Here is a 43,134-nt window from a genome sequence, read left to right as displayed (position 1 = left end):
GCATGTAGTCCAGCACCAGACGCAGACGATCCAAGTCTCCAAGCGTTTGAATTTCATTCCACTCAAACAGTTTCAGTTGTGGTATAATAGCCATAGCAGGCGACCCCTCTCATAGTGAAAATTGTTTTCTCGTCAATTACAATTTTACCATGGATGGACTCGCCTGTTTACTATTTATTACCACATCGGGAGGCTGGGGTGGAATTTCGCTCCGCCTCTCTTTTTACGCCCATAGCCCCGCATTTTTCCGCTTGTTTTTGGGGTAAAATTTATTTTCGCTCATCTTTCAACCTTTGTCGCGTCCGGTTTCCCGGACATCGCAATTAGCTTGCCGCAGGAGCGATTGCCGCTCAGCTGCGGAGCTTGCGGCCCTCGGCCAGCCGTTCAACCGCCTGGGCGATGCGCGAGCGGCGCGTTTGCTCCCGCTTGGCCGATTCGATCCAGTTCACGTATTCTTTGCGGTAGGAATAGGCGAGCCCCGTAAAAAAGTCGAGCGCCTCCGGCCTCTCTTCCAGCGCGGCAAGCAAATCCTCCGGCACGTCGACCGTCCGCTCCTCGGTGTCCGCCTCGAGCGCGACCCGCACGACGTCGCCGACTTCCGCTCCTGCCGCGGCGCGAAGCACGCTGCCGACGACAAGATAGTGCGTGCCGTCCCCGTGAGGCAGCAGCGAGCTGCGGAACGTCGCGCCGTTCACCGTGCCCCGCACGCGCAGCTGGCCCTTGCCGCCGAACGCCGCGGCCGCGTCGAACGGCACGTTGACGTACACCCACGTTCCGATTCCCGGCGGGCGCAACAATGGACCCTCGAACTCCCGCAAAGCGCTCCCTCCTTCTCCTTTTCCGCAGCCGACGCTTCTCGTCTTCCTTACCGTACGCCATTTTCCCGGCGCCGTCAAATCCCTGCCGCGTCCCAAAAGAAAGACGGCCCCTTCGGGCCGCCCCATGACCTGCCGCGATTGCGACACCCCTCTGATCTTGCGCCCGCCGTCTGCGAGCCGACTTACATTTGCTTGCCCTGCACCTCTTCGAGACGAAGCACGCGCGTGTGCTCCGTATGGCTCCACGTCTTGTTCTTCTGCGTGAAGAACGCCCAGAACGTGATCGGCCACCACGAGAAGAAGAAGATCGGGAACGTGATCAGGCGAACGTAGCTCCGCCAGTTCACTTTCTCGAGCAGCATGGCCAGCGGACATTGCAGATAAATATACAGAGCGACCGGAACCGCCGCCCAGTCCGGAATGACCGAGTAGATCGAGTCGAAATGCGGCTTGCCCGGCAGCAGCAAGTCGAACCAGAGCGTAGCCGTCAGCGTAAAGCCGATCAGGAAGTTATAGGCGTTGAAAATGTAAAAGGCGGCGTCGATTTTCACCCAGCTCCGCTCCTTGATGCCCTGCCAGAGCGTCGGGAGCATGTAGCGCCGTGCGACGTCGAAGTGTCCTTGCATCCAGCGAAGGCGCTGGCGGGCGGACGCCCGGAACGTGATCGGCTTCTCGTCGTAGACGCGCGCGTCAAAGTTGAATTTCGGATAAATGTTGCGTTGAATGCAGCGAATCGTGAACTCCAAATCCTCCACAAGGCTCGTTGCGCCCCAGCCCATCTCCTTCAGAAGCTTGGACTCGAAGCACATGCCCGTTCCGCCGAGGAAGTTGGACAGGCCCAGATTGTACCGCGGAAGCTGCCACAGGCGATTGCAGAACCAGTAGTTGATGCCGTTCGCCGCGCTGACCCAGGAATCGTGCGGGTTTTTGGTGTCCAGGTAGCCCTGGATGACGCGGTGCCCGTTGATGAGATCCTCGTTCATGTACTTGAGGAAATCCGTCGCGACCAGGTTGTCGGCGTCGAACATGACGACGGCGTCGTACTCCCTCGGCCGTTTCCACAGCTCCTTCAGCATCCATTCGATGGCGAATCCTTTGCCCCGCTCGCGGGGGTTGTGCCGTTCGCAGGCGTAAACGCCCGGATACGAGCGCACGACGTCGGCCGTCCCGTCCGTACAGTTGTCGCAAATGACGAAAATGTCGTAAAGCTCCCGAGGATAGTCCATTTTGAGCAGGTTTTCCACGAGCGCTCCGATGACGGTCTCCTCATTGTGAGCGGCCACAATGAGCGCGAACGACTTCGTCGGACGATGCGTGATCTTCTCCTTTTTGCGGTACCATCCGAAGAACGAGAGCAGCACCTGGTAAGCGCCGATCAGGAAGAAGACCACCTGCAAGGCCAATAACAAGCTGTTCCACATATTCAGTTTTACCCCCTAGACCCTTTTGCCCGCGCCGGCGCGCCCCTTTTGTTTTTTGTCGGGGACTTTTGCGTCGGGCGCGAGATGCGTGTTTTTTTATCTCTCTCTTTGTTTGAAAAACACAACTTCGATTTTCTGTTCTTCGGACCGCTTTGTCAAAAGTCCGATTCCACCGTAATCGAGCCTATGGACGAAAGATCAGGGAATGAGCCCCATCCATGGGGGGAAGCGGAACGGATTCCTCCCGTTTAGAGGAGCATTCACGTTATTCCTCCGTTTCCGTGACCCCGGACCCTGCTTCTCGCCAAAAGTCGATCTCCGAATCGCGCCCGTCATCCCGCCGCGGTTCCCGTTCCGGACGACGCCTCGGCCATGCTATCCAGCAAGCGGCCGAACACGTCGTCCCACGAGCGCGAAGCGGCGGCGGCAAGCCCGGCCGCGGACAGCCGGGCGCGCAAATCCGCGTCGGCGGCAAGCCGCATCAGCGCCCCGGCGAAGGCGTCCGCATCGCCCGCCGGGCACAAGAGGCCCGTCTCGCCGTCCCTGACGGTGTCGGGGACGGCTCCCGCCGCCGCGCCGACGACCGGCAGGCCGCACGCCATCGCTTCGAGCACGACGTTGCCGAACGTCTCCGTCGGCGACGGGAACAGCATCGCGTCGGCCGCGGCCATCCAGCGCCGCAGCTCCGGCTGCGGAATCGCGCCGAGGAACCGGGCGCGCACGCCGCGCTTCGCCGCGAGGAGGCGGAGCGCGTCCGCGCACGGACCTTCGCCGGCCAGCACGAGCTCGGCGCCGATGCGCGAAGCCGCGAAGCGCGACACCGCCTCGACGGCCAGCTCCGGCTGCTTCTCGGGCGCGAGCCTGCCCGCGCACAGAACGACGAAGCGGGAAGACGGAATGCCCGCTTCCGCCAGGAAGGCGTCCCGGTCCAGCCCGGGACGGAACACCGAAGCGTCGATGCCCCGGCTCCAGATTTCGAGTCCTCTCCAGCCGTCCTTGGCGCATTCCTCAAGCACGGACCGGGAAGGGACGTAGACTTTGCGGCAGGGCCGATGGAACCATCGCAAATATCTCCATAGAAGTTTACCCATCCATTGCAAATTGTAAAACGGCAAGTACCGTACGAAGTGGGTGTGGTGGGAAGCGACGAGCGGCAAGCCGTGCTTGAGCGCCAGTCGCCTGCCGGTCATGCCGGTGCCGAACGGCGTCGCCACGTGGACGACGGTGGGCCGAAAGTCCAGCAGCTTCCGTTCGGCCGCGAAGGACACGGGAGCCGCGACGCGCAGCTCCGGATACAGAAAAAAAGGAACGCTGGCCAGCCGCTCCGCGACGCCGGGAAGCTCCGCTTCCCCTCGCGGCCGGGCCGGGGCGAAGACGAGGCAAGGCACGCCCCGCTTCCGCAAATAGGCGATCCAACGTTCGAGCGTCTTGGCCACGCCGTTCACTTCCGGCGCGTATGTATCGGTGAACAGCGCCAGGCGGACTTCTTCCATCCTTATCGCCTCCCTGAACTTTCCTTCATCGTAAAGGAAGGAAGTTATCGGGGTGTCAAAGAATTGTAAGAAGAGAGCGTCAGAACCGCCTGGACTTCGGACGGTTTACATCCCCTTAGCGCTCCGTTCATATCGGCCTTACATGGGAAGGTTAAGCTGTTAGCGAAAGCAACTTGAGAACATGCGGAGGGGAGAATGGGAATGAGCCGTTTTTACCGCCTGCTGGAGGAGATGGAGGGGCCCTTGTTCCTGCACGTGAACACGAGGTGGAACCGCGAGGCGCTGAACCGCCTGTTTTTCGTTCTTACGCTCATGGGCGGAGCTACGTTCTGCCTGGGCTTCTCGCTGCTGGCGGGCTTGTTCGGCCATGGCGCGTGGAGCACCGCCGGCTGGCAGTCGCTGGCGGCGGTCGCCGTCAGCCACTTGCCGGTCGCCATCGCCAAGCGCAGCGCGCCGCGCAAAAGGCCGTACCAGGTGTATCCGCACGCGAACACCGGCAAGCGGCCGCTGCGGGACCCGTCGTTCCCTTCCGGGCACACGACGGCCGCCTTCGCGATGCTGACGCCGTGGATGATGGCCCAGCCGCTTCTCATTCCGCTGCTCCTGCCGATCGCGTTTGGCGTCGCGCTCTCCCGCGTCTACTTCGGCCTCCACTATCCCAGCGACACGGCGGCCGGCGCGCTGCTCGGCAGCGTGACCGCGCTGCTGGTCTCCTTCTGGATCTCCTGAGCGCCTCCAGGCGCCGAATTCCGCCCCGCGAGTCAGAACCGCCCGGATTTAAAGATCGAATAGATGAGCCACAGGAACATCGCTCCCGCCACGCCGAAGCCGATCTCGATGGCGGGAATGCGCCACAGCATCGTGTTCTGGTGGCTGATGGACGAGCCGACGATCAGGCCGACCATGAGGATGCTGAACGAGAGCAGCACGATGCTGAACGACAGGCGATTGCCGATCTTGTCCAGCTTCTTGAGGAAATCCTCCCGTTCCGGAATGCTTAGCTCCAGCTTGATTTTGCCTTGCTTCGCCACCGTCAGCAGCTCCCGGAGCTTGCCCGGCGCTTCGGTCAGCCATTCCGCGTATTCCGGAAGCTTCCGGCCGAGGCCGGTCAGAATCCGGACGGGATTGACCCGGTCGAGCAGCAGCTGGCGCCCGAACGGCTCGGCGACCTTCAGAATGCTGAAGGAAGGATCGAGGGAAGAGACGACGCCTTCGGTCGTCATAAGCGTCTTGCCCAGCAGCGTCATGTCGGAAGGAATGCGAATGTTGTGCCGCCGGGCCAGATCGAACAGCCGGCGGATGGCTTCGCCCAACTGGATCTCGCTGAACGGCATCCGGTAATAAAACTCTCTCAGCTCGTCCACGTCGGCCCGAAGCGCCTTGCGGTCCGCTTCTTCGGGGACGAGGCCGAGCCGTTCGACGGCCCGGACCACGCCGTCGGTGCTCTGACCCCGCAGCGCGATGACGAGCGAGGCGAAATGAACCTTCGTCTCGGGCGACAGCTTGCCGACCATGCCGAAATCGAGCAGAGCGATGCGCCCGTCCGCCAGCGACAGCACGTTGCCCGGATGGGGATCGCCGTGAAAGAAGCCGTCGACGAGGATTTGATGGAGAATGGCGGTGACCAGCTTGCCGGCGATGTCTTCCAGCGGACGGCCTTCCTGCTCCAGCCGTTCCCGATCGGACAGCTTGATCCCGTCCACATGCTCCATCGTCAGCACTTTGTCCGACGACAGTTCCCGGTAGACGGCGGGAATATGGACGAACGGGAGCGCTTCGCTCAGCACGGCGAACTTCTCCGCGTGGCGCCTCTCCCGGTCGTAGTCGAGTTCCCCGAGCAGCGCGGCTCCGAGCTCCTCCGTCATTTCCTTCAGCCTGTAGCGCCGCGCCCAATCGAGCCGCTTCTCGGCGAGCGCGGACAGATCCGTCAGAATTTCCAGATCGGTCTCGATCGTCGCCCTCACGTTCGGCCGCTGAACCTTCACCGCGACCGGGGTTCCGTTCCGAAGAACGGCGTAATGGACTTGCCCGATCGAAGCGGCGGCCAGCGGAAGCTCCGCGAATTCGCGGAACGACTCCCCGATCGGGGCTTTCAGCTCCGCTTCGACGATGCGGCGGACGTCGTCGAACGCAAAGGGGGGAACGTCGTCCTGAAGACGCTTCAGCTCCGCGACGAATTCCGGAGGAACGAGGTCGCTGCGCGTGCTGGCGAGCTGTCCGAGCTTGACGAACGTCGGACCGAGCTCCTCCAGGAACATGCGCACGCGAATGGCGATCGACGTCTTGTCCGAATCCCTCTTCTCGCCGGTCCACAGCACCCGGTAAGGAACGAGATCGGCGAGGCCCAAGTCTTTGACGACGTAACCGAAGCCGTACCGGACGAACGCGGATACGATCTCCCTGTAACGGTGAAAGTGCCGGATTCTCCTGCCCACGTTCATCGGATGGCCTCCCCGCGGTTGTTGTTGGTTCGCCCTTCAGCCGGCGTTCCCCTTCAGGGAACGTCCGAATCGGGCTTGCTGGCCGCGTCGCCTCCGGTATTCTCCAACCGGGCGATGAGCCGGTCCAACCGCTGCTCCAGGCGGGCGATGTCTTCCTTCGTCGCCCATTTCTTGTCGCCGACGACGGCCTGCACCCGCTCCTGCACGAGCGCTTCAATCCGGCGCTGCGCTTCCTCGCCTTTCTTGAGCAGATCGTCCACGAACGCGAACGACTCCGCCCGGCTCATTTCCCCTTTTTTAACCAGTTCGTCCACCAGCTTCTCCGTCTGTTCCTTGGTGGCGGCCGCGATGCCGAGTCCGAGGGACACCGCCTTGTTGACCCAATCTTTCATCTTGAATCGCTCCTTCCGGGATGTCGGCCTGCATGCCGATAGTTTGGGTAGGCGAACCCTCATCCATTCCGTTATTGCGGCAATCCGGATTTTTTCTTCGGCGAAGGCTTATGCGTTCCGAGCAAATAGTCGAGCGTAGGATGGGAAACCCCGTACCAGGCGTGTTCGTCCATAAAGTGGTGCAGCAGGTGCTTCTTCCTCATCCATTTGCCCCAGGGGGTAATCGGAGTGATCGGCCGGTGGGCGACGTAATGCATCCATTGATAGTAAAGCTGGAACAGAGCGGTTCCCGCGATCCACGCGCAGACGAGCGGCAGGTCGCGAAGCGCCGCCCACACGACCAGAACGTAGACGGCGTAAGCCGACGCGTCGTAACGCAGCGGGCTGAACAAATGCTCCAGTTCGTTCGGGTGTTCGTGGTGGGCGACGTGTCCCCGGTACATGGCGGGGATGAGCCTGGGGAACTGGTGGAGCAGGAACCGGTGGACGACGTATTCGAAAATGGCATAGACGATCATGCCGCAGACGAAGCAAACGACGGTCATGTAGCCTTGGAACGTCGCGATTGTCAGCGCCAGGCCGGCGACCGTCAGAGCGACGATAAACGCAATCATGGAATTGGAGAAAAATTCGCGATAATACCGAGCCATCCGAATCAAGCCTCCGTTCGTTTCTGTCTGTTCAAACCAACGCTTCCAGCAACAAATCGGACATCATGGCCTTCTCGCGGTCGGTGAGACCCGCGACGGATTTCAAATAGGTGCCGATCATCTCGGCGATTTCGCTTCCCGCCTCCGACATCGATTGGGCGAGCGTGCCGAGCACCGCACCCGCCAGCATCGTCATGCGCATCTCCCCGGTCGGCGCTTTGCGCACGACGTTCCGGACGAACTCCTCCGTCGTGCCGCCGGCTTTGCGCAGGTGCGCGACCAGCAGCCCGACGCCGTACGCGCAATATTCCAGCTTGCGCTTGACGGACCGCATCTCCGCCGTCATCCGCCCGAGCGCCTCGGCCCTTCCTCCGTTCCGAAAGGCGCGAAGCGAGCCCAGCACGGCGGTTTTGATCGCCTGCCACTCCTCCTCCCGGCAGGCGGTGTCAGCCGATTCGGCCTCGACCATCTCCTTCGCTTGCTCCGTCGGGACGAACAGCACCTGGGTTCTGCCCGAGTCTCCTCCGTTCGCCGCGTAGCTGCGAATAAGAAGGCCCATTTTCTCCATAGCCTTCATCATATCGTATGCGGTCCACTTGCTGACACCGAGGGCGTTCGCCAGCGTCGCGTAATGAATGGGCAGGTTCGTTCTGCGATACAAATCGACCAGCTTCCGAAGAAATTGCCTTCGTCTTTTGGTCAGCAGCACAGGATAAGGCCTCCCTCGTTCCCCGTCCGCGCGCTTGTTCGGGCGCGGCGGTATTTTTGGGTTTTTTGGGTATCTACTTTCATCATAGACGATTGGATAATATAGTCAACGTAAAAAAACCGCCAGAAATGACCCTGGCGGCTCGTTATCGGGTTTAGACCGCGCCCGATCTCGCGATTGCGGACGCTGGATTCGCCGTTCCGGACGGAACGGCCTGCTCGGCGCCGAAACTTCGCAGGCGGCCCCTCTACAGCGCCGGCCCCGTCCCTCCGCATGCGGAGCCCTCGGGCGCCGCGGCGGACGCGTCCCCCGCTTCGCGCTTCCGGGCCTCCGCTCTGGCTACCGAAGCTTGCAGCTCCGCGGCGACGGCGGCCCGGTGCCGCTCGATCGCCTCGCGGCCGACCACCGCTTCGAGCCGGTAAATCGGCATGCCCTGCCCGACGAATTTCGCTTCGTATTCGGTCAGAACGAGGTCTTCGCGAAGCCCGCTCCGGTGAAGGTCGAGCGAAATGTTGCGCATCTGCAGCAGCGAATCCGAGAAGCTGTTGAGTGAATATTCGAACAGGCTTAACGAATCGGTCTTGAAATGAATCTCGCCCCGTTCGTTCAGAACGCGTTTATATTTATCGAGGAAACGGGGATGGGTCAGCCGGCGCTTCGCATGCTTGCTCTTCGGCCACGGATCGCTGAAGTTCAAATAAATCCGTTCCAGCTCGCCCGGCTCGAACATGTCCTCGAGATGCTCCACGTTGCCGAGCACCAGATACAGGTTCGGAACCTCGTCCGATCCTTTCTCCTTCCACACCGCTCTCGCTTTCTCGCTTCCCTTGCGGAGCAATTCGTCGTACATGTCCATGCCGAGATAGTTGATTCCGGGATTGTTGCCGCTCATCCGGCTGATGAACTGGCCCTTGCCCATGCCCAGCTCGACATGAATCGGGTTGTCGTTGCCGAACAGCTCGCGCCAGCGGCCTTTCCACCGATGGGGCTCCAGCACGATAAGGTCCGGCTGCCTCTCCAGACTCTCTCTAGTATGTTTCTTTCCTCGCAGTCGCATGACTCGTCCTCCGCTTCGATTCCGCACGATAGCGAACCGGCGCTTGCTTCGTGCCGCTCCGCTTGATAAGCCGTTCCCTATTGTGCCCAATTCGCGCACGATTGTAAAGAGGAAGAGCCCTGGCGGCCGGAGCGGTCCCGGTAAAAAAAAGACCGCCGCGGCTCCTCGCGGAGCGCGTGCGGTCGGACGCTTCAGTTGATCGTGCGGCGATCTTCGATATACTGCTGGTCGAGCGCTTCCTGCAGCTTCCGCTTGGCAGACACTTCGACGTTGTGGTTGCCGTGGAACTTGATGCCCGTAAGCGCCATTGCTTCCTTGACGGTCAGTTCGACCTTCATCGTATCGTCTCCTTGCGGGATCTTAACGGTAGTGGTCATGATCCTCACCTCTCGCTTTCTCCTGATTGGGTGTGTAGGGTTAGCGTACCCTGCGGCTGGAGCAGCTATGAGTTTCATTGCCAAAGTTGGAGGTCGAAAATTGCAATTTTCGTTGATTTGGCGCACTTTTAATATAACACATCATGTTAGGTTTTTCAAGCGAAAACCGCTTCCGTCTGCGCCCGATTCGCGAAATTCCTTTTTATCGGAAAGCGCTTTATCGCCAAAAACCTTTTATCGGGCGTTCGCCGCGTTCTCGCCAACCCCGCTGTTTTTCGGTACAATAATCGCAAGGCATTCCAAGCAAGGAGCGGTTCACTTCATGTCAACGACCGAAACGGCCGCCGCACGGCCGCCGCTGTGGAGCGGCAAACGATTCCATACGTGGAACCACGAAATGCGCGAGCGGTTCGGGACGAAGGTGTTCAAGGTGATGTTGGACGCGGGCTTCACCTGTCCGAACCGGGACGGCACGATCGCGGCGGGCGGCTGCACGTTCTGCAGCGCCCGGGGCTCCGGCGATTTCGCCGGCAGCCGGCGCGACGACCTCGTCACCCAGTTCAACGAGGTGCGGGACCGTCAGCATTTGAAATGGCCGGACGCCAAGTATATCGGCTACTTTCAGGCCTACACGAACACCTACGCTCCGCTCGCGACGCTGAAGGAATATTATGAAACGATTCTCGCGCAGCCCGGCGTCGTCGGCCTCTCCATCGCCACGCGGCCCGACTGCCTGCCGGACGATGTCGTCGACTATCTGGCGGAGCTGAACGAGCGGACGTATTTGTGGGTCGAAATGGGGCTGCAGACGGTGCACGAATCGACGTCGAAGCTGATCAACCGGGCGCACGACACGGCCTGCTACGTCGACGCGGTCGAACGCCTTCGCGCCAGAGGCATCCGCGTCTGCGCGCACATCATTTACGGGCTGCCGGGCGAGGACCGCGACATGATGCTCGAGACCGGACGCCGGACGGCGCAAATGGACGTGCAGGGCATCAAGATCCACCTGCTCCATCTGATGCGCAAGACGCCGATGGTCCGGCAATGGCGCGAAGGGCTGCTGCGCTTCCTCGAACAGGACGAATACATCGGCCTTGTCGTCGATACGCTCGAGATGCTTCCGCCCGGAATGATCGTCCACCGGCTGACCGGGGACGCCCCCCGCGACCTGCTTATCGGCCCGATGTGGAGCCTGAAGAAGTGGGAAGTGCTGAACGGTATCGACGCCGAGCTGGAGCGCCGGGACAGCTGGCAGGGCAAGCTTTGGAGGGAGCGTTGACATGGGCTTCCTCTCGGTGCTCAGCGCGGCGCAGCGCTGGGTCGCGGAGCGGGCTGCGCCGGGCTCGGTGGCGATCGATGCCACGGCCGGAAGCGGCGTGGACACGCTCTTTCTCGCCCGCACGGTCGGCGCGGGCGGCCATGTGTACGCGTTCGACGTGCAGGAGGCGGCGATCGCGAGAACCCGCGCCCGGCTGGAGGCCGCAGGGCGCGCCGGGGAAGCGCCGGCGAGCGGGGGCCGCCGGGGCGGTTCGGCCGGCGGCGGGTTGGCGCCGGTCACGCTGCTGCTCGCGGGGCACGAGCGGATGGCCGAACTGGTCGCGCCCGAGCATCGCGGAGCGGTGCGCGCCGTCATGTTCAACCTCGGCTACTTGCCCGGCGAGGGCGGAGATCGGCGCGTCATCACGCGCCCCGAGACGACGCTCGCCGCCATGGAAGCTGCTCTCGGCCTGATGGCGCCGGGCGGCGTGCTGACCGCCGTTGTCTATCCCGGCCACGAAGGCGGGGACGCCGAAGCGGAAGCCGTGGAGCGATGGATGGCCGCTCTCCCGCCGACCGTCGCGCAAGCCGTCCAGTACCGCTACCCGCAGAAGCCCGCTTCCCCCTATTTGCTTGCGCTGGAGAAGCGCTAGGGAACCGTTCAGATCACGAAAGAAGGAGCGATGGCATATGGCCGTCAAAAAAATCGAGCATGTCGGCATCATGGCAAGCAATCTGGAGGCTTCCATCCGATTTTACACGGATGTCGTCGGTCTTGAGCATCTGGAGACGATGACGCATACGAACGGGGTCATCCGGCTGGCGTTCCTCTCGTTCCCGGGGCACCGGGATACCGAGATCGAGCTGATCGAAGGCTATACCGGCCAGGTGGCGCCGGAAGGGAAAGTGCACCACGTCGCCTTCGCGGTGGACGACATCGAGCAAGAATACCGCCGGCTCCAGTCGCTTGGCGTAAACGGGCTCGATGCCGAGCTGACGACGCTGCCGAACGGCAGCCGCTACTTCTTTTTCCTCGGGCCCGACGGCGAATCGATCGAATTTTTCCAATCCACCAGAGGAGGACAACCGACATGAGCCAAACAGTAAAACCGTACCCGCTGCACTTCAAACCGGAATTCAAGGAGCGCGTCTGGGGAGGCCGTGCGCTCGAGCGCTTCGGCTACGACGTGCCGGAAGGCCGCATCGGCGAAGGCTGGATGATCGCCGACCATCCGCATGGCGTCTCCCACGTGACGAACGGCGAACTGGCCGGGCAAGGGCTGGATCAGGTTCGCGAGGCCTTCGGCGCCGAGTGGTTCGGCTCCAAGGGCAGCCGTTCGGGCAACGGACGATTCCCGCTGCTTATCAAGCTGCTGGACTGCAACGACGACCTGTCCGTTCAGGTGCATCCGACCGACGATTACGCGGGACTGCCGAAGGGAGAGCTCGGCAAAACCGAAATGTGGTACGTGCTGGACGCGAAGCCGGGCGCCAAAATCATTTACGGCCTGAAGCCGGGCGTCAATCGCGAGTCGTTCGCAGCCGCGATCGCGGAGAATCGCATTATGGACACGCTTCAAGAAGTGTCCGTTGAAGCGGGCGATACGTTCTACATTCCGGCCGGCACTGTCCATGCGCTGTGCGCGGGCGTGCTTGTGGCCGAAATCCAGCAGAACTCCGACACGACGTACCGCGTGTACGACTACAACCGTCCCGGCCTGGACGGCAAGCCGCGCGAGCTGCACATCGAGGACTCCCTGAACGTCACCGCTTACGAAGGCGCCGGGGCGACCCGGATGAAGACGGACGGCGCGAAGCCCGGCGAGTGGCTGAGGCTGGCGAAGTCGCCCTACTTCGCCACGGACAAAGGCATCGTCCGCGGCGAATGGAAGCTGGCGACGACGCCGGAAAGCTTCGACATTGTGATCGTGGCGGAAGGCTCCGGATCGATCCGCTGGGAGAGCGGCCTGATCGACGCGAAGGCGGGCGACTGCTTCCTTCTGCCGGCCAACCTGGGCGATTACGCGCTCGCCGGCGAGATGACCGTGCTGCGGAGCCGCGTCGAATAGAAGAAAAAGGCGTCTCTGCATAACGCAACATTACGGATGCGCGGATGCGCGAAAGGAAGACGAAGATGATACGCCAAACGTTAATCTTGATCGGAATCGGAATCGCGATGTGGGCGCTGGCCACGCTGTTTTTCATCCTGTTCGGACATTGGGTGCTGGTCGATACGGGGAATCCCCAATTCGGGGCTTCGTTGTTCTTGCTGGAAGCTCTCACCGTGCTCATCCTGCTCGGGCTCTCGCTCATTATCCGACTGCGTCTGTTCCCCGAGCCGGGCTCGGCGACGAGGCTCGGCTTTATCGGCGCGGCGGTCGGCTTGCTGCTCGACACGTTCTCGATCTGGTATCGCGACAACGTGTTTCCGAAATTCGACGAAGGCCAACACCACGCCTTTACGATCTGGATGACGCTGGCGTACGCCCTCTTCCTTCTAGTGCCCGCGATTACGGACCGTTTCGTCCGGTCTCCGTCCTCGCGCGAAGCCCGTCCGGACGCCGTCGAAGCTCCGGATCGCGAATAAGCGTTGGTCTCCTAATCGCAGACCGCAGAACCTCCGTTGCCATTTCGCATGGCAACGGAGGTTCTTTGCTTTAAGCGCTCCTCCACACTCTCTCATTGCAATGCGATAATCTCCCTCGGCTGAGGATGCCCCTTTTTCCGGCCCCACCTCCTGCCTGTGCTGAATGGCTCATTTGGAGGCTTATCCCCGTACCTCAGATGGCGTGGTCGTTTCTTCTTCTTCCTAAAAAATCGCCTTTGAAACAAGAACATATGTTTGCTATAATCCAAATATAGGAACATATATTCGGTTTGAGGGGGAGCCGTGATGGATTGGAAGTTGTCTATGGAGGCCTTCTGTAGATTTACTGCGGGATTGGTCCCAAGCATTTGCAGGCTTACTTGGACGAGTACGGCTACCGATTCAACTTCACTTCCAGTGAAGATTCGATCGTGCGGGATCTGCTGCGGCAGTGCGTCTCGCGCCCCGTCATTGTCTGATAAAAAGACGTTCTAGGTAATTATGGACGGCTCTAAGACGTTTTTTAAGGCTAGCCTCAAAAACATGGTTCCCTTCCTCCGCGCCTTTTCTGGGGAGGTTTTTGGCGTTCCGTCTTTTTTCTGTAAAGGATTCACGGCAAACGGATCGCAGAACTGGACATGCAGCAGGGCAACGACTGTCGCGTGCTCGGATAAGCTGTTGTCAAACTTCATAAATACCGAACTCGAACAATGAGGCAATACATGCTCCGCTGAGCAGCGGGGATAAGCCCGCAAAAATGGTAAAAAGGGAAAGCAAGGGGGGCGGAACCGACTAAGAGACGAGGATAGAAAAAATTAGATAGTTTGGAGAGGTACCCGGATGTTGAGACACCAAGGTAGGCAGAGGAACACAAATTGCAGCCTTGTCCGTGCGAGGCGCCTCTATCTTTGCTAAACTTAAGAAAAAAAAGCGGTTGCCGCGCGCAGCCGCGAGGAGAGCGAGCCCATGAGCGAAATTTCGTCCACCGAACAGCACCGGCGAGAGGCGCCGTCTTCCGTCTCCTGCCTGATCGTCACCGTATCCGATACCCGCACGCCCGACACCGACAAAAGCGGCCGGCTGGCGCGCGAGTTGCTCGAGGAGCACGGGTATATCGTCGCCGGGATGCGGATCGTTCCCGATGAATACGCCCGTATTCAGGCACTCTTGCGGGAGGCCGCCGAGGATCCGTCCATCGAAGCCGTTCTGCTGAACGGCGGCACCGGCATCGCCGGCAGAGATACGACCTACGAAGCGGTGCGGGATGTTCTGCAGAAGGAAATGCCGGGGTTCGGCGAAATTTTCCGGATGTTGAGCTATACCGAGGACATCGGCTCCGCCGCTATTCTGTCCCGCGCCATCGCCGGCACGGTCGGAACGACCGCCGTCTTCTCGATGCCCGGCTCGACCGGGGCGGTCAAGCTGGCGATGACGCGCCTCATCTTGCCGGAGCTTCGCCACGTCATGCGGGAAATTTACAAGGACGCGCCCGGTCGATAATCGTACTGTACGTGTCGGTGGTGGAGCTTGATAGTTTGGACAAAGAAAAAGCGTCGTCTTCTCACGCAGCGTGGCGGAGAGACGACGCTTTGCACTTGAAGCCTCAATGCATGCCCGGAGAGCCTGCCGCTTGACCTTCCGGCGCTTTCGTCCGGCGGATGAACAAGCCGATGATGAACGCCACGATCGCGATCATCAAACCGATCCAGAAGGCATCGTTAACGCCGGCGACGACGCCGTTCGCAATTTCAACCGGATTGGTCGGGTCTTTGGACGCGCTCATGTAATTTTTCGTCCCGTTAGACATAATGCTGATGAACAACGCGGTGCCGATCGCGCCGGACACTTGCTGCAGCGTGTTCAGAATCGCCGTGCCGTGCGGATAAAGCTGGGGCGGCAATTGGTTAAGCCCCGTCGTCTGCGCGGGCATCATGACCAGCGAGATGCCGATGAGCATAACGATGTGAATGGCGATGATGTATCCGGTGCTCGTCGAAGCGTCGAAGCCCGTGAACAGGTATAGGGCCACGATGACGATCGCGAGACCGGGGATGACGAGCACCCGCGGCCCGAATTTGTCGAACAGCTTGCCCGAGACGACGCCCATAACCCCGTTCACCATGCCGCCCGGGAGCAGCATCAGCCCGGATTTGAACGCGGTCAGGAACAACGCGCCTTGCAAATACAGCGGAATCAGCGTCATCGAAGAGAACAACGTCATCATCAGAACGAAAAGCAGTACGGTGACGAGCGAGAACATCGGATATTTGAACACCCTCAGGTCCATGACCGGCGACTTCAGCACCAATTGCCGCCAGATGAACAGAGCGAGCCCGACGCCTCCGACAATGATCGGCCAGTACACTTGCGGATCGGACCAGCCGTTCTCGCCCGCTTTGCTGAAGCCGAAAACGATGCCGCCGAAGCCGATCGTGGACAGCAGAATGGACAGAATGTCCACACTGGGCTTGGTCACCGTGGATACGTTCCGCAAGAAAATGGCCGCGATCACGATCGAAAAGGCCGCCAGCGGAAGAACGAGAATAAACAGCCACCGCCAAGCCAGCGAATCCAGAATTAAGCCCGATATCGTCGGACCGATGGCCGGCGCGAACATGATGACGAGGCCCATGAGGCCCATGGCGCCTCCCCGTTTTTCCGGCGGGAAGATGACCAGAATCGTATTCATCATGACCGGCAGCAGGAGACCGGTGCCGAGAGCCTGTACGACACGCCCCGTCAACAGCAATTCAAATCCGGGCGCTGCCGCCGCGATCAACGTACCGGTGAAAAACAAGATCATCGCAGACAAAAACATTTGCCTCGTCGTGAACCATTGTTGCAAAATAGCCGTAACCGGAACGAGCACCCCGATGACGAGCATGTACGCGGTGGCCAACCATTGAACGGTCGAATAGGATACGCCCAGCTCCTGCACCAGGTCGGGCAGCGCGTTCCCGAGCAGCGTCTCGTTGAGAATCGCGACGAACGCTCCGATAATAAGCGCGAACACAATCGGACCGCGCTTGATTTTGCTCAGATCGACCGCACTTCCCGTTTGATTTGTACTTGCGGCATTCATGTCTTTACGATAAACCTCCTGTTCCTCTCCCCAACATTTCTACACTTGTATACTTAATTTTACAAATGTATAGTTATTAATATACACTTTTTTAGGGTTCCACAGTCAAGAACCAATTTTGTGCCAACTGTAGCCTAATCTACAAAGGAGGCTTCATATGTATACGAACGATTCGGGGAATAAGACCGATCTGCGCGTACGCCGCACCCGGAAGCTTCTGTGGGAATCGCTGATGTCGCTGCTGGAGTACCGTTCATTCGAGTCTCTCAGCGTTCAGGAAATTTGCGACAACGCCATGGTGCACCGAACGACGTTTTATAAGCACTTCAGGGATAAATATCAATTGCTCGCCTACGGCCTCGAAGAGGCGAGAGAGAAGTTCGCGAGCAGAAGCTATAAAGACCGGATCTTGCGTCCGATGCAGATGTTTGAGGAGATGGGGCATATGCGCCAGTTCCAGACGCTTCTGAATGCCGAGCAAAGAGGCGGCACCCTTGGCTGCATTATGCAGAAGCACGCCGAGGATTCGCTGAAGCGTGACCTCACGGAAGCGGAGAAAAAGGGCGTTCGTTTTCCCGTGCCCGTGGATGTGATCGCCGCCTTCTATTCGGGCGCCATCGCCGCTCTGGGAGCCTGGTGGCTGAGACACGAAGCTGCCGTATCCGCCCAAGAGATGGATGAATATTTGGGCCGGTTGATCAATTTCGACACCTTTTTCCCGGAGACCGCCAAATAAGAAGCGCCCGTCAAAAGCCGGCCGTAGCGCGGCAGTCGTCCGTCCGGGCACCCCCCATTGTTTTTGCGTCCAACTTCTTCCGCCTAACCTAATCTTGCAGAGATACGCGGCTTCCGCAAACGACGGGCCGCGGAAGCGCGACGAGCCGCGGAGGCGCCTCTTCGCCTCCGTACAGCACGACCAGCAGCGTCTCCGCGTCGAACGAGAGCTCCCCCCGCTCCGTCCAGAGCGCGTAGTCGAACGGCAATCGGTCCAGCGCCGCCCGCTTGGAGAGCTCGCGCTCGTCCATGCCGAGCGCCTCGGCGGCCCGCTTTCGCTCGGACGACCAGTCGTCCTTGTCCATCCGTTCTTCCCACCAAACCTTGCGCGGCTTGTACTTGTGCTGAAGGAAATAATCGATCTTGAGCAAGCCGAGCGCAAGCTCCGGATTCAGCTTCGGATTGGCGTCGTGGCGCAGGAACGCCCACAGCCGGACGAACAGATCCTCAAGCTGATGGCCGATGCGCTGCCAACCCCGCTCTTCCCAGTAGTCCCCGAATTTCTGGAAGAAGTCGAACGGCGACGGATAAGCCGTCTGCGTCAAATATTCCATCGTCCGGTCCATCCGGTGCGCGTTCCAATATTTCTCGAGCACGTCCTCGACCCGCTTGATCCGCACGATATCCTCGAACGGCAGCAGGTCGTTGCCGAGCATCTCGTAAGGCGCGCGGTCCATGTACACGTAGCCGTACTTCTCCGCGTTCAGACGCAGTCCCGTTCCCCGAAGCATTTTCAGAAAACCGAGCTGCAGTTCCTCCGGCCGAAGCGCGAAAACGTCGTTGAACGTTTGGCGGAACCGGTTGTAATCCTCGTGCGGCAAGCCCGCGATCAAGTCGAGATGCTGGTCGATCTTGCCGCTCTCCTTCACCTTCGTGACGGTGCGGACGAGCTTCGTCCAGTTCTGGCGCCGCTTCACGGCCAGGTTCGTCTCGTCGTTCGTCGACTGGACGCCGATCTCAAACCGGAAGATGCCCGGCGGCGCATGCTCGGCCAGGAAGTCGAGCACCTCCGGACGCATGATGTCGGCGGTAATTTCGAACTGGAACACGCAGCCCCGGTGGTTGTCGATGAGGAATTGAAAAATTTCCATCGCGTATTCGCGCTTGATATTGAACGTCCGGTCGACGAATTTGATCAGCTTCGCTCCGTTGTCGATCAGATAGGTCAGGTCGGCTTTGACCCGCTCCATATCGAAGTAACGGACGCCGACTTCGATGCTCGACAGGCAGAACTGGCAGCTGAACGGGCAGCCGCGGCTCGTCTCGAAATAGACGACACGGTTCGGAAGCGACGGCAAGTCCTCGGCAAAACGGTACGGTGACGGAATGGCGTTCAGATCGAGCTTGGGCCGGCCGGGGTTGATGACGACCTCCCCGTTTTTCCGGTAGGCGAGGCCGAAGACGAAATGGAACTTGCGGCTGCCGGACAGCTCCCGCAGCAGGTCCCGGAACGTCTCCTCTCCTTCGCCCATCACGATATAATCGACCGCCGGCAAGCGGTTCATCCAGAACTCGGTGTCGTAGGACACCTCCGGTCCGCCGAGCACGATGGCAGCGTCGGGCAGCACCTTGCGCAGCATGTCGATGACGGTAATCGTCTCTTCGATGTTCCAGATGTAGCACGAAAAGCCGATGACGTCGGGCTTCCGCCGGAACAGGTCGGAGACGATCGCCATCGCCGGGTCCTTGATCGTATATTCGGCAATGTCCACGTCGAACTCGCTTTCGGCGAAAGCTTTCAAATACCGGAGGGCGAGCGAAGTGTGAATATATTTGGCATTCAGCGTCGCAAGAACGACGTTCATAAGCGGTTAATCCTCTCATCTTGCAGTCTCTCTCTATTGTAACGGATAAGCGGGCGGAATGACAAAGCAACCGGCCGCCCGGCGCATGGCGCCCCGGCAGCGGCGCGGGAACATCCGGGGCGCCATGCGCCTCCGTTAAACGGCATTCGAACCGCCGCAGCGCCGCATCCCTGTCCGGGCAACGGCGCTGCGGTGCGTAACGGCATCTTCGCCGCGATCCCTTCTCAAAAATCGTCGTCGTCCATCGCTTCGTACACGTCTGACTTCCGAGGCGCCCGCGTCATTTCCTCCGCTTGGCGAATTTGCTTTTTCATCGCCCGATACCAAGCGTCGTAGGATTGATCGAGCTGAAATTCCCGGGCGGGATCTTCATGACGGTCGGAGTCGAATTCCCGATCTTCGTCCATCCCGGTGTCACCTACCCTTTAATGGATTGAAGCCACTCTGCGTAGCACAGCCCGCATAAAAGCTCAAGGCCTTTCTCTTTGCCTTCCTCGTCGTATTTCGTTACGGTATGCGCCGAGTCGGACTCCTGCTCACAGTAATCGCAAATAATGGCCATGTTTCCCATCCTCATGATGTCTTGTCTTGCTAGCGCCGTGTACGCAGTATGCGTAGCTTCGGACCAATCTATCCGGCAGGATGGGCAACGACGCATAGGTGTCCTTGAACGGCGAGATAAAACGTAAAAAAGGCCCGGCGAAGCAGCGCCTCGCCGAACCCCTATGCCGGGCCTCCCGGACCCAAAAAGCCGTCTTACACTTCCAGCCCGCCGTCCTTGATGACTTGCTGGATGAAGTAAAAGCTGTCCTTCGGATAACGCTCCAGCGTCTCGTAGTTCGTGTAGACGATGCCGAAGCGTTTGTTGTACCCTTCCGCCCATTCGAAGTTGTCCAGCAGCGACCAGGCGAAGTAGCCCTTGAGCGGCACGCCGGATTCGATCAGCCGATGGCATTGGATGAAGTGCTTCTTGTAGTAATCGACGCGCTTCGCGTCGTGAACGCGGCCGTCGGCGGTCAGCTCGTCTTCGTAGCAAGCCCCGTTCTCCGTAATATAGATCGGAATGTCGCCGTAAGCTTCTTTGACCCAGGAGAGAACTTTGTACAACCCGTCCGGATAGACGTTCCAATTCATATACGTCTTGTCGAAGCCGATTTGCACTTCTTCGCAGTCGAACAGGCCTTCTCCCTTCTTGTAGCGCCCGAAGCCGCCGCTGTAGAAGTTCACGCCGATGAAGTCGATCGGCTGCGATATCGTCTCCAGGTCGCCCGGCTGGATCGGCACGGTGACGCCCTTCTCGCGGAACCAGTCGACCATGAATTGCGGGTAGGAGCCTTTGAAGGTCGGATCCATAAACCATTCGTTGTTGTAAGCACGCTGACGGCGAGCGGCCGCGACGTCCTCCGGCTTGGTGGAATACGGCTCGAACCAGTACAGGTTGTGGGTCGTGCCGATTTGGCCCTGGATGCCGAGCGAGCGGAATTTCTTGACCGCTTCGCCATGCGCGACCATGCAGTTGTGGGCGACGGTAACAGCCAATTGCAGGTCGGTGTTGCCCGGCGCATGGGCGCCGATGTAGTTGGACAGGAAGGAGATGCACCACGTCTCGTTAAACGTGATCCATTGCTTCACTTTGCCGCCATACGCCTTGAACGCCACTTCCGCGTAATTCACGAAAGCGTCGATCGTCTCGCGGTTCGCCCAACCGCCCTTGTCCTGCAGCGCTTGCGGCAAATCCCAGTGGTAGAGCGTCACGCAAGGCTCGATGCCGGCCTCCAGCAGAGCGTCGATGACGCGGTGGTAGTAGTCCAGCCCTTTCTCGTTCACTTCCCCCGTTCCTTGCGGGAAAATTCGGGGCCAAGCGATCGAGAAGCGGTACGCCTTGACGCCGAGCTTTTTCAACAGCGCTACGTCTTCTTCATAACGGTGGTAGCTGTCGCAGGCGACGTCGCCGTTGTCGTTGTTAACGACTTTGCCCGGCGTATGCGAGAACGTGTCCCAAATGGACAGTCCCCGACCGTCTTCCTGATAAGCGCCTTCGATCTGATAGGACGCGGTGGCCGTACCCCAAACGAAATCTTGCGGAAAAACCAATTTAGTCAAAGCCTATCCCTCCGCGCGAATGAAATGGATGATGTAAAACGTTTTCTGTCTACCATTGTAAATCATTTCGCGCGGCAATGGGGGCTTTGTTGCTGTACGATTTTGGCGATTATTTATTCGGATTGGCTACGCCGAGCCGTTCCAAAATTTTCGCCTGCATGCCGTCCCGGAACGCCTTGACCTCCGGAATGTCGACCTGCTGTCCGTCCTTGCCCTTCTTGAATACGGCGCCGCCCGTCTTCTTCAATACGTCGAGGAATTGCTGTGCCATCTGGGCCGTAACCGTGTCCGGATGCTCCGCGACGACTTTCTCGTACTCGGCTTTCACTTTGGGATCGATCTTGAACGTCTCGAATTCGAAAACCGGCGTATTGTCAAGCCCGATCAGCAAATCCCACATGTATTGCAAGTAACGTTTGGCAGCCTCTTGGCGCTCCTTCGATTCGGGATAATCTTTGACGTATTTTTCGGCCGCGAGCGCGCGATTGGCCAGCTCATCCCACGTAATGACGAGTCCGCCGTCAGCCGCGGTTTTGGCGTCGGATTCCATCGCCAGCAGCGCGATATAGTCCTTCATCTCGGCGGAGAGATGGGCGTCGAACCGCTTCAGCTTGCCGTAATCGACGACCGGGAAAACGAACCCTTCCGCCGTCTCCAGCTTGTAGCCGCCGGCGACCGCTTCCTCGATCGCCTTGCGGGCCGTCTCGTCCTTGATGCCCGCCGTCTGGTCGTCCGTGAACGGCCATTTCAGCGACTGCAGGTTTTGCTGCACGGCGTCCGCCTCGAACGTCTTCTCGACATCCTGGAGACGGGCATCGTAGTAGGCGAGCAGCTCCCGGATCATCTCATCCGCGATCTCCGGCTTCACTTGCGGGATGGAATCGTCCAGCAGCTTGCCCAGCTCCGAAGCGGCGGCGCCGGCTTGAACCTTGGCTTTGAAGTCGGCCAGCAGCGCGGCGCCGTTGTCCTCGCCCGGCGATGGCGACGCGGAAGCCGTCTCGGCCTGCGCCGGTGCGCTCGCCGTCGGCGAAGCGGGAGCGGACGGACTCGAAGCTCCGCCGCTGTTGTCGGAAGCGCAGCCCGCGAGCAGCGCCGCCAGCATGGCGGCGGAGGTCAAGGCGAGCGCCGTTTTTTGGGACCGTGTGAATCTCATCGTTTGTGTTCCCCTTCCTGGTTCGGCTCTTGTTATTTGTGCCGTCTGTTTAAAGAAACGGAGAACATACGAAAAATGTTGCTTGCCAAGAAGATTGCTTTTGATCCGAAATTGGGCTACAAAGGAAGAAAGTGCGCGAAAAACCGGAAGGAGGACATTGAATGGCGGATCGGGAATGGGAATGGCCGCTCGCGGACGGAACCCGAATGTACGCCTGCGAATGGCTGCCGGAGCTGCGGAGCGAGGCGCGGGGCTTCGTTGGAATCGTGCACGGGATGGGCGAGCATGCCGGACGTTACGAGCACGTAGCGAAAATGCTAACGGAAGAATGATATGCCGTCGCCGCATTCGATCAATACGGGCACGGCAAGACGCCAGGACGCCGCGGTCACGTGCCGAGCTATGAGGCGCTGCTGGAAGGGCCGGACCGGCTGGTGAGAGAGGCGCGCACCCGTTACCCGGGGGCGCCGATCTTTCTGTTCGGCCATAGCATGGGCGGCAACGTGACGCTCAATTATTTGCTGCGGCGGCAGCCGGACATCGCCGGCGCCATCGTCACAGGGCCGTGGCTCAAGCTGGCGTTCGATCCCCCGCAAGCCCAGGTCCTAATCGGCCGGCTGCTCGAACGCGTATATCCGCAATACTCCAATCATCGTCCCCTTGCCGCCGAGCGTCTCACCTCCGATCCGGAGATGATTCGCCGGCTGTCGGAAGACCCGCTCGGACACGGGCATATTACGGCGAAATTTTTCTTCGGCGTCCGGCGGTCGGGAATTTGGGCGATCCGGCATGCGGATCGGTTGCGCGTTCCGTTGCTCCTCATGCACGGAGACGACGACAAAGTGACCTCTATCGCGGCCAGCCGCCTGTTCGCCGAAGCCGCGGGAAGCCTGTGCACCTTCGTCGAATGGCCGGGCTACCGGCACGAGTTGCACAACGAGGCGGGACGGGCCGCCGTGTTCACCGTCATCCGGCAATGGCTGGCCGATCATGCGCCCGGCGGAACGACGGAATAAGCCTTCTCACGGGACCCGCAGCGACCGGCGAGCGGTGTGGCGCCGCATGACGGCAGTCAACCGCATGCGGCATGAACGCCTCTTGGCGCAGTTACCGCAGAAGCGAACGGGTTGTCGGCAGCGCCGCCGTTGGGATACAATCGGAGAATAGCCTAGCTCCGATAGGAGTCAAAGGAGAGAGAAACCGCACGATGACGAAGTATCGTTTTATTGCCATGGACTTGGACGACACGCTGTTGACCGACGAGTTGACCGTAAGCGACAAAACGCGCGAAGCGATGGCCCGTGCGTTGGCGCAAGGCGTACGGCTTACGATTGCAACCGGCCGCATGTTCGCTTCGGCCCAGCGGATCGCGAAGCAGGTCGGACTGAACGTGCCGATCATCACGTACCAAGGCTCGCTGGTCCGCAACCTGCTTGACGAGCAGGTGCTCTACGAACGTTCGGTGCCGATGGAGACGGTTCGCATCTTGTACGATTATACGCGCGAGCACGGTCTCCACCTGCAAACCTACATCGACGATCAGCTGTACTCCTTCGACGGGGGCGAGAAACTGATCGGGTACGCCAAGCAATCCGGCATTCCTTACAAGATTGAGCCGGATCTCGACCGGCTGCCGGAAGGCCGCCACACGAAGCTCGTCATCATCGACGATCCGCAAAAGCTGGACGACCTCATCCCCGTCCTTCGCCCTCTGCTCGGAGACGGGGTGCACATGACCAAGTCGAAAGCGAACTACCTCGAGTTTCTTCATCCCGAAGGAACGAAGGGGCACGCTTTACGCTTCCTGGCCGGCCATTTCGGCATCCCGATGGAGGAGACGATCGCCATCGGCGACGCCTGGAACGACCGGGAGATGATCGAAGCGGCCGGCCTTGGCGTAGCGATGGCCAACGCGGTTCCGGCGCTGCGGGAGATCGCCGATTACGTCACATTGAGCAACAATGACGACGGAGTGGCCCACGTTCTGGAGAAGTTCGTGCTGAACGCCTAATCATGGAAAAGAGCCGCACGCGGGTGCGGCTCTTTTCCATCTCAGCAATGTTGGCGGCGGTGTTCAGAACGAAAAACGCCGCTCCGGACGGAGAAAGCGCCCCCGACCTTCGTCTGTCTGTCGCCGCGCCACTCGCGGTCATCCATCGTCTTTCCGCCAGCCGTCCCATTATCCCGTTCGTTCAGAACGGGCAGAAACCTGAACGCCGGGGATAGTGGGACAACCTCCCGATGAGCAGGCCCGCCTTAGCCAAGGGGATAATGGGATGACTTCCCGAGAAGCAAGCCGTGTCTGAGCCGATGGGATAATGGGAGGCCTCCGAACACAAACCGTATCTGAGCCCAAGGGATAATGGGATGACCTCCGGAAACCAGCCCGTTCCTCCCTGAACCCTGGGGATAATGGGATGACGGTCCGCTAAACGGGGATGCCCATTTCCTAATACGGGCCCAGGTTTTTCTCCAGCGTCAGCGTCTTGACGGTTCCTCCGGGGCGGACGATCAGCTCCTGATCCTTGATCTCGTAGCCCATATTCTCATAGAGGATGAGATTCCGGTGGACGGACTGCCTTACCCGGCAGCGGCTGATGGCCAGCCCCTTGCTCCGGCCGCGCTGCTCGATCCATTGGACCAATTGGCGGGCATAGCCCCTTTTCCGCCGCGCCGGAAGAACCGACAGCCGGAAGAAATAAATGGCGTCTTCGTCGTATCGGAAGCGCACCATGGCGCCGGGGATGCCGTCCTCATACAAAATCGCCGCCGATTCGCTCCCCGACTCGAGCGCCGCGCGAACGGATTCGACCGTCTCGTCCAGCGCGCTCGAAGGGGGAACCGCCGCGCGGTATTCCTCGAACGCCTCCATCATGAGGGCGTGCACGACTTCCGCATCTCCGGCGTCCGCCTCCCGGATTTCGACGACCGGATCGGCGCTCGGCTTCCGCCTCGCCGCTGCGGCGGCCTCAGGCTTCGTCCCGGAACGCTCGCCTTCCGCGTCTTCCGAAGCCGTCTCCTTCTCGCTCTCCGGTTCGGCGGTCGGCTCCGTCTCCTCCTGCCGCTCCGCTTCGGCCGGCACTTCCGCGCCTGGCGCATCGGCCCCCGCTGCGAAATAGGATCGGCTCGACCGGGTAAACAACAAGACGACGACGGCGAACGACAGCACCAACTGAATGACGTTGTTGGAGGAGAACCATAAAGCGAGCAGCGCCAGAATGATCGACGCCATCCGTTTGCGCCGATGGATGAAGAACAGCGTAAGCGCAATCAGAATGATCGAAGGCGCGAGGTTGATCGCCACGATGCCGAAATGTCCGGCTTTATATTCCTGCGGGGCCAACCCGAACATGGTATCGATCGTTTTGCTCCTGTAGCTGCTCCAGCCGCTGGAAAAGCTGTCCGGAATGACAAGCAGCAGCAAGGCTAACACCAGCATGAACAACACAAGGGCGAGCTTCAAGACTAACACAATTTGAGCGGTTTTGATGCTGCTTGGTTTCGGCAAATGGGGAACCTCCTGAGCTAGGCTAGATACTTTATTATACCTCATACGTATGAACAGTTCGAACGGCTCGTCTTTTTTAACCCTTTCAGAAATAAGAAACACCTGTCCGCCCATTCGCATGGGAAAACAGGTGCCCTTATTCCGTTCGTCGCGGCAAAATTTGTTCGCTTCGCCTCTGTTCCCTCTCCCGCTTGGCCTTCAGCAGGCGAAACATCTCCAGGCTGTCCAACAGGTGCTTCGCTTCCTCGTCCGTCAAATCCTCGCACTCGCCGCCGATGCACAGCCGGTTCGGCGACTCGGGCTGCTCTTTGTCCTTCTGCGGCCGGTCCCCCGTCAGCAGCCAGTCCAGGGAGACCTCGTAGATGCCGGCCAGCTCCCGAAGAATTTCATTGTCCGGCTGAGACTTGTCGTTCTCGTATTTGGAGATGGTCGTGAAGTCGAGTCCCAGCTTGGCCGCGACTTGATTCTGCGTCAAATGCTTCCCGTTGCGCGCTTGCTTTAAACGCGAGCCGAACGACATCGGCCTCACCTCTCAACTAATCAGTATAAAAGATTAGCCGTTATTCCAACAGATTTGTTGCCGATTATTCAATATTCTTGTTGAAAAAGGGATTATTTTCAAGTTACAATGGAGTCAATTGAAGATTCTTCAAAAGAAAGAGAACCCCGCTTCCGCCTTTGAAAGGAGTGAACTCATGGGACATCTGTCCATCTGGCTGTGGATCATATTCGTTCCGTGCGTCATCGCCTCGTTCGTGCTGGAATACAGAAGCCGCAAGAAGGGCTCCGAGGAGGAGAAATAACGATGCGAGTCGTCTGGCACAAGCCGAACGGTCCGGCGACCGAGTACGATTGCCCCGACGTGGAGCAGTTGCTGTTCCTGCTTCGCCTGGTCCGGACCGTATACCTGCAGGACAAGCCCTTCACTCCCATCCGAACCGGACTCGTCGTGGGCGACAACGAATTGTCCGTCTCCGTCTGGCTGAAGGAAGCCGCCGAAGGCTAATCGAGGCGAACGGCGGGATCTAACTAAAAAAGAGGCTTTGCAGCCTCTTCGTTCTTGCTCTTATTGTCCGGCCAGCACCTGGTACCAGACGCCTCTATCGGAATACAGCTTTTGGCGCACCTCGTCCCATCCTCCGAGATATCCGATATCGAACAGTTCCTTCGGCTGGGGAAAATCGGCTGCGTATTTCGCGGCGACATCGGCTTTCACCGGCCGGAAGCCGTGCTCCGCGAAAATCGTCTGCGCCTTCTCGCCGTGGAGATACGCCACGAACGCGTCCGCCGCTTCGCGAACGCCGTGCTTATCCGCGTTCACGTCGACTACGGCCGCCGGATTCTCGATGAGAATCGTCCGGCTTGGCGTGACGACGTCGTATTTGACGCCCTGCGCGATCCGGGCGAGCAATTCGTTCTCGTAGGTGACGATCACGTCGCCTACGCCGTATTCGAAGGCGGCCATCGACGCCCGGCCGCTCTTATCCATCGACTCGACGTTGCGGTGAACGGAAGCGAGGAACGCTTTCGCCGCCGCCTCGTCCTTCTTGCCTTCCCGCTCCTCCGCCTCCTTGAGCCCCGCGCCGTAGATCGCGTTGATGTCCCACTGCGCCCCTCCGGAAGTCTGCGGATTCGGATACAGCACTTTGACCCCGGGCTTGGCCAAATCGTCAAATTCCCGGATCCCCAGCGGATTCCCCGGCCGGGTCCCCATCACGACGATCGACCTCGTCACCATGCCGCCGTCGTCGCCCGCTTTCCAGTCGCCGCGGATGAGCCCGGCTTGCTTGACCTTGTCGATGTCGCCTTCCATGGACAGAACGGCGACATCGGCTTCGAAGCCGCCCGCGATCGCCCGGGCTTGCGTGCCGGACGCTTCGTACGATTCCTGAAACTTCACGTCCTGGCCGGTTTTCGCTTTCCATTCCGCGCGGAACGCGGGCAATATCTCCTGCAGCGCATCCTTGGCGACCGAATACGCTCCGATGACGAGCGTGACGCTGCCGCCGCTTCCCGCCGCCGATGCGGATGCGGACGCTCCGCCCGGCGCCGCCGCGTTCCCGTTCGCGCCGCAGCCCGCGACGAAAACCGCCAGAGTGAGCCACCCGAGGAGCCATCCGGTTCGGCCGGTTCTCCATCGTTTGACCTGTTGTCGGTTATCCGGATACATTCACTTGCCTCCCTGGTGCCTACGCAGGCTCCCGCTTCTCATGCGCAAGGGACGGTTCTCCGACAGAACCGCCCCGGTCTCTCTGCCCGCAAAATCAAATATGGACGGGCAGCGGATCCACCTTCAGCTTGTTTTCCGTCACCCAGCTGTCGTTGTCGTTGAACAGATAAGCGCGATGCACGAGAACGTGCACTTCTTCGCCCGGGTGCAGCACCGGCTTCTCCAGCGAACGGTAGGTGACCAGCTTGATATCGCCGATCTTGATCTCGACGAGCCATTCGCTTCCGCGGAAGTGGATATGGCTGACGGTGCCCGTCTCGGTCGCCGACAGCAAGGTGAACTCGTTCGCCTTGCCCACTTCGACGTATTCCGGACGAATGAGCCCTTTCGTGCCCGGCATCGCCGCCGCATCCGCAAAGCCGCGCAGCTTGCCGATGTCTTCGATGACCGTCGATTCCCCGATGAACGAGGCGACGAAAGGCGTCTTCGGATCCTTGTATATTTCCCAGGGAGTGCCCTTCTGCTCCAGGCGGCCCTGGTTGATGATCATAATCTGGTCCGCCACTTCGATCGCCTCGTCCTGATCGTGCGTGACGAAGATCGACGTAATGCCGAGGCGGTCGATCATCTCGCGGAGCCAGGAGCGCAGCTCGTGGCGAATTTTCGCGTCGATGGCGGCGAACGGCTCGTCGAGCAGCAGCAGCTGCGGCTCGGGCGCGAGCGCCCGGGCGAAGGCGACGCGCTGCCGCTGGCCGCCGGACAGCTGGTGCGGATACCGCTTCTCGAAGCCGGACAACCCCGTCAGCTCCACCAGCTCCGCGACCCGCTCCCTGATTTTGGCTTTCGGCCACTTCTTCACTTCCAGGCCGAACGAAATATTTTCCGTAACCGTCATATGTTTGAACAACGCGTAGTTCTGGAACACGAACCCGATTCCCCGCTCCTGCGGCGGCAAGTCGTTCACGCGCTTCCCATGGAACACGATATCGCCCGTATCCGGCGTCTCCAGTCCGGCGAGCATGCGCAAAATGGACGTTTTGCCGCCGCCGCTCGGTCCGAGCAGGCCGATAAGCTGCCCTGTCTCGATCGTAAATTCGACGTCCTTCACCGCGTGAAATTCTCCGAACTTCTTGTTTAAGCCGCGCACCTCAACATGCATGTTACGCACCCCTTATCGGATCGTGATCGTTGTTGGCCTTAACGCTCCTTGCGGGACTTGGCCCATTCCATGAACAGCAGCAACACGACGGAACAGGCGGCGAGGACGAGGGCCACCGCGTTGGCGGCCGTCAAGTTGAAGTTCTCGACATCCTGATAAACGAGCGTGGTCGCCGTCTGCGTCTTGAACAAAATGTTGCCCGACACGACGAGCACGGCCCCGAACTCCCCAAGCGTCCTGGCCACCGTCAGCACGACGCCGTAGACGACGCTCCAGCGGATCGACGGCCACGTCACCCGCCAGAAAATCGTCCACGGATACGCGCCGAGCAGTTGCGCCGCTTCCTCCTGCTGGCTGCCGATCTCCTGCAGCACCGGCATCACTTCGCGAATGACGAGCGGGAACGTCACGAACAGCGTCGCGATGACCATGCCCGGCAGCGCATAGACGATGTCGACGCCGGCTTTGTTCAGCAGCGAGCCGATGACCGTATCCGGCCCGAGCAGCAGGACGATCATCAGCCCGCCGATAACGGGCGAGACGGCGAACGGTAGATCGACCACGCTGTTCAAAATGCGCTTGAGCTGCGGTCCGAGCCAATTGGCCCGCACCAGATAGAGCGCCAGCATGACGCCGAACAGCGTATTGACGAGCGTGACGATGACGACGATGATTCCCGTCATCAGAAGCGCATGCAGCGCCTCGGGCCTCGCAATGCCGCCTGCGAAGCCGCTCCAGCCGTCGTCCCAGGCTCCCGCCGCGATGCGGACGACCGGCGCCCCGAGCAGCAGGGCGAATACGACAAACGTCAAAGCGATCCATAGTCTTCTCATCATCGTCCCGTCCTCCGCGCTTGCACGTAGCTGACGAGCCACAAAATGACGAACGAGAAGGTGAGCAGCAGCACGGATACGGCCGCGGCTCCGGCGGGATTGTCGCTCTCGATCTGGCCGAAAATGTAAACCGACGCGACGAGCGTTCGGCCCGGAATGTTGCCGGCGACGAGCACGACCGCGCCGAACTCCGCCAGCGCCCGGGAGAAGGCGAGCATCGAGCCGCTGACGATGCCCGGCATCATCGACGGCAGAATAACGCGGAAGAACGTCCTCGCCTTCGAAGCTCCCATCGTATAGGCGGCTTCTTCCTCGGAAGCGTCCATCTCCTCCAGCAGCGGCTGGACGGCGCGAATGACGAACGGGAACGTCACGAACACCATCGCGACGACGATCGCCGGCTCGTGGAACAAAATGGTGAACCCCATGGAATCGGCCCATTGGCCGACTGCGCTGCGGGGTCCGAGTAGCAGCATGATCATCAGGCCGACAACGGCCGTCGGAAGCGCGAAAGGCAAATCGACCATGCTGTTTAACAGCTGCCGGCCCGGGAACCGGTACCGGATGAGCACCCAACCGGCCAACGTGCCGATCAGCGCGTTGACCGCCGTGGCGATCAGGGCGAGTTTAAAGGTGAGCAGAACGGCCTTCCAAGCGAGCGGTTCCGTCAAATTGCCGAGGAGTGCGGACCAGCCGTCGGACAACGATTGGCCGTAAATACCTAGAATCGGAAGCACGATGAGAACGGCGAAATAAAGCATCACGGCGCTGCGGAAACCCCAGCTCCACCATCGGCTCTGCAGCATGTTGGTCACGTATGCGAACCTCCCGGAGATGTTGGGCCATCAATATAATTCCTATTAAATTAGTCGGTATTGCTAATGTAGCAGAAATACGCCTTCTCCGTCAATCCAAAAAAGTCGAAAAAACGCCCTTTTATCAATATTCTTTATACAGCCTATACGTGAACGTGATGAACGGTTCGAAAAAACCGGGATATTTGTTCCGCCCGGGCAGCGTTCGCTATAATAAGGAGGACCGAACGGACAAGGAGGGGATGACGATGCTGCACCGCGAACAGCTCCGCACGTCCAGAAGAGACGAGATGATCGACATTACGAGGCAGGTCGCCTCCATCGTATCCCGCGCCGGAGCGGACGAAGGGATCGCGCTCGTCTATTGCCCGCATACGACGGCGGGCATCGCCATCAACGAGAACGCCGATCCCGACGTGAAGCGGGACGTCTTGATGCGGCTCGACGAGGTTTATCCGTGGGAGCATCCGAAGTACCGGCACGCGGAGGGCAACACGGCGGCCCACTTGAAGGCGATCACCGCCGGCTCGTCCCAGAGCGTCATTATCACCGGTGGACGCCTGCTGCTGGGCCGATGGCAAGGCATCTACTTCTGCGAATTCGACGGTCCGAGGGACCGGGAGTATTTCGTGAAAATTTTGCGGGGCTAGAGCAGGGGACCTCCGCTCTCATTCGCCTTCGATGAAATATTTCTCCTCGCCCGTCTCCAGAACCGCCTGACCTTGCGTCAGATCGGTAATCCACGCAGCGAAGCGTTCGGCTTCCGCGACCTCCGGGAGGCAGACGATCCGCACCCGGTCGGTGAACGAGACGTCGCCGACCCGGGCGTTGCGGCCGCGCAGCTCGTTCTCCAGCTTGCCGTACCACGTATAATCCACATCTACGATAATTTCCTTGTGCAGCACTTTGACGATCGGCTGCGCGGCGTCGATTCCCGCAACGGCGCCGTCCGTGTAAGCGCGGACGAGCCCGCCCGCGCCGAGCAGAATGCCGCCGAAATAGCGGGTGACGACGACCGCCACGTTTTTCAGGCCGCGGTGCTTGATCACTTCCAGAATCGGCTTGCCCGCCGTTCCGCTCGGCTCCCCGTCGTCCAGCGCCTTCTGGAATTCGTCCCGCTCCCCGACCACGTACGCCGAGCAGTTGTGCGTGGCGTTCCAATGCCGCTTCTTGATCTCCTCGACGAACGCTACCGCCTCCTCCTCGCTGGAGACCGGCTTCGCGTGGCCGATGAACCGCGATTTTTTGTTGACGATCTCGCTCTCTCCGTATTGTCTTACCGTAGCGTATCTGGGCAGCAACTTCATTCTTCCTCTCTTTGCATGGCGCTTGCACTATCTTAACACGAACGGCTTTAAACCAAAACGCTTCGACGTCCCCGGAATCGTGAAAAAAAGCCCCCGGAGACGCGAACTTTCGCGTCCGGAGGCCGATGCGGCAACAGGATGGTCGGAACGGGGAACGACGCCGATTAGAGGCGCGCTTCCAGCTCCTTCTTCTTCTCTTCGAAGCCCGGCTTGCCGAGCAGCGCGAACATGTTGACTTTGTACGCTTCGACGCCCGGTTGGTCGAACGGGTTAACGCCGAGCAGATAGCCGCTGACGCCGCAGGCGATCTCGAAGAAGTAAACGAGCTTGCCGAACGAGCGCGGGGACATGTCCGGAATGTGCACGACGAGGTTCGGCACGTTGCCGTCCGTATGCGCGAGAATCGTGCCTTCGAACGCCTTCTTGTTGACGAAATCGACCGTCTTGCCGGCCAGGAAGTTCAGTCCGTCGAGATCGTCCGGATCGCTCTTGATCGTAATTTGTTCGCTCACTTCGCCGACTTGGATAACCGTCTCGAAAATGATGCGGTTGCCTTCCTGAATGAACTGCCCCATGGAGTGCAGGTCGGTGGAGAAGTCGACGGACGCCGGGTAAATGCCCTTGTAGTCCTTGCCTTCGCTCTCCCCGTACAGTTGCTTCCACCATTCGGACACGAAGTGCAAGCCGGGCTCGTAGTTGACGAGAATTTCGACCGTCTTGCCCTTGCGGTACAGCGCGTTGCGGATAGCCGCGTACTGATAGGCCGGGTTCTCGCTTACGTTGGCGTTATTATACTCGGTAGCCGCTTCTTGCGCGCCCTTCATAATCTCTTCGATGTCGATGCCCGCCGTGGCGATCGGCAGGAGACCTACCGCGGTCAGCACGGAATAACGGCCGCCGACGTCGTCCGGAATGACGAACGTCTCGTAGCCTTCCTCGGTCGCCAGCTTCTTGAGCGCTCCGCGCGCCTTGTCCGTCGTGGCGTAAATGCGCTTCTTGGCTTCTTCCTTGCCGTATTTGTTCTCCAGCGCCTCGCGGAAAATGCGGAAAGCGACGGCCGGCTCGGTCGTCGTGCCGGACTTGGAGATGACGTTGATCGACCAGTCCTTGCCTTCGAGCGCCTGCAGCAGATGGGTCATGTAGGTGGAGCTGATGTTGTTGCCGGCGAAGAAAATTTGCGGCGTCTTGCGCTGTTCCTTGGACAGCGTGTTGTAGAACGAGTGCGACAGCATCTCGATCGCGGCGCGGGCGCCGAGGTAAGAGCCGCCGATGCCGATGACGACGAGCGCGTCGGAATCGGATTGGATCTTCTTGGCCGCCTGCTGGATGCGGGCGAATTCTTCCTTGTCGTAATCGAAAGGCAGATTGATCCAACCCAAATAATCGGAACCGGCTCCGGTTCCGTTATGTAACTGTTCATGCGCCAGCTTGACGGCGGGCGCCAGGTTGTCGATCTCATGTTGCCCTACGAATTTGAGGGCTTTGGAATAGTCCAGTCGAATGCTTTGACTCACTTGTTATTGCTCCCTTCATTTTTCACCAATCGTGTCGAAACACCGTAGCTTAAGGATACTTAAAAATGGATTGCAACACAAGTTTGAAGGAGGCCCGGACAAAACCGTGATGTCCGGTTAGCGGCGTTCGGCTTTCAAAAAGCGCTCATTTTCATTAGAATAAGGGGAATAGAGGACAAAAGGAGAGAACAACGACATGACCGCTATCGCCTTTATCGGACTCGGCACGATGGGTTCGCCCATGGCCGCCAATCTCCTCCGCCATCATTACGCCGTTACCGTCTATAACCGGACGCCCGGCAAAGCCGACGGGCTGCTCCAAGCGGGCGCAACCGCTGCTTCGACTCCGCGGGAAGCCGCCGGGAGCGCGGATGTCGTCATCTCGATCATCAGCAACGACAGCGCGGTGGAAGAAGTTTATTACGGAGAGCAAGGCGTCCTGGCCGGGCTGAAGCCGGGCGCGACCGTCATCGACAGCAGCACGATCTCGCCCTCCCTCGCCCGCCGTCTGGCGAAGGATATTGCGGCGAAGGGCGCTTCCTTCCTCGACGCTCCCGTTACCGGCAGCAAAGACGGAGCCACGGACGGCACGCTGCTGTTCATGGTCGGCGGCGACCGGGAGACGGTCGAAGCGAACCGCGACATTTTCCTCGCCATGGGCAGAGAGATCGTCTATATGGGCGAGAGCGGCAGCGGCGCGACGGCCAAGCTGTGCCACAACACGATCGTGGGCATCAACGCCGCCGGGCTGATCGAAGGCATGTCCATCGCCGCGAAGGGCGGGCTCGACATGGAGGCGTTCCTGCGCGTCGTTCAAGGCGGAGGGGCGGCCAGCAAGCAAGCGGACCTCAAGGGCAAGAAAGTGATCGCGGGCGACTATTCCGTCCAGTTCGCGCTCTCCCTCATGCTGAAGGACCTGAAGCTGTCGTCCGTGCTGTCCGACGGCATGGGCGTTCCGACGCCGATGCTGGAAGCCGCCAAGAGCCTGTTCCAGGCCGGCCAGGCCAAGGGCTACGGCGACGAAGATTTGGCGGCGCTGGCGCGCGTGTACGAAGAATGGATCGGACGTCGGATTTAGATCATCCTTAAAGAGGACGGGGAAGAGGCGGCGAGCCTCTTCTTTGTCGTTAGATCGACGGCGATCCGTACACCTTCCAGGTTGGAACGGGCTGCCCGGCCATCAGACGGCTTCGGTCGGAATCGGGTTTTCCGCCGGGCCGGATTCGGACGAAGATCGGCCCGTCCCGGACTGCAGCAAATTCAGCAGCACGGCGGTCAGCGATCCGGTCACGATGCCGTTCTGCAGCAGCATCTTCGCAAAGTCGGGCAAATGCTCGAACATGCCCGGCAGCACGGCCGAACCGAGGCCGACGGCAATGGAAGACGCGACGATCAGCATGTTGCCGTCCTTGCGCAGATCGACCTCGGACAGAATCGAAATGCCGGACGCCGCGACGGAGCCGAACATGACGATCATGGCGCCGCCCAGCACGGCAGTCGGGATAACCGTCGTAATGGCCGCCAGCTTGGGCAGCAAGCCGAGAACGACCATAATGCCGCCTGCCGCGAAGATGACGTCTCTCGATTTGACCCGGGTGAGCGCGACCAATCCGACATTCTGGGAGAAGGCCGTGTACGGAAAAGCGTTGAAAATCCCGCCCAGCATAATCGCCAGCCCCTCGGAGCGCAAACCGTTCACGATCTGCTTCGGCCGTACCTGCTGGTCCGTCGCCTTGCCGACCGCCAAATAGACGCCGGTCGACTCCACCATGCTGACGATGTTGACGATGATCATCGTGACGACGGCCGTCACGCCGATCTGAGGCGTGCCGAAGTAGAACGGCTGCGCGATGCTAAGCCACGACGCTTCCCCTACGGACGAGAAGTCGACGATTCCCATCGCGTAACCGGCGGCGGTGCCGGCGGCCAGGCCGATGAGAACGGCGATGGAGCGCAGGAAGCCTTTGCCCAGACGGTTCACGATCAGGATGACGACGAGCGTGCCGAGCGCCAGCAGCAGGTTGCGGGGTTCGCCGAAATCCGCGCTCCCTTCTCCTCCCGCCGCATTGTTCATGGCGACCGGGATCAAGGATAAACCGATAATCGTCACAACGGAGCCGGTGACGATCCTCGGGAAGAACTTGAGCAGCCTGCCGTACAAGGGAGCGGCCAGAACGACGAACAAGCCGGACAAAATAATGGCCCCGTACACGGTGGCCAGGTTCGACGCCGACGCGATCGCGATGATCGGACCGACCGCCGTGAAGGTGCAGCCCAGCACGACCGGCAGCTTGCTGCCCAAATACTTGGTGCCCAGAACTTGCAGCAGTGTGGCCAACCCGCAGGTGAAGAGATCGGCCGCGATCAAGTAGGCCATCTGCTCGCCGTTCAGTTTGAGCGCCCCGCCGACGATGAGCGGAACGACGACGGCCCCGGCGTACATCGCCAGAACGTGCTGAAATCCTAAGGCAACGACTCTTTGTTTGCTCAGCATCTTATACAGGCTCCTCGATTCGGTGAATGGGATGATCGTTTTCCGCGAAGCGTATGTCGCCCGGGGACATGGAGGCGATCCGGGCCAGGGAGTGAACCCTTACGCCCTTGCGCTCCAGCAGGCTGCGGCCTTCCTGGAAGCTCTTCTCAACGACGCAGCCGACGCCCGCGAGCTCCGCCCCGGACTCCCGGACCATATCGACCAGTCCGACCAGCGCGGCTCCCGTGGCGAGGAAATCGTCCACGATCAGCACGTTGTCGCTTGGACCTAAATACTTCTGCGCGACGCAAACCCGATACTCCTCCTGCCGGGTAAACGAACGCACGGGCGCGGAATAGACCCGCTCGGACAGCGTGACGGCTTTCTTCTTCTTCGCGTAGACGAACGGTACCCCAAGCGCAATGCCCGTCGCCATCGCAAACTGGATGCCGCTGGCCTCGATGGTCAGCACTTTGGTTACGGGCTTGTCCGCGAAAATCCGCGCGAACTCCCGCCCGATGGCCAGCGCCAACTGCGTGTCCACCTGATGATTGAGGAAAGAATCGACTTTCAATACCGTATCCGACAGAACGAGACCTTCCTGGCGAATGCGTTCCTTCAATAATTCCATCTTCGTCTATCGCTCCTTCTTGAAATAAAAAAGGACAACCTTCCTTGAGCCTTGTCTCTCAAGTGAAGCTTGTCCCTTCCGCTAACTCGTATCCTTGGCGGGTACATAAAGGGGGCACCCGAACCCGTCTGACGTCAAAGCGTTGATGCGGATTCTCCTGATGCGTTCGCTCTCACTCATAGTCGGATGATTGCAGTGGTCATCCGGTAGAAACTTATTGGGCCGTATTCCCAAAATTATATGAGTTGTCGTTATTGATCTTTAGTAATCGTACACATCCTTCTCTTTCGTTTCAAGAGGGAATTTTTCCGGATGGAACGGCCAGGGACACGGCGATACGCTCCAAGAACAAGCTCGGCCGCAAGCTCCTCGCCGTCACGTTCTCATAAGGACAAAAAAACGCCCCCCGCGTGCACGGAGAAGCGCTCGATTGATCCCGTTTTATAGCGGCCGAAGCCCGGTAAAATCAGGCTTCCCGTCCGAACGCCAGCCCAACCTGGCCATAAACGTATGCCGGTTCGGGTCGTACAGCGGGTCGCCGTCGATCTCTTTGTACGTTCGGGCGTGGAAGACGAGCACGACCTCCCCGTCCGCTTCGGTGAAGCTGTTGTGTCCGGGCCCGTACAGCCCCCAGTCCTCGTTCGTCTTCAGTACGGGCTCGGCGGTCTTCGTCCAGGCCCCCGCGTCCAGCAGATTCGCGTCCGCGGACGCTTCCAGGCAGCCCATGCAATAGTTGGCGTCGGTGGCGCTGGCCGAGAACGCGATGTAAATTTTGCCGCCGTGCTTGAGCACCGCCGCTCCTTCGTTCACCTTGAAGCCGACCGTTTCCCAGCCGAATTCGGGCTTCGTCAGCATCACCTGCTGGCCGCGCAGCGTCCAGGGATTGTCCATCTCCGAAATGTAGAGATTCGAGTTGCCCTCGATGTCCGGGTCCTTCTGCGCCCACACCAAATAGCGGACGCCGCGATGCTCGAATGTCGTCGCGTCAAGCGCGAAGCTTTCCCAGCGGGTACGGATTTGCCCCTTCTCCACCCACGCGCCCTCCAGCGGATTCGCCGCTTCGTTCTCGAGCACGTACATCCGGTGGTCAAACAAGCCGTCCTTCGTCTCCGTCGTGCGCGCGGCCGCAAAATAGATGTACCATTTGCCGTCGATAGAATGAATTTCCGGAGCCCAGATGTTCGCGCTGAGCGGCCCGCTCTCGTACTTCCGCCAGACGACGACGGGCTCGGCGTCTCTTAATCCCGCCAGCGTCGCAGCGCGCCGAACTTCGATGCGGTCGTACTCGGGAACGGACGCGGTAAAATAGTAGAACCCGTCCGTATGCTTGTAAACCCACGGATCGGCGCGTTGTTCGATCATCGGCGTCAAGTTCAAGTTGGTTGTTTTCAAGCTTCTCTCTCCATTCCGCGTCTTTTCTGTCTTTAACCTTTGACGGAGCCGGCCGTCATGCCGTCGATAAAGTATTTCTGGAACGCCACAAACAAGGCGAAAATAGGCAGGATCGAGAAGAACGATCCGACAATGAGCAAATCGTAGTTGTTGCCGTAAGGCGTCAACAAGGTTTTCAAGCCGATCGGAAGCGTGTACTTGTTCTCGTCGCTCAGCACCATAAACGGCCAAAGCAGATTGTTCCAGCTGTTCATGCCGTTCAAAATTCCCATGGCCGCGAACGCCGGCTTCATCACGGGCAGAATGAGCCGGAAGTAAATGCCGTATTCGCTCGCCCCGTCGACCCGTCCGGCCGTTATGATTTCGTTCGGGATGCTTCTTAAATATTGCCGGAAGAAGAAGACGGTAGCGGCATTCGCAAGTCCAGGCAATATAATCGCGGAGTACGAGTTCATCAGGCCGAGGTCGTACGTCAATTTGTACAAGGGCAGCAGCAGGATTTCAAAAGGCACCATCATAATGAGCAGCACGCATATAAAGAGGAAGTTTTTCCCTTTAAACTCGTAGGCCGCAAACCCGTAAGCGACGAAGGAGCTGACGAACAGCGTCAGGGCGACCTGCACCACCGTCAGCAGCACCGAGTTGAAAAACCAGGTGAAATAGGAATGATCGCCCGTAAACAGAAAGGAGAAGTTGTCAAAGCTCATGACCGACAGATCGAAGCTCAAATTCAATCCGTTGCGGACGAGCTCCTTGCCCGGCTTGAACGAACCGAGCGCAATCGCGTAGAACGGGACGAGCACGATCGCGCACACGACGGCGAAAAACGCAATGAGGACGATTTTCTTCGGAAGGTTGCGGCTCATCTTAATCCTCCTTCTTGAACATTCCGGTGAAGGCCAGTTGCGCCAGGTTGATCGCCATCGCGACGACGAGCAGCACGATGCCGACGGAAGCGGCATAGCCCATGTCGCTCTTCTCGATGCCTTGCCGGTACAAGTACCCGACGATCGTCAAGCCGATATTTTTCGGCGAGTTGTTGCCGTTCCACAGCATCATGCTCTCGATGAACATCGCCAGGCCGGCGTAAATGCTGATCGTAATAACATAGATCGTCGTCGGCTTCAGCATCGGGACCGTGATGCGGGTGAACTTCTGGAAGCTCGAAGCGCCGTCGATCGAAGCGGCTTCGTAATAATCTTCGGGAATATTTTTGAGACCGGATAGAAAGTAAAGCATGTTGACGCCGGTCCATCTCCAGGTGGCCAGCGCGAGCAGCGCGATGAACCCGGTCGTCTGCCCTTTCAGGAACTTGATCGGCTCGATTCCGAACAGTCCAAGAAAGCTGTTGATGAGCGAGGTGTCCATCTCGCCGAACATCAGCCGGAAGATCGTTCCCGCGACGACGACGGACGTCAGAGCCGGCAAGAAGAAGGCGGATTTGAAAAATTCCCGAGCCCACATCCATTTGCTGTTGATCAGAACGGCGAACAGCATCGGGAACGGCACGAGAATGACGATCGTCAGCACCATGTAGACGACGCTGTTCATGACCGCCTTGAGGAAGATCCCGTCGCCCATCAGCTTGGCGTAGTTGGCGAAGCCGACCCAGCTTGCGCTTTGGCCGAGCGTTATTTTCTGAAAGCTCATGCCGACCGAACTGCCCAGCGGATAAACCCAGAAAAGCAGGAAAACAAGAATGAACGGCAGGACGAACACGTAGGGGGCGACCTTCTGGGAGTAGAGAAAACGTTTAACCATACAAGCTTCACCTCTCGTCTTCCGAAATAGAGCTACCCTTGTTCAGGGTAGCTCGCACGCCTATGATTGCCGGTATGGGTTATTGCAGCTGCTGCTCGATCTGCTTCTGCGCTTCGTTCAACGCTTCCGTAACGTCTTTGCCGTCTTCGAAAATTTCGTTGAGTGCCGTCGTGCCGAGGACGTTGTTGATCGTAGGCGAAGCCGGCGTCGATTTGATTTGCTGGATGCCGTCCTTGATTTCGTTCAACACGTCGAACGGATTGTTCTTGAAGTACTGAATGAACTTGTTGTCGGGGTTGTGCGTCACGTCCTTCATGCTCCAAACTTCCATGTTGACCGGATCGAAGCCGAGCGTGTTCCAGATTTCGATGTTGGCGTCGAGCGACAATTTGGCGTACGCGACGAACTCTTTGGCCAGTTGGACGTTTTTGGCCGTTTTCGTCACGACCGTTCCCGTGCCGCCGCCTCCGTACGATCTCGGCTGGCCTTTCTCGATGACCGGGATCGGCGCGATCGCGATTTTGCCCTTCAAATCCGGCATATAGTTGACGAAGCGGGACATGATCCAGAACGGCATCATCATGCTCGCGTAATTGCCTTTGTTGAATTCGCCGTACGCCTCTTCCGTATCCGGCTGTCCGCCGGCGATGGTGGCCAGAACGTTGCTCTTCTGCAAATCCTGCAGAATCGTCAGGCCTTTGATCAACTCCGGCGAATTGACGACCGGGTTGCCGGCGTCGTCCGTGAAGTCTTTTCCTTGCTCGGCCAGCATCATGGACGCTTGCCACAGCGCGCTTGTATCGGCCGTTCCCATATATTTGCCGGTCTTCTCGTACACCTGCTGCCCGGCTTTCTTGTAATCATCCCAGGTGTCGATCTTGGTGTAATCGACGCCCGCTTGCTCAAGAATTTCCGTGTTATAGAACGCGAGGGCTGCGCCGACGTGAGTCGGAGCTCCGTAATAGTTGCCGTCCTTGCTGTACATATTCAGCCGGGATTGGACGATCGTGTCTTTATAAGGCTCTATCACATCGTTCAGAGGTTCGAGCTGGGGCGTTCCTTTCAGGAAGTCCGGGAACTTCCCGACCTCGATATCCGCTATGTCCGGCGCTCCCTGGCCGGTCTGTAAGGCGATCGACAGCTTGTTGTGCATGTCGTCATACGGCATGACGGTGACCTTCAGCTTGATTTGCTTATCCGGATGGGCCGCGTTCCACTTCTCGAGCATCTTCTGGAAGTGCTGGCCGTGTAACTCGACGAACGTCCAATATTCAAGCTGTGTCGCGCTCTCGCTCGCACCTCCTTCCAGAACCGAGCTTTTGCCGCCGGAAGACGAAGACTTGCCGCACCCCCAGAGGAATGTGACCATCGAGAGAACCAATAAAATGACCAGCCACTTTTTCTTCATTCCGTGATCCTCCTTAAATTTTCCGTTCCGTAATGGCAAACCTGACGATAACTGCTTCATTGATTATTAAATCATTTTGAAAAACCATGAATGAATCCGCTTGCATTACTAAAATAGCACAGCCTCTGTTGGATGTAAATATAAATCCTAAACCTTTTTATGTTTTTTTAAACATAATTATAAATGAGCTCTTAAAAGGGCTTTTATTGCGGAAATCACGGAAAAATATTTGTTTTATTTTAAAAAAATATATAGTAAAATAGGAGGCGATCGTCGGAATTGCCATTTCCCGCCGAATTTATCGGGGCTTAAACGCCCTGCCGTTCGAAAATCGGACCTAAGGAGCTCTTTCATTATGATCTATATTAAAGATTTGATGAGCGGGATCGATATTTTTAAGGCGCTTAGTTCGGAAATCCGAATTCAAATTTTAGAGCTGCTTTCCAAAAATCAGGCCTTGAATTTGAACGATCTCGCCAACAAGCTCAATCTCAGCAACGGCGCCATCACGATGCACATCAAGAAGCTGGAAGAGAGCGGATTGATCGAGATCAACACTTCGGTCGGCAAGCACGGCATCCAAAAACTCTGCTATTTGAATAAAGACAAGCTCATGATCGACTTGCACAAAAACGACGTGGAAAATTTGTACGAGGTCGAGCTGCAGGTCGGGCATTACAGCAATTATCAGGCTTCGCCGACTTGCGGTCTGGCCACGAAGGACAGCATTATCGGCGATTTCGACGACCCCCGTTACTTTGCCGACCCGCAGCGGATCGATTCCGAAATTATCTGGCTGTCCGAAGGCTTCCTGGAATACCGGATTCCGAATTACCTGAAGCCGAACCAGTCGTTCCGGGAAATTCAGTTTTCGATGGAGCTCGGATCCGAAGCGCCCGGCTATTGCGACAACTACCCTTCGGACATCTACTTCTACATGAACGGAATCGAGCTCGGTTACTGGACGAGTCCGGGGGACTTCGGAGACGCGAGAGGAACGTTCAATCCGGACTGGTGGCCTCCGCATTTAAACCAATACGGCATGCTGAAGCTCATTCGCATCAACCGTGAGGGCAGCTTTATCGACGGATGCCGGATTTCGGACGTGACGATCGATCAAATCCGTCTCGATTACAAGAGCGAGCTGACGTTCCGAATCGCGGTGACGGACAAATCCGTCAACAAGCGGGGCTTGACGATTTACGGCCGCAGCTTCGGCAACTACGCCCAAGGCCTGCTCGCTCGCGTGCTTTACGACGTCAACGAGGAATAACGGGCCAGAGCGGCACCGGCTCTGAACGCCGCCCCTCCATACAAAAAGAAGCCGTGCCGGCTCTCCCCGGCGGAGAACGGCACGGCTTCTTTGCGTTTTGCCTCGCCCGGCGAACTTTCCCCCGCTCTCATGGTCCCTGCGCCTCATTTTGAGGCTTATCCCCTTACCTCAGACGGTTGTCCGCGTTGCGCATTTGAGGGCTTATCCCGGTGGCTCAGCAAATACAACTGTCTGGACCTTCAAGGCATATCCCCGTAACTCAGGCAATGAACCGCTATTGCTCAATTTAAGGCTTATCACGGTGTCCCAGTTTTTTTAGTTTTTCAAAATATTGGTCTTGATAAGCTATTCAGCGGCAGATTTGGATGCACAACTGAGCAGCAGGGATGAGCCCGAAAAAGAGAGGCGCAGGCGCTAACCCGACCGTTTTTGTCCACTAAGAAAAACGCCTGGCGGCGTCCTTTTAAGTTCGTTCAACTGAGTTCATACGTGTAAAATGGCCGGGTGTGGGAGAAAAACTTATACCCGGCTATTTTCTTACATCGCTAATCCTGTACTCGTAACCATGAATTCCCTCGTAATATTCCGGGTACATGCCTCCTCCACATTCTTCGCAGCTGAATTGCGGAGGTACGGTTGGATCTCCATCATCCATCGCATCGAAATTCCGAACGACATTCAGCGGAATCTCTTCTGTTGTATGACATTGAAGACAAATGTAGGTTACTTTCGCTTTGCTATGCAGCCCGCTTTGCGGCTTTTTCTTTT

At 59.0% G+C, this 43,134-nt stretch carries 42 protein-coding genes, 1 pseudogene and 1 riboswitch; of the genes and pseudogenes, 14 read left to right on the top strand and 29 right to left on the bottom strand.

Features of this window, described 5'->3' with window-relative positions; genetic code table 11:
* Positions 1-350: 350 nt before the first annotated feature.
* The 3 genes from G485_RS26300 to G485_RS0112720 form a co-directional block, all read right to left on the bottom strand.
* Entirely contained in the window at positions 351-818 is a 468-nt protein-coding gene (locus tag G485_RS26300) for a YdeI/OmpD-associated family protein (protein ID WP_169732317.1), read from the bottom strand.
* A gap of 182 nt (positions 819-1,000) precedes the next feature.
* Complete coding sequence (locus G485_RS0112725) at positions 1,001-2,239, bottom strand: glycosyltransferase family 2 protein (RefSeq protein ID WP_027092880.1); 1,239 nt, start codon at positions 2,237-2,239, stop codon at positions 1,001-1,003.
* A 332-nt stretch (positions 2,240-2,571) separates the two neighbouring features.
* Positions 2,572-3,732 (bottom strand): glycosyltransferase family 4 protein, encoded by a 1,161-nt coding sequence (locus tag G485_RS0112720; RefSeq protein WP_027092879.1) that lies wholly within the window; start codon positions 3,730-3,732, stop codon positions 2,572-2,574.
* 201 nt (positions 3,733-3,933) lie between these two features.
* On the opposite strand from G485_RS0112720, the gene G485_RS0112715 reads away from it, so the two are divergent.
* Entirely contained in the window at positions 3,934-4,461 is a 528-nt protein-coding gene (locus G485_RS0112715) for a phosphatase PAP2 family protein (protein WP_027092878.1), read from the top strand.
* A 32-nt stretch (positions 4,462-4,493) separates the two neighbouring features.
* Here G485_RS0112715 and G485_RS0112710 read toward each other — a convergent pair whose 3' ends face one another.
* The 6 genes from G485_RS0112710 to G485_RS0112685 form a co-directional block, all read right to left on the bottom strand.
* Entirely contained in the window at positions 4,494-6,173 is a 1,680-nt protein-coding gene (locus G485_RS0112710; RefSeq protein ID WP_027092877.1) for an ABC1 kinase family protein, read from the bottom strand.
* A gap of 53 nt (positions 6,174-6,226) precedes the next feature.
* On the bottom strand, positions 6,227-6,565 hold the full coding sequence (locus G485_RS26295; RefSeq protein WP_051318239.1) for a phasin family protein: 339 nt from the start codon (positions 6,563-6,565) through the stop codon (positions 6,227-6,229).
* Positions 6,566-6,636: 71 nt separating this feature from the next.
* Entirely contained in the window at positions 6,637-7,215 is a 579-nt protein-coding gene (locus G485_RS0112700) for a sterol desaturase family protein (RefSeq protein ID WP_027092876.1), read from the bottom strand.
* A 31-nt stretch (positions 7,216-7,246) separates the two neighbouring features.
* Positions 7,247-7,924, bottom strand: a complete 678-nt coding sequence (locus G485_RS0112695; RefSeq protein WP_027092875.1) for a DNA-binding protein — start codon at positions 7,922-7,924, stop codon at positions 7,247-7,249.
* A gap of 247 nt (positions 7,925-8,171) precedes the next feature.
* A complete protein-coding gene (gene trmB, locus G485_RS26290) occupies positions 8,172-8,981 on the bottom strand; it encodes a tRNA (guanosine(46)-N7)-methyltransferase TrmB (protein WP_051318238.1) in 810 nt (269 codons plus the stop codon).
* A 191-nt stretch (positions 8,982-9,172) separates the two neighbouring features.
* Positions 9,173-9,358 carry a hypothetical protein gene (locus G485_RS0112685; protein ID WP_027092874.1) on the bottom strand — a complete coding sequence of 62 codons (186 nt, stop codon included), beginning with the start codon at positions 9,356-9,358 and terminating at the stop codon, positions 9,173-9,175.
* 322 nt (positions 9,359-9,680) lie between these two features.
* Between G485_RS0112685 and mnmL the strand changes: the two genes are divergently transcribed.
* From mnmL to G485_RS0112650, 6 genes are all read left to right on the top strand, one after another.
* Positions 9,681-10,640, top strand: a complete 960-nt coding sequence (gene mnmL, locus G485_RS0112680) for a tRNA modification radical SAM protein MnmL/YtqA (RefSeq protein ID WP_027092873.1) — start codon at positions 9,681-9,683, stop codon at positions 10,638-10,640.
* Between the two features lies 1 nt (position 10,641).
* Entirely contained in the window at positions 10,642-11,271 is a 630-nt protein-coding gene (locus tag G485_RS0112675; protein WP_027092872.1) for a class I SAM-dependent methyltransferase, read from the top strand.
* A gap of 37 nt (positions 11,272-11,308) precedes the next feature.
* Positions 11,309-11,713 (top strand): VOC family protein, encoded by a 405-nt coding sequence (locus G485_RS0112670; protein ID WP_027092871.1) that lies wholly within the window; start codon positions 11,309-11,311, stop codon positions 11,711-11,713.
* Positions 11,710-12,687, top strand: coding sequence for a type I phosphomannose isomerase catalytic subunit (locus G485_RS0112665; RefSeq protein WP_027092870.1), 978 nt, complete (start codon positions 11,710-11,712; stop codon positions 12,685-12,687). Before G485_RS0112670 ends, G485_RS0112665 begins: the two co-directional genes overlap by 4 nt.
* Positions 12,688-12,752: 65 nt before the next feature.
* On the top strand, positions 12,753-13,205 hold the full coding sequence (locus G485_RS26285) for a DUF5367 family protein (RefSeq protein ID WP_156922312.1): 453 nt from the start codon (positions 12,753-12,755) through the stop codon (positions 13,203-13,205).
* Between the two features lie 966 nt (positions 13,206-14,171).
* Positions 14,172-14,705: a MogA/MoaB family molybdenum cofactor biosynthesis protein gene (locus tag G485_RS0112650; RefSeq protein ID WP_035156009.1), complete on the top strand. Its 534-nt coding sequence runs from the start codon at positions 14,172-14,174 to the stop codon at positions 14,703-14,705.
* A gap of 103 nt (positions 14,706-14,808) precedes the next feature.
* Here G485_RS0112650 and G485_RS0112645 read toward each other — a convergent pair whose 3' ends face one another.
* A complete protein-coding gene (locus tag G485_RS0112645; RefSeq protein ID WP_027092867.1) occupies positions 14,809-16,287 on the bottom strand; it encodes a DHA2 family efflux MFS transporter permease subunit in 1,479 nt (492 codons plus the stop codon).
* A gap of 157 nt (positions 16,288-16,444) precedes the next feature.
* Here G485_RS0112645 and G485_RS0112640 point away from each other — a divergent pair, with 157 nt between their 5' ends.
* Entirely contained in the window at positions 16,445-17,023 is a 579-nt protein-coding gene (locus G485_RS0112640) for a TetR/AcrR family transcriptional regulator (RefSeq protein ID WP_027092866.1), read from the top strand.
* 88 nt (positions 17,024-17,111) lie between these two features.
* On the opposite strand, the gene G485_RS26280 is transcribed toward G485_RS0112640, so the two are convergent.
* From G485_RS26280 to G485_RS0112615, 4 genes are all read right to left on the bottom strand, one after another.
* Entirely contained in the window at positions 17,112-18,866 is a 1,755-nt protein-coding gene (locus G485_RS26280) for a B12-binding domain-containing radical SAM protein (protein ID WP_035156006.1), read from the bottom strand.
* Positions 18,867-19,090: 224 nt separating this feature from the next.
* Complete coding sequence (locus G485_RS0112630; protein ID WP_027092865.1) at positions 19,091-19,273, bottom strand: hypothetical protein; 183 nt, start codon at positions 19,271-19,273, stop codon at positions 19,091-19,093.
* Positions 19,274-19,622: 349 nt separating this feature from the next.
* Positions 19,623-20,969 carry a GH1 family beta-glucosidase gene (locus G485_RS0112620; RefSeq protein ID WP_027092864.1) on the bottom strand — a complete coding sequence of 449 codons (1,347 nt, stop codon included), beginning with the start codon at positions 20,967-20,969 and terminating at the stop codon, positions 19,623-19,625.
* Positions 20,970-21,078: 109 nt separating this feature from the next.
* Entirely contained in the window at positions 21,079-22,122 is a 1,044-nt protein-coding gene (locus G485_RS0112615) for a hypothetical protein (RefSeq protein WP_027092863.1), read from the bottom strand.
* A 161-nt stretch (positions 22,123-22,283) separates the two neighbouring features.
* On the opposite strand from G485_RS0112615, the pseudogene G485_RS26275 reads away from it, so the two are divergent.
* Both G485_RS26275 and G485_RS0112605 read left to right on the top strand, forming a co-directional pair.
* Positions 22,284-23,138 (top strand): annotated as a pseudogene (locus G485_RS26275) (lysophospholipase).
* A gap of 191 nt (positions 23,139-23,329) precedes the next feature.
* A complete protein-coding gene (locus G485_RS0112605; RefSeq protein WP_027092862.1) occupies positions 23,330-24,133 on the top strand; it encodes a Cof-type HAD-IIB family hydrolase in 804 nt (267 codons plus the stop codon).
* A 438-nt stretch (positions 24,134-24,571) separates the two neighbouring features.
* On the opposite strand, the gene G485_RS30955 is transcribed toward G485_RS0112605, so the two are convergent.
* Positions 24,572-25,630, bottom strand: a complete 1,059-nt coding sequence (locus G485_RS30955; protein ID WP_051318235.1) for a GNAT family N-acetyltransferase — start codon at positions 25,628-25,630, stop codon at positions 24,572-24,574.
* A 136-nt stretch (positions 25,631-25,766) separates the two neighbouring features.
* Positions 25,767-26,150, bottom strand: a complete 384-nt coding sequence (locus G485_RS28395) for a helix-turn-helix domain-containing protein (protein ID WP_051318234.1) — start codon at positions 26,148-26,150, stop codon at positions 25,767-25,769.
* A gap of 285 nt (positions 26,151-26,435) precedes the next feature.
* On the opposite strand from G485_RS28395, the gene G485_RS0112585 reads away from it, so the two are divergent.
* A complete protein-coding gene (locus G485_RS0112585; RefSeq protein WP_027092860.1) occupies positions 26,436-26,636 on the top strand; it encodes a hypothetical protein in 201 nt (66 codons plus the stop codon).
* A 60-nt stretch (positions 26,637-26,696) separates the two neighbouring features.
* Here G485_RS0112585 and G485_RS0112580 read toward each other — a convergent pair whose 3' ends face one another.
* The 4 genes from G485_RS0112580 to cysT all read right to left on the bottom strand — a co-directional run bounded on the left by G485_RS0112580 (position 26,697) and on the right by cysT (position 30,598).
* Positions 26,697-27,800: a sulfate ABC transporter substrate-binding protein gene (locus G485_RS0112580; protein WP_027092859.1), complete on the bottom strand. Its 1,104-nt coding sequence runs from the start codon at positions 27,798-27,800 to the stop codon at positions 26,697-26,699.
* Between the two features lie 94 nt (positions 27,801-27,894).
* Positions 27,895-28,959 (bottom strand): sulfate/molybdate ABC transporter ATP-binding protein, encoded by a 1,065-nt coding sequence (locus G485_RS0112575; RefSeq protein WP_027092858.1) that lies wholly within the window; start codon positions 28,957-28,959, stop codon positions 27,895-27,897.
* A 38-nt stretch (positions 28,960-28,997) separates the two neighbouring features.
* Positions 28,998-29,792 (bottom strand): sulfate ABC transporter permease subunit, encoded by a 795-nt coding sequence (locus tag G485_RS0112570; RefSeq protein ID WP_027092857.1) that lies wholly within the window; start codon positions 29,790-29,792, stop codon positions 28,998-29,000.
* Entirely contained in the window at positions 29,792-30,598 is an 807-nt protein-coding gene (gene cysT, locus G485_RS0112565) for a sulfate ABC transporter permease subunit CysT (RefSeq protein WP_420805773.1), read from the bottom strand. The genes G485_RS0112570 and cysT overlap by 1 nt, the downstream gene beginning before the upstream one ends.
* Positions 30,599-30,855: 257 nt before the next feature.
* On the opposite strand from cysT, the gene G485_RS0112560 reads away from it, so the two are divergent.
* Positions 30,856-31,257, top strand: a complete 402-nt coding sequence (locus G485_RS0112560) for a secondary thiamine-phosphate synthase enzyme YjbQ (RefSeq protein ID WP_027092855.1) — start codon at positions 30,856-30,858, stop codon at positions 31,255-31,257.
* Positions 31,258-31,275: 18 nt separating this feature from the next.
* On the opposite strand, the gene G485_RS0112555 is transcribed toward G485_RS0112560, so the two are convergent.
* On the bottom strand, positions 31,276-31,908 hold the full coding sequence (locus G485_RS0112555) for a YigZ family protein (RefSeq protein ID WP_027092854.1): 633 nt from the start codon (positions 31,906-31,908) through the stop codon (positions 31,276-31,278).
* A gap of 170 nt (positions 31,909-32,078) precedes the next feature.
* On the bottom strand, positions 32,079-33,428 hold the full coding sequence (locus G485_RS0112550) for a glucose-6-phosphate isomerase (RefSeq protein ID WP_027092853.1): 1,350 nt from the start codon (positions 33,426-33,428) through the stop codon (positions 32,079-32,081).
* A 196-nt stretch (positions 33,429-33,624) separates the two neighbouring features.
* Between G485_RS0112550 and G485_RS0112545 the strand changes: the two genes are divergently transcribed.
* Positions 33,625-34,506 carry an NAD(P)-dependent oxidoreductase gene (locus G485_RS0112545; protein ID WP_027092852.1) on the top strand — a complete coding sequence of 294 codons (882 nt, stop codon included), beginning with the start codon at positions 33,625-33,627 and terminating at the stop codon, positions 34,504-34,506.
* 102 nt (positions 34,507-34,608) lie between these two features.
* Here G485_RS0112545 and G485_RS0112540 read toward each other — a convergent pair whose 3' ends face one another.
* The 6 genes from G485_RS0112540 to G485_RS0112515 all read right to left on the bottom strand — a co-directional run bounded on the left by G485_RS0112540 (position 34,609) and on the right by G485_RS0112515 (position 41,093).
* Positions 34,609-35,922, bottom strand: a complete 1,314-nt coding sequence (locus tag G485_RS0112540) for a nucleobase:cation symporter-2 family protein (protein ID WP_027092851.1) — start codon at positions 35,920-35,922, stop codon at positions 34,609-34,611.
* A gap of 1 nt (position 35,923) precedes the next feature.
* Positions 35,924-36,532, bottom strand: a complete 609-nt coding sequence (locus G485_RS0112535) for a xanthine phosphoribosyltransferase (protein WP_027092850.1) — start codon at positions 36,530-36,532, stop codon at positions 35,924-35,926.
* A 159-nt stretch (positions 36,533-36,691) separates the two neighbouring features.
* Positions 36,692-36,796: riboswitch (purine riboswitch) on the bottom strand.
* Positions 36,797-36,973: 177 nt separating this feature from the next.
* Positions 36,974-37,894 (bottom strand): glycoside hydrolase family 43 protein, encoded by a 921-nt coding sequence (locus G485_RS0112530; RefSeq protein WP_035156010.1) that lies wholly within the window; start codon positions 37,892-37,894, stop codon positions 36,974-36,976.
* Between the two features lie 62 nt (positions 37,895-37,956).
* On the bottom strand, positions 37,957-38,790 hold the full coding sequence (locus G485_RS0112525) for a carbohydrate ABC transporter permease (protein WP_027092848.1): 834 nt from the start codon (positions 38,788-38,790) through the stop codon (positions 37,957-37,959).
* A 1-nt stretch (position 38,791) separates the two neighbouring features.
* Positions 38,792-39,685 (bottom strand): carbohydrate ABC transporter permease, encoded by an 894-nt coding sequence (locus G485_RS0112520; RefSeq protein WP_027092847.1) that lies wholly within the window; start codon positions 39,683-39,685, stop codon positions 38,792-38,794.
* A gap of 79 nt (positions 39,686-39,764) precedes the next feature.
* Positions 39,765-41,093, bottom strand: coding sequence for an ABC transporter substrate-binding protein (locus G485_RS0112515; protein ID WP_027092846.1), 1,329 nt, complete (start codon positions 41,091-41,093; stop codon positions 39,765-39,767).
* 355 nt (positions 41,094-41,448) lie between these two features.
* On the opposite strand from G485_RS0112515, the gene G485_RS0112510 reads away from it, so the two are divergent.
* The gene (locus G485_RS0112510; RefSeq protein ID WP_027092845.1) at positions 41,449-42,366 is read left to right on the top strand and encodes an ArsR/SmtB family transcription factor; all 918 of its coding nucleotides are present in this window, start codon (positions 41,449-41,451) and stop codon (positions 42,364-42,366) included.
* Positions 42,367-42,895: 529 nt separating this feature from the next.
* Here the strand turns inward: G485_RS0112510 and G485_RS30640 are convergent.
* Positions 42,896-43,134: hypothetical protein (locus tag G485_RS30640; protein ID WP_205620147.1), on the bottom strand; the 239-nt coding region annotated here is incomplete at its 5' end.

Origin of the sequence: Cohnella thermotolerans DSM 17683, from assembly GCF_000429825.1 — a bacterium.
In the GTDB taxonomy this organism is placed as follows: domain Bacteria; phylum Bacillota; class Bacilli; order Paenibacillales; family Paenibacillaceae; genus Cohnella; species Cohnella thermotolerans.
This window is presented reverse-complemented; position numbering and strand designations above follow the sequence as displayed.

What these genes read in the sequence shown, in the direction of transcription:
- G485_RS0112645 (WP_027092867.1), bottom strand. Translation starts at nt 16,287, where the DNA reads ATGAATGCCGCAAGTACAAATCAAACGGGAAGTGCGGTCGATCTGAGC.
- G485_RS26280 (WP_035156006.1), bottom strand. Translation starts at nt 18,866, where the DNA reads ATGAACGTCGTTCTTGCGACGCTGAATGCCAAATATATTCACACTTCG.
- G485_RS0112630 (WP_027092865.1), bottom strand. Translation starts at nt 19,273, where the DNA reads ATGGACGAAGATCGGGAATTCGACTCCGACCGTCATGAAGATCCCGCC.
- G485_RS0112605 (WP_027092862.1), top strand. Translation starts at nt 23,330, where the DNA reads ATGACGAAGTATCGTTTTATTGCCATGGACTTGGACGACACGCTGTTG.
- G485_RS0112585 (WP_027092860.1), top strand. Translation starts at nt 26,436, where the DNA reads ATGCGAGTCGTCTGGCACAAGCCGAACGGTCCGGCGACCGAGTACGAT.
- G485_RS0112560 (WP_027092855.1), top strand. Translation starts at nt 30,856, where the DNA reads ATGCTGCACCGCGAACAGCTCCGCACGTCCAGAAGAGACGAGATGATC.
- G485_RS0112675 (WP_027092872.1), top strand. Translation starts at nt 10,642, where the DNA reads ATGGGCTTCCTCTCGGTGCTCAGCGCGGCGCAGCGCTGGGTCGCGGAG.
- G485_RS0112535 (WP_027092850.1), bottom strand. Translation starts at nt 36,532, where the DNA reads ATGGAATTATTGAAGGAACGCATTCGCCAGGAAGGTCTCGTTCTGTCG.
- G485_RS0112530 (WP_035156010.1), bottom strand. Translation starts at nt 37,894, where the DNA reads ATGATCGAACAACGCGCCGATCCGTGGGTTTACAAGCATACGGACGGG.
- G485_RS0112665 (WP_027092870.1), top strand. Translation starts at nt 11,710, where the DNA reads ATGAGCCAAACAGTAAAACCGTACCCGCTGCACTTCAAACCGGAATTC.
- G485_RS0112540 (WP_027092851.1), bottom strand. Translation starts at nt 35,922, where the DNA reads ATGCTGAGCAAACAAAGAGTCGTTGCCTTAGGATTTCAGCACGTTCTG.
- G485_RS26285 (WP_156922312.1), top strand. Translation starts at nt 12,753, where the DNA reads ATGATACGCCAAACGTTAATCTTGATCGGAATCGGAATCGCGATGTGG.
- G485_RS0112510 (WP_027092845.1), top strand. Translation starts at nt 41,449, where the DNA reads ATGATCTATATTAAAGATTTGATGAGCGGGATCGATATTTTTAAGGCG.
- G485_RS0112640 (WP_027092866.1), top strand. Translation starts at nt 16,445, where the DNA reads ATGTATACGAACGATTCGGGGAATAAGACCGATCTGCGCGTACGCCGC.
- G485_RS0112685 (WP_027092874.1), bottom strand. Translation starts at nt 9,358, where the DNA reads ATGACCACTACCGTTAAGATCCCGCAAGGAGACGATACGATGAAGGTC.
- G485_RS0112575 (WP_027092858.1), bottom strand. Translation starts at nt 28,959, where the DNA reads ATGCATGTTGAGGTGCGCGGCTTAAACAAGAAGTTCGGAGAATTTCAC.
- G485_RS0112570 (WP_027092857.1), bottom strand. Translation starts at nt 29,792, where the DNA reads ATGAGAAGACTATGGATCGCTTTGACGTTTGTCGTATTCGCCCTGCTG.
- G485_RS0112580 (WP_027092859.1), bottom strand. Translation starts at nt 27,800, where the DNA reads ATGTATCCGGATAACCGACAACAGGTCAAACGATGGAGAACCGGCCGA.
- G485_RS0112710 (WP_027092877.1), bottom strand. Translation starts at nt 6,173, where the DNA reads ATGAACGTGGGCAGGAGAATCCGGCACTTTCACCGTTACAGGGAGATC.
- G485_RS0112545 (WP_027092852.1), top strand. Translation starts at nt 33,625, where the DNA reads ATGACCGCTATCGCCTTTATCGGACTCGGCACGATGGGTTCGCCCATG.
- trmB (WP_051318238.1), bottom strand. Translation starts at nt 8,981, where the DNA reads ATGCGACTGCGAGGAAAGAAACATACTAGAGAGAGTCTGGAGAGGCAG.
- G485_RS0112525 (WP_027092848.1), bottom strand. Translation starts at nt 38,790, where the DNA reads ATGAGCCGCAACCTTCCGAAGAAAATCGTCCTCATTGCGTTTTTCGCC.
- G485_RS0112650 (WP_035156009.1), top strand. Translation starts at nt 14,172, where the DNA reads ATGAGCGAAATTTCGTCCACCGAACAGCACCGGCGAGAGGCGCCGTCT.
- G485_RS0112615 (WP_027092863.1), bottom strand. Translation starts at nt 22,122, where the DNA reads ATGAGATTCACACGGTCCCAAAAAACGGCGCTCGCCTTGACCTCCGCC.
- G485_RS0112700 (WP_027092876.1), bottom strand. Translation starts at nt 7,215, where the DNA reads ATGGCTCGGTATTATCGCGAATTTTTCTCCAATTCCATGATTGCGTTT.
- G485_RS0112720 (WP_027092879.1), bottom strand. Translation starts at nt 3,732, where the DNA reads ATGGAAGAAGTCCGCCTGGCGCTGTTCACCGATACATACGCGCCGGAA.
- G485_RS0112670 (WP_027092871.1), top strand. Translation starts at nt 11,309, where the DNA reads ATGGCCGTCAAAAAAATCGAGCATGTCGGCATCATGGCAAGCAATCTG.
- G485_RS0112515 (WP_027092846.1), bottom strand. Translation starts at nt 41,093, where the DNA reads ATGAAGAAAAAGTGGCTGGTCATTTTATTGGTTCTCTCGATGGTCACA.
- mnmL (WP_027092873.1), top strand. Translation starts at nt 9,681, where the DNA reads ATGTCAACGACCGAAACGGCCGCCGCACGGCCGCCGCTGTGGAGCGGC.
- G485_RS0112715 (WP_027092878.1), top strand. Translation starts at nt 3,934, where the DNA reads ATGAGCCGTTTTTACCGCCTGCTGGAGGAGATGGAGGGGCCCTTGTTC.
- G485_RS28395 (WP_051318234.1), bottom strand. Translation starts at nt 26,150, where the DNA reads ATGTCGTTCGGCTCGCGTTTAAAGCAAGCGCGCAACGGGAAGCATTTG.
- G485_RS0112725 (WP_027092880.1), bottom strand. Translation starts at nt 2,239, where the DNA reads ATGTGGAACAGCTTGTTATTGGCCTTGCAGGTGGTCTTCTTCCTGATC.
- G485_RS0112520 (WP_027092847.1), bottom strand. Translation starts at nt 39,685, where the DNA reads ATGGTTAAACGTTTTCTCTACTCCCAGAAGGTCGCCCCCTACGTGTTC.
- cysT (WP_420805773.1), bottom strand. Translation starts at nt 30,598, where the DNA reads ATGCTGCAGAGCCGATGGTGGAGCTGGGGTTTCCGCAGCGCCGTGATG.
- G485_RS26295 (WP_051318239.1), bottom strand. Translation starts at nt 6,565, where the DNA reads ATGAAAGATTGGGTCAACAAGGCGGTGTCCCTCGGACTCGGCATCGCG.